Raw genomic sequence first — 56,278 nt, 5'->3', positions numbered from 1 at the left:
GCGGTCGCTGTGCGATGCGGCTACCTGGCCGATGGCGCCTGCGTCATCTAGGTTCCAACCTGCTGTCGGTCAGGCAGTCGACCAGGTCCGCGGCGAAGCGCGACAGCAGCTCGCGCTTGCGCACGCACACCTGCAGGTCGCGCTGTGCCCAGGGTTCCTCCAGTTCGACAACGGCCAGCGGCAAGCGCTGGCTGTGTTCGGCGATGGCGCTGCGCGGCACCAGGCCCAGACCGACGCCGGCGCTGACCATGCGGCACACGGCCTCGAAGCTGCGCACCTGGATGCGCACCTCCAGATGGCGGCCGAGCGCGGCGGCGGCGTTCATGGTGAAGGTGTGAATGGCCGAGCCGGCATGCAGCATCACGAAGGGGTGGTCCAGCACCTCGGCAAAGGCGGTACGGGCGCGTCTGGCCAGCGGGTGGTCGGGCGGGGCGATCAGTACCAGGCGGTCGGCGCGATAGGGGATCAGCTCCACTTCGGCGCCGGCCACCGTATCGGCCACGACTCCGACCTCCACCTCGCCGCGGGCGACGGCCAGGACCACTTCGGGGCTGGTGTGCTCTTCCAGCGAGATACCCACCTGGGGGTGACGCTGCAGGAAGGTCGCCAGGCTGTCCGGCAGGAAGGCATGGGTGGCGTGGGTGTTGGCCCACAGGCTGACGTGGCCGCGCACCCCCTTGGCATAGGGGCTGAGGTCAGCATGCATCTGTTCGAGCTGGGCGAACACCTGGCGCGCGTGGCGCAGCAGCACATCGCCGGCACGGGTCAGGCTGACGCCGCGGGCTTGGCGAACCAGCAACGGGGTGCCCGTCGACTCTTCCAGCAGGCGAATACGATGGCTGGCCGAAGAGGCCGCCAGATGGACGCGCTCGGCGCCGCGGGTGAGGTTGCGCGCCTCGGCAATGGCGACGAACAGGCGCAGGTCGGTCAGGTCGTAATGCATAGGATTGGTCAAATCCGAACGCTGTATTGCGGAAAAGCCAATTTAACCGGGTTTCGCTTGGCGTGATCATTCGTCTCAGAAAAAGTCTGAGAGGTGATCTGCCATGGCGTGGAACAACTGGTCGGCCGAGCGCTGGGGCATCGTGCTGGCGATTCTCGCGGCATTCGGATTTTCGTTTAAGGCGATCTTCGTCAAGCTGGCCTATGCCGCAGCGCCCGTGGATGCCGTCACGCTGCTGACCCTGCGGATGACCTTTGCCTTGCCGGTGGTGCTCTGGGTCAGCCTTTCGCTGTTGCGCAGCGGCCCCGCGCTGACTCGCCAGGACTGGGGGCTGCTGATCCTGCTGGGGCTGCTCGGTTACTACGGGGCCAGCATCCTCGACTTCGTCGGCTTGCAGTACATCTCGGCCGCCCTGGAGCGGCTGATTCTCTTCATCTATCCGACCCTGACCGTGCTGATCGGCGTGCTGTTCATGGGCAAGCGCCTGGAGCGACGGCAGATCGGCGCGTTGCTGCTGTCCTACGCCGGCATTGGCCTGGCGTTCGCCCACGACCTGCAGGTGGCCGACGACATGGGGGTGGTGCTGATCGGCGCGGCCTTCGTGTTCGGTTCGGCGCTGTCCTATGCGCTGTACAGTGCCGGCGCGGAGATCGCCATCAAGCGCGTCGGCTCCATGCGCTTTGCCGCGCTGGGGATCATCGTGTCGACCTTGGCGACGCAGATTCACTTCGCGCTCAGTCAGCCGCTTTCCGCGCTGAACCAGCCCGCACCGGTTTACCTGTATGGCGCGGGCATGGCCCTGTTTTCCACGGTGCTGCCGGTGTTCTGGCAATCGGCCGCCGTGCAGCGCATCGGCGCGGCGCGTACCGTGCTGATTGGCACCCTGGGCCCGATGCTGACGATCTTCTTCGCCTGGCTGTTACTCGCCGAGCCGGTTTCCCTGGCGCAGCTGGCCGGGGCTGGTCTGGTGCTGGCGGGAGTGCTGCTGGTGGCGCGGCGTGCGGCCCCGGCCCAGCCGCACCCGGTCGCCGAGGCTGCCGCTGTTGCCGGCGCCCAACCGGCATCGGCTGCCGTCGCTCCGCCCGGGCGCTAGCCGGCGCAGCGCCGCTGCGGCCCATCGACGGGAGGCCAGCCGTTCAGGACTGCGGGTTCAGCCGCAGCGGAATCCGGCGCTGGCCGAACGCGCCGGCCTGCTGGTCGAAGCGCCCGGCGATGGCGGTGTGGCACTGCGGGCAGCGGCCCTCGGCGGTCAGCCGGTAGTGCAGGATGCGGTGCCAGTCACGCTCGATCAGGGGCGCGCCGCAGCCCGGACAGAAGGTCGTGCCGCCCTCGGCATCGTGCACGTTGCCCGTGTAGACATAGTGCAGCCCCTGCGCCAGGGCGATCTGCCGGGCGCGCCTGAGCGTTGCCGGCGGGGTGCGCGGGGTTTCGAGCATCTTGAAGTCGGGGTGGAAGGCGGTGAAGTGCAGCGGCACCTCCGGCCCCAGCTCCCTGAATACCCAGGCGCACAGGGCCTCGATCTCCCAGTTCGAATCGTTGTGGTCCGGGATCAGCAGGGTGGTGATCTCCGTCCAGACGTCGGTTTCGTGGCGCAGATAGACCAGGGTATCCAGCACCGGCTGCAGATGGGCGCCGGTGAGCTTGAAATAGAAGCTGTCGGTGAAGGCCTTGAGGTCGACATTCGCCGCGTCCATCACCGCGAAGAATTCGCGGCGCGGTTCGGCGTGGATGTAGCCGGAGGTCACCGCCACCGTCCGGATGCCGCGCGCGCGGCAAGCGATGGCCGTATCGATGGCGTATTCGGCGAAGATCACCGGATCGTTGTAGGTGAAGGCCACGCTGGCGCAGCCCGAGTTCTCCGCCGCCAGGGCGATCTGCTGCGGGCTGGCCTGATCCATCAGATGGTCCATGTCCCGCGATTTGCTGATATCCCAGTTCTGGCAGAACTTGCAGGCGAGGTTGCAGCCTGCCGTGCCGAAGGACAGCACCGCCCATCCGGGGAGGAAGTGGTTGAGCGGCTTCTTCTCGATGGGGTCGATGCAGAAGCCGGAAGAGCGCCCGTAGGTGGTCAGCACCACCTGCTCGCCTTCGCGCATACGCACGAAGCAGGCGCCACGCTGCCCGTCGCGCAGCTTGCAGTCACGGGGGCAGAGGTCGCACTGGATGCGGCCATCGGGCAGGCTGTGCCACCAGCGCCCCGGGTAATGTGCGGACAGGTCATTCATGGCAAGCCTCCTACCGCGTGCCTGTCACTATGCCATTGGTGGCGGACCCCAACAATGTGCGGAACATGCTGGATCAGGCCAGGATATTGTCGCTTGTGAGTCGCCGCTTTTGGCCCCGCTACCATCGAGCACGTAGAATCCTACCTGTCGGCATTTTCTCAAGGTCATCGGCGTGGAAGGGCAACTGGGTTTCGTGCTGACGCGGCACTGGCGCGACACGTCGGCGGGCATCGAGGTCGAGTTCTGGCTGGCGACCGACGCCGGTCCGCGCCGCGTGCGGGTGCCCGTGCAGCCTGCGGTGGCCTTCGTCCCCGCCGAGCAGCGCCAGCGCGCCGAGCAGCTGCTCAAGGGCGAGGCGGATGCCGAGCTGCGCGAGCTGGAGCTGCGCGACTTCCATCACCGCCCGGTGCTCGGCCTCTACTGCCGGCAGTACGCGCAGCTGCTGCGCCTGGAAAAGGTCCTGCGCGCCGGCGGCGTAGATGTCTACGAGGCCGACATCCGTCCGCCCGAGCGTTTCCTGATGGAGCGCTTCATCACCGCGCCGGTGTCCTTCGGCGGCACGCCGGCTGACGACGGTGTGCTGCTGGATGCCCAGTTGCGTCCTGCCCCCGACTATCGTCCGCGCCTGCGCCTGGTCTCCCTCGACATCGAGACCAACAGCCGCGGCGATCTGTATTCCATCGCCCTGGAAGGCTGCGGCCAGCGCCAGGTGTACATGCTCGGCCCGGCCAATGGCGAGGCGAGCGGGCTGGACTTCGCCCTGGAGTACTGCGCCAGCCGTGCCGAGCTGCTGGAGCGGCTCAACGACTGGCTGGCGCGCCATGACCCCGACGCCATCATCGGCTGGAACCTGGTGCAGTTCGACCTGCGCGTGCTGCGCGAGCACGCCCAGCGCCTGAAGGTGCCGCTGCGCCTGGGGCGCGCTGGCGACGAGATGGGCTGGCGCGAGCATGGCAGCCGCAACGGCCACTTCTTCGCCGAGGCCGCCGGGCGGCTGATCATCGACGGCATCGAGGCGCTGCGTTCGGCGACCTGGAACTTCCCCTCGTTCAGCCTGGAGAACGTGGCGCAGACGCTGCTGGGGGAGGGCAAGTCGATCGACAATCCCTACCAGCGCATGGCCGAGATCGACCGCCGCTTCGCCGAGGACAAGCCGGCGCTGGCGCGCTACAACCTCAAGGACTGCGAACTGGTGACGCGCATCTTCGAGAAGACCGAGCTGCTCTCGTTCCTGCTGGAACGGGCCGCGGTCACCGGCCTGCCGGCCGACCGCAGCGGCGGCTCGGTGGCGGCCTTCACCCATCTGTACCTGCCGCCGATGCACCGTCTGGGCTTCGTCGCGCCCAGCCTCGGCGAGCGCCTGCCGGAGGCCAGTCCCGGCGGTTTCGTGATGGATTCGCGCCCGGGCCTCTACGAGTCGGTGCTGGTGCTGGACTACAAGAGCCTGTACCCGTCGATCATCCGCACCTTCCTGATCGACCCGGTCGGCCTGATCGAAGGGCTGCGCCAGAGCGACGACGCGCACTCGGTGCCGGGTTTCCGCGGCGCGCGCTTCTCGCGCACCCGGCACTGTCTGCCGGCCATAGTCGCGCGGGTCTGGGAGGGCCGCGACGCGGCCAAGCAGGGCGGCAACCAGCCGCTGGCACAGGCGCTGAAGATCATCATGAACGCCTTCTACGGCGTGCTCGGCTCCAGTGGCTGCCGCTTCTTCGACCCGCGCCTGGCGTCCTCGATCACCATGCGCGGGCACGAGATCATGCGCCGTACCCGCGAGCTGATCGAGGCGCGCGGCTACCAGGTGATCTATGGCGACACCGACTCCACCTTCGTCTGGCTCGGCCGCGCGCACGCGGAGGAAGACGCCAGCCGCATCGGCCGCGAGCTGGTGCAGCAGGTCAACCAGTGGTGGCGCGAGCACCTGACGGCCGAGTTCGGCCTCGACAGCGCCCTCGAACTACAGTTCGAGACCCACTACCGGCGCTTCCTGATGCCCACCATCCGCGGAGCCGAGGAGGGCAGCAAGAAGCGCTACGCCGGCCTGGTGCGGCGCGCCGACGGCAGCGAGGAGATGGTGTTCAAGGGCCTGGAAACCGTGCGCACCGACTGGTCGCCGCTGGCCCGGGAGTTCCAGCAGGAGCTCTACCAGCGCATCTTCCGGCGGCAACCCTTCGAGGACTATGTGCGCGACTATGTGCGCCGCACCCTGGCCGGTGAGCTGGACGAGCTGCTGATCTACCGCAAGCGCCTGCGCCGACGCCTGGACGACTACGAACGCAACGTGCCGCCCCATGTGAAGGCGGCGCGCCTGGCCGACGCGTACAACGCCCGCCACGGACGCCCGCTGCAGTACCAGCGCGGCGGCTGGATCAGCTACGTGATCACCACCGCCGGGCCCGAGCCTCTGGAGTCCCGCCAGGCGCCCATCGACTACGACCACTACGTGACGCGCCAGCTGCAGCCGGTGGCCGACGCCATCCTGCCCTTCGTGCACAGCGACTTCCGGCGCCTGGTGGACGGGCAGATGGAGCTGTTCTGAAGCGGCGATTTCCAGCAGACAGAAACGCCGGATCAGCCTTCCAGCTTGCGCGGCGCCATGAAGTACAGCCAGGCCGTACTGCTGGTCGAGGAGCGGTGGCAGCCGGGCGGCACCGGGGCGCAGGCGGGCATCGCTTTGTGCTCGCTGCGCTCGCAGTTTCCCCATTAGCAGCGACACTTCATGGAGCCGCCGCGCTCCAGCGGCCGAGGTGTCGTCCATGCTGTCCGAGCTGTCCCTCATCCACTGGCTCACGCTGGATGGCCTGATCACCGTGGTGGCCGTCCTCGTCTACGTCGTCAACTCCCATGTGCGGCGCCAGCGCCGGCATCCCGTGGCGGCGGTCGCCTGGATGCTGTTCATCCTGCTGCTGCCCTACCTGGCCCTGCCGGCCTTCCTGCTGTTCGGCACCCGCAAGCTGGCCCGTCCGCCGCTCGCGCCGGTGGCTGCACCCAGTGCCGAGGGCCGCGCCGGCGGCTGGGCTGTCGAAACCATCATGACGCTCGGCCAGCCCGCGCCGGCGCACTACCGCGAGCTGAACGTGCACACGGACGGCCGGCAGGCCGGCGAGGCGCTGTGGGCCACCATCGACGCGGCGCAGGTCTCGCTCGACCTGTGTACCTTCCTCATCGGCCGCGATGCCCTCGGCGAGGCCGTGCTCGACCGGCTCTGCCGGAAGGCCCGCGCCGGCGTGCGTGTCCGGCTGTTGCTGGACGGCATGGGCATCCTGATGGCCCGTCGGCCGAACCTGCAGCGCCTGACCGCCGCCGGCGGCGAGCTGGCGCTGTTCGCGCCGCCGCTGCACGCCCCGCTGCGCTCGCCGACCAACCTGCGCAACCATCGCAAGCTGCTGATCGCCGATGCGGGGCGGGCCGAATGCCGGCTGTGGTGCGGAGGACGCAACCTGGCGGCGGAATACTTCGAGGGCAAGTCCGGCGCCGCGCCGTGGGGCGACCTGAGCTTCGACCTGCGCGGGCCACTGAGCGCCCAGGCCAGCGCGCTGTTCGAGCGCGACTGGGCCTTCGCCAGGGGCCTGCCGGCCAGCCATCCCGGCTGTGCCCCGGCGGGGTTTGTGCCCGGCGGGGCGCAACTGGTCGCTTCCGGCCCGGACCAGGCCGACGACACCGTCTACGCGCTGCTGGTCAGCGGCGCCTACCAGGCCCGCCAGCGCATCGCCCTGGCCACGCCGTACTTCGTTCCCGAGACGGCCCTGCTGATGGCGCTGTGCCTGGCCGCGCGCCGCGGGGTGGCGGTCGACCTGCTGCTGCCGGCGCGTTCCAATCACCGCCTGTCCGACCTGGCCCGGGGGCGGCCGCTGCGCACGCTGGCCGCTGCCGGGGCGCGCATCTGGCTGGCGCCGGGGATGATGCACGGCAAGCTGGCGGTGTTCGACGAGACGCTGGCGCTGAGCGGCTCCGCCAACTTCGACAGCCGCAGCCTGTTCCTCAACTACGAGCTGATGGTCGCCTTCCACCGCGCCGAGGACGTGCGCCGCTTCGCCGCCTGGTTCGAACAGGAGAAGGGCGGCGCCAGCCCCTACGTCGCCAGCCAGCCGGGGCTGCTGCGCGACGCGGCCGAGGGCGTCTCGCAGTTGCTGGGGTTGCAGTTGTGAGCCGGTGCATTCGGGGCGAAGGCGGCGGCGAGGGCGGGGGTCAAGTCAGAACGCGCTGGCCAACGATCTTCGTTCCCAGCCGTGGCGGCATCGGTCACAATCCGCGCGAGCACGCCGCCGACGACCAGTCGCTCAGGGGCGTACAAGTACTGCCCAGGGTGGTCGCTCGTCGACTTCGCCAGTGAATCCGCTTTTGCTTGCCAGATTTTCCAGATGCCTTGCGGGGCGTCCGGCAGACCTGGCGCCATTCCAGAATTGATCTCCCCCCCATGAATACTCCCAGTCCAGGCAACACCTCCGCCGGCATTCTGCTCAATGTCCTGTCCTCGATCCTGTTCGCCGTCATGTATGCCTACACGGGGCTGCTGGCGCCGTTGAGCGGCGAGGAAATCTATGGCTGGAGAACGCTGCTCACGGTTCCGTGCCTGACGCTGCTGCTCCTGGCGACAGGCGCCTGGGATGAAGTGAGGTCAATCGGGCGAAGGCTGCGCCGCGAAAGCCTGTTCTGGGCCAAGCGCCTCCTGTCCGCCTTCCTGCTGGGCATCCAGGTCTGGCTGTTCATGTGGGCCCCGCTGAATGGCCACGCCCTGGACGTCTCGCTCGGCTACTTCCTGCTGCCCATCACCGCCGCCATGGTCGGGCGATTCGCCTTCCACGAGCGGATAACCCCGCTGCAGCTTCTGGCCTGCGGACTGGCCGGAATCGGCGTGATCAATGAGTTCACCGTGGTTGGCCGGGTTTCGTGGCCGACCCTGCTGGTCTGCCTGGGATACCCACTGTATTTCTATCTGCGCCGAGTCATTGGCACCAACAACCTGGGGGGACTGTGGTGCGACATGACCCTCAGCCTGCCGCTGAGCCTGTTCTTCATCTGGAAGGGCGGGATGGTGCTGAGTGGTGCGGATGGCGCCGCCCATCTTCCCCTGCTGATCGTCGGGCTGGGCGCCCTCAGCGCCTCGGCACTGGCACTTTCCGCGCTTTCGGCGCCGCGGCTCAACCTGGCGCTGTTCGGCCTGCTCTCCTATGTCGAGCCGGTCCTGCTGGTCCTGGCCTCCCTGCTGCTGGGGGAGTCCATCGCGCCGTCGCAGTGGCCGACCTACATCGCCATCTGGCTGGCGATCCTGGTGCTGATCATGGACGGCATCCGGTCGCTGCTGCGTCAGCGGTGGCGTGGCAGGCCGGCGGCAGGCGAGAGCGCCAGGGCTGCCGACAGGGACGCCGGCTAGCTAGCGGCCTCCCGACGTCCACCCGCGCTCGGCCTGGAAGCGGCGTGTGGATCAGTCCAGCAGCCTGATCCGGCGCAGCCAGGGCCGCCCCTCCTGATCGACGCCAAACACGCCGACGGAGTCGCTGCCGATGGGCCTGGAAATCCCCACCCGCCAGCTCTGCGAGCAGGGCGTCGGCCCCCTGGAGCGGGCGCAGATCGCCATCGACAAGGCGCGCACCCTGCTGGCGCGGATCTGAAGTCAGATTCCCACCGTGACCTCGCGGATGTGCTCTCCCTCGCGCACCAGGAACACCGCGCCCAGGCCCTGCTCGCGGGCCAGCCGGGCGCCTCGCTCGACGCCCAGCACCATCAGCGCCGTGGCCCAGGCGTCGGCGTACAGGCAGCTGCCGGTCAGCACGGTGACCGAGGCGATGCCGTTGTGCAGCGGCGTCCCGCTGCGCGGGTCGAGTGTGTGGGAATAGCGCTGGCCGTCGCGCTCGCGCCAGTGGCGGTAGTCGCCGGAGGTGGCGATGGCCGTGTCGGCCAGTTCCAGGCTGGCGAACACCTCGCGGCGGCCGTACTCGGGCTTCTCCAGGGCGACGCGCCAGGCACCGTCGGGCTTCGCGCCGCGGGCGCGCAGCTCGCCGTCGATGCCCACCAGATAGCGCTGGATGCCGTGGCGTTCCAGGCAGCGGGCCAGTTCGTCGACGCCGAAGCCCTTGGCGATGCCGTTGAGGTCGAGGCTGACCTCGGCCTCCTTGCGCACCGCGCGCCGCTCGGTGTCGAGGGTCAGCGCCGTGGCGGCCGTGCAGCGCGGCGTTGCGCTTGCGCCTGCCGGCGCCGGGCCGAAGCCCCAGGCGCTGACCTGCGCGCCGAGGGCGATGTCGAAGGCGCCGTGCGACAGGCTGCCGACGTGCAGGCCGGCGAGCAGCACCTGGTACAGCTCGTCCGGCAGCTCGAACCACTGGCCGAGCGGTGTGCGGTTCAGTTGCATCAGGGTGGAGTCCGGCTTCCAGGTCGACATCTGCGCATCGACCCGGTCCACCGCCGCCTGCAGCTCGGCCTGGATGGGCCGGGTGTCGAGCCCGGCGGCGGCGAAGAACACCGCGGTGAAGCGGCTGCCCATGGTCGGCCCGCTGAGGCTGTAGCGCAGCAGCGGTTCGCAATCAGTAAACGTCTTCACGGAAGCGCCCCTGTGCCTTGAGTTGATCGAGGTTGCTGCCCATCTCGGCCAGCAGGGCTTCCAGCACGGCGCGCACGCCGGCGGCCATCTCCCGCGAGCCGCAGACCAGCACCTGGGCGCCCTGTTGCAGCAGTGCGCGGATACTGACGCCATCCTCGCGCAGGCGGTCCTGCACGTAGGCCGGCGTCGGCCCCTCGGAGAAGGCCCGCTGCAGGCGCTGCAGGCGGCCGTCCGCCAGGCACTGCCGGAGTTCCTCGCCATACAGCTGGTCGCTGGCGTGGCGTCCGCCCCAGTAGAGCTGGATGGGGCGGCGGGATTCATTCCTGCGCACGAAGCCGATCAGCGGCGCCACACCCACGCCGGCGCCGATCAGCAGCACCGGATGCTCGCCGGCCTGCGGACGGAAGCCCGGATGCGGCTGGATGCTCGCCTCAAGCGTGGCGCCCGGCTGCAGGCCGTGCAGGTAGCTGGAGCACAGCCCCTGCGGATGGCGGCGCACGCAGATCTCGACGAAACCGTCGTCAGCGGCGCTGGCGATGGAGTACAGGCGCGGCGCAGTGTCTTTCTGCGAAGCGTCGGCCTGCGCGGTATCGACCGCCGTGGCATCGGCCGGCGCGGTGTCGACCGCCGCGGCATCGAGCGGACGGATGGCCAGCAGGTCGCCGGGGGCGAAGCTGGTGCTGCCGGGGGCCACGACGAAGCGCAGCACCGCGGCCGGCTGGCCGCCGCGCTCGCTGTAGCACTGGCGCTCCTGCAGGGTTAGGCGCACCGCGCTGGTCGGCAGCAGCGCCGATTGCAGGCGCAGCGGGGTGCCGAGACATTCGCCGAGCTGCCCGGCCCAGGCGTTCAGCTCGCCGCTGGCCTGGCGGTCGACGCGCTGCAGCGGCAGCAGCGGCTGGCAACCGCGTTGCAGCAGGGCCTGCTCGACCGCTTCGGCATAGGCGCAGAAGCGCGGGAACTGGCGATCGCCGAAGCCGAGCACCGCCACCGGCAGGCCGCGGGCCGGCCAGCGGACTTCGGCCAGGCGGCCGAGGAACTGTGTGGCGCTGTCCGGCGCCTGGCCGTCGCCGTAGGTGGCGGCGAGCAGCAGCAGGCAGCGTGCCTGCGGGTAATCGTCCTGCACGGCGTTCATGGCGGCGACGTGCACCGGCCAGCCGGCAGCCTCGAGTTGCGCCTGCAGCTGGCGGGCGTAGGTCCAGGTCGAGCCGCCCTGGCTGCCGACCAGGATCACCGCCTTGGCCTGTTCGGCCGGTACGCCCTGGTCCTGTACGCCGGCGCGGCCGCGCCGCTGCCACCAGCCGAGCAGGCCGCTGCCGCCGAGGAACAGGGTGGACAGCGCCAGGCCGGCGAGGGCCATGGACCACAACGGCATGCCCTCGCCGGTGTGCAGGGCGTAGGCGGTTTCATAGAGGTTCTGCGCCGCGCCGTTGCGCTGGAAGCTGATCCACTGGCCGCTGGCGGCGTTGACGAAACCGCTGCCGCTGGCGGTACGCACGCCGAGGTAGTGGATGTCGTCCGCGGCGCTGGGGAATTCCAGTTCGCGCAGCTGGGGCAGCTCCACCTGGCGCAGCGCCGCGAGGCTGCCCAGCGGCAGGTGCGGGGCGGCCTGGATGCCTTCCGGCCAGGCAGGCTCGTTGTCGGAGCCGTCGCCGAGCAGGCCCAGGCTGGTCGCCGACAAGTACAGGCCGCTGAGGGCGAGCACGGCCAGCCCCGGCAGAGTCCAGCGGGCGATCACCGTGTGCCAGTGCAGCATGCCCTGGCCGGCGCGGATCGGCGTCAGCAGGCGGCGCCAGCCACCGAGGCGGCGGGCCAGCAGGATCGCGCCGCTGATCGCCAGCAGCGCCAGGGCCAGCGCCGCCAGGCCGCTCAGCCAGCGGCCGGTCGAGCCGAGCAGCAGCTCGCGGTGCAGGTCGCGCAGCCACTCGAGGGTGGCCGACGGGACGTAGGGGCCGAGGTCTTCGCCGGTCGCCGGGTCGACCACGTGGACCGGCTCCTCGACATCGCCGCCGAGGGTGGCGAGCAGGGTGCCGTTGGCGCTGCGCTCCAGGCGCTCTACGTTGGGCAGGTGCTGGCTGACGCGCTCGGCGACGACGGCCACGCTGTCGCCGGGGGCGTCCAGCTGGCCGAACTGTTCGCTCAGGCTGGCGCCCGACAGCACCAGCCCGGTGGCGGCGGAAACCAGCAGCAGGGCGCTGAGCAGGAGGCTGGTCAGCAGGTGCAGGCGACGATTCATGGTGGCCTCGTGGGGATCAGAAACTGTAGCTGAGGCGGTCGACGTAGCCGCTGCCGCTGGCTTCGCCCGGCTCGCGGGTCAGCGGCAGGCGGACCTCGGCGCGGTTGTCGCGCTTGTCCTCGACCGCGCTGTCGACGCGGATCTCGTAGCCGGCATCGAGCAGGGCCTGCTCCAGTTCGACCTCGACCGTCAGGTTGTCGCCACTGCCGACGCTGGCGCCGGTCAGGCCGTCGTACTCGGCGCTCTGCGCGCCGCCACCACGGGTCCAGTCGCGCAGGTGGCGGTAGTACTTGGCCTTCTTGCCGGCGACCCACAGGGTCTTCTGGTACTGGCCGTCGGCATCGGTCAGGTAGATGGCCAGGTAGGCGCCCTTGCCGCGGTATTCCTTGAGGGTGACGTCCAGCGTCAGGGACTGGGTCTGTGCCTGGGCCAGCAGCGGTGCGGCGGTGGCGCCGGCCAGGGCCAGCGAGATGAGCTTCTTGTTCATGGGGGCAGGCTCCTGCGGATTCGATGTGGCTACAGTACGGAACCAGGCTGAATCCAGGCTGAAGGGCTGCGGGAATGGGCTTAATCGGGACTTAAGCCAGGTGTGCCTGCCGGGCGGTTGCCTGCCTGGAAAGAGAACGCCCGCTGTCTCCAGCGGGCGTTGCGCTATGCTCGGGCGCCAGCGGAGGTGGCCGGATGCGAGCGGGAGAGGGCGCTCCCCCCGCGTCGCCCCGTTCCGCTCGGCGGATCACAGCTTGGCGATGGACACCTCGGTGGATTTGACGAAGGCGATCACCTCGCTGCCGACGGCCAGTTCCAGCTCCTTGACCGAGCGGGTGGTGATCACCGAAGTGACGATGCCGGCGGCGGTCTGCACGTCGATTTCGGAGAGCACGTCGCCGAGGACGATCTCCTTGATGGTGCCCTTGAACTGGTTGCGCACGTTGATGGCTTTGATGGTCATGGTCTTGCTCCTTCAGGGGTATGGGTAAGGCTGGTGGTTTTGGACTGGGAATGGTTGGTCACAGGGCCCAGCGCAGCTGCGTGGGCAATGGCGATACGGGTTCGGCCGTTTCTTCCTGGGGTGGCAGGGCCAGCACGCGCTCGAGCACCTGGGCTTCCAGCGCGGCCAGCGCCGCCGAGGCGCGCGGGCGCGGACGGGCCAGGGGGATCGGCAGGTCGAGGCCGATGCGGCCGTCCTCGATCAGGATCACCCGGTCGGCCACCGCCACCGCCTCGTTGACGTCGTGGGTGACCAGCAGCACGGTGAAGCCGTGCTGCTGCCACAGGCGCTCGATCAACTGCTGCATCTCGATGCGGGTCAGTGCGTCCAGCGCGCCGAGCGGCTCGTCGAGCAGCAGCAGGCGCGGGCGGTGGATCAGCGCGCGGGCCAGCGCCACGCGCTGCTTCTGCCCGCCGGACAGCGCCGCCGGCCAGTCGTGGGCGCGCTCGCCAAGGCCGACCGCTGCCAGCGCTTCCAGTGCCTGGCTTTTCCAGTCGCCGGACAGGCCGAGGCCGACGTTGTCGATCACCCGCTTCCACGGCAGCAGGCGCGAGTCCTGGAACATCAGGCGGATGTCCTCGCGGGCCGCGGCCAGCGGCGCGTTGCCGGCCTGCAGTTCTCCGGAAGTGGCATGGTCCAGGCCGGCCAGCAGGCGCAGCAGGGTGCTCTTGCCGCAGCCGCTGCGGCCGACCACGGCGACGAACTGGCCGGCGGGGATGTGCAGGTCGATGCCGTGCAGCACCGTGCGCTCGCCGAAGGCCTTGGTCACGCCGTGCAGGTGCAGCGGGAGGCCGCGCTTCAGATCCTGGGTGCTCATCGGGCACCTCCTTGCTGGTAGGCCGGGTGCCAGCGCAGCCAGGCGCGTTCGAGGCCGCGGGCGGCGACATCGGCCAGCTTGCCGAGCACCGCGTAGAGCAGGATCGCCAGCACCACCACATCGGTCTGCAGGAACTCGCGGGCGTTCATCGCCAGGTAGCCGATGCCGGCGTTGGCCGAGATGGTTTCCGCCACGATCAGGGTCAGCCACATGAAGCCGAGGGCGAAGCGCACGCCGACCAGGATCGACGGCAGGGCGCCGGGCAGGATCACCTGGCGGAACAGGGCGAAGCCTGCCAGGCCGTAGCTGCGCGCCATCTCCACCAGCCCGGCGTCGACGCTGCGGATGCCGTGGTAGGTGTTGAGGTAGATGGGGAACAGGGTGCCGAGGGCGACCAGGAAGATCTTCGCGCTCTCGTCGATGCCGAACCACAGGATCACCAGCGGGATCAGCGCCAGGTGCGGCACGTTGCGGATCATCTGCACCGAGCTGTCGAGCAGGCGTTCGCCCCATTTCGACAGGCCGGTGACGAAGCCGAGCGCCAGGCCCAGGCTGCCGCCGATGACGAAGCCGATGCCGGCGCGCCAGCCGCTGATCGCCAGGTGCTGCCACAGCTCGCCGCTGCTCAGCAGCGCCCAGCCGGCGACGGCCACGGCGCTGGGCGCCGGCAGGATGCGGCTGGACAGCCAGCCGCTGCTGGCGGCCAGCTGCCAGACGCCGAGCAGCAGGACCGGCAGCGCCCAGGGCGCCAGACGCAGGAGGAGTTTCTCGGTATTGCGCGTACTCATGATGCCAACTCGTGTAGGGGCGAATTCATTCGCCTGGAGCAGGCCGTGGTGGGCGAATGAATTCGCCCCTACAACGTGCTCCGGCGAGCGGGGTTCGCGGCCTCAGCTCTGCGCTGCTGCCTTGGGCAGGATGTCGCTGGAGATCATCTCGCCGAACGGGCTGACGTAGCCGCGGCTCTCGGGACGCTGCGGCTGGGCGAGGTCGAGGTGCGGGAACAGCAGCTCGGCGACCCGGTAGGACTCCTCCAGATGCGGATAGCCGGAGAACACGAAGGTGTCGATGCCGAGGTCGGCGTATTCCTTGACTCGCGCCGCCACGGTCGAGCCGTCGCCGACCAGCGCGGTGCCGGCGCCGCCGCGCACCAGGCCGACCCCGGCCCACAGGTTGGGTGCCACTTCCAGGTTGTCCTTGCGGCCGCCGTGCAGGGCGGCCATGCGCTGCTGGCCGACCGAGTCGAAGCGCGCCAGCGAGGCCTGCGCCCTGGTAATGGTGTCGTCGTCCAGGTGGCTGATCAGGCGCTCGGCGGCGGCCCAGGCTTCCTCGTTGGTCTCGCGCACGATCACGTGCAGGCGGATACCGAACTTCACGGTGCGCCCGTGCCTGGCGGCGCGGGCGCGCACGTCGGCGATCTTCTCGGCCACAGCCTGCGGCGGCTCGCCCCAGGTCAGGTACAGGTCGACCTGCTCGGCGGCCAGTTCGTGGGCGGCCTCCGAGGAGCCGCCGAAGTACAGCGGCGGGTGCGGCTGCTGGATCGGCGGGTAGAGCAGTTTGGCGCCCTTGACCTGGATGTGCTTGCCGTCGAGGTCGACGGTCTCGCCGGACAGCACGCGTTTCCACACGCGGGTGAATTCGTCGGCCGCCTCGTAGCGCTCGGCATGCGACAGGTGCAGGCCGTCGCCGGCCAGCTCGTCCGGATCGCCGCCGGTGACCAGGTTGAACAGCGCACGGCCGTTGGACAGCCGGTCGAGAGTCGCCGCCTGGCGCGCGGCCACGGTCGGCGAGATGATCCCCGGACGCAGGGCGACCAGGAACTTCAGGCGCTGGGTGGCCGGGATCAGCGAGGCGGCGACCAGCCAGGAGTCCTCGCAGGAGCGTCCGGTGGGGATCAGCACGCCGCCGTAGCCGAGGCGGTCGGCGGCCTGCGCCACCAGGGTCAGGTAGCCGTGGTCGACGGCGCGGGCGCCCTCGGCGGTGCCTAGGTAGTGGCCGTCGCCGTGGGTGGGGAGAAACCAGAAGATGTTCAGACTCATCGCTATGTTCCGGGTAGTGGGCGCGCCGGCGGTGGGGCGTAGCTCATGCGCGCGATGATTCGGAAAGGGGAGCGGGCCGCCCCGAAGGGCGCCCGCGAGCGGATTTACTGTTGGGCGACCTTGGGCGGCGGCGTCCAGACCACGTCCTTGATGCTCAGGCGCCTGGGAATCAGCTTGAGGTCGGCGAAGGTGTCGGCGATCTTCTGCTGGGCTTCCACCACTGCCGGAGTCAGCGGCTGGGCGCCGTAGCCCTGGCGGGCGACGGCCTTGTGGGTGATGTCGGCCGGCAGGCCGATCAGCGGGGCGACCTGCGCGGTGACCCTGGCCGGATCGGCCTTGGCTTCCTCGCCGATGGCGCGGATCTCCTCGATCAGCGCGCCGACCACCTGCGGGTGCTGCTGGGCGTAGCTGCCGCTGGCCAGGTAGAACTGGTGGTTGTCGACCAGCCCGCTGCCGTCGCGCAGGGTGCGCGCCGCCAGTTGCTGCTCGGCGGCAGCCTGGAACGGGTCCCAGATCACCCAGGCATCGACGCTGCCGCGCTCGAAGGCGGCGCGGGCGTCGGCCGGCGGCAGGTACACCGGGGTGATGTCGGTGATCGACAGGCCGGTGTCCTCCAGCGCTCGCACCAGCAGGTAGTGCACGTTGGAACCCTTGTTGAGGGCGACCTTCTTGCCCTTCAGCTCGGCCACGTTCCTGATCGGCGAATCCTTGGGCACCAGGATCGCCTCGCCGGTCGGCGCCGGCGGCTCGTAGGCCACGTAGCGCAGGTCGGCGCCGGCGGCCTGGGCGAACACCGGCGGGGTCTCGCCGGTCACGCCGAAGTCGATCGAGCCGACGTTGAGGCCTTCCAGCAGCTGCGGGCCACCGGGGAACTCGGTCCACTGCACCTTCACGCCCTGGGCGGCGAGGCGCTGTTCCAGGCTGCCCTTGGCCTTGAGCAGCACCAGGGTGCCGTATTTCTGGTAGCCGATGCGCAGGGTGTTGTCGGCATCATCGGCGGCGAGGGCGGCGGAGGAGATCGCTGCAGCCAGCAGGGCGACCAGTCCGCGACGCAGGTAGGGGGTGCGCATGGCGCTCTCCTTGTATGCAAGTCGGTGGTGGTGGATGCCTGCTGGTCCGTTGGCGGACGAGTGAGGACTTTCAAGTGCCTCGCCCCGTGTGGGGGAGGGCAAAAAAGCATGGGCTGCGCGGGAGCGCTCGCCCGGAGGGGAGTCGTGGTTCAGACGCCCCAGCGGGCGCCGAGCAGCTGCTGTTCGAGCTGCCCCGGCTGCAGATGGCGCGGGCGGCGTACCAGTGCCTGATAGAACTGCTCCAGTGCCGCCTCCAGACGCTGTTCCAGTTCCCCGCTGAGGACCACGCGGCCCTCTTCGTAGCGAGTCTGGCGATCGTCGGCGAACACGCCCTGCAGCACTTCTTCGGCCTTCAGTGCGGCCAGCACGGGCTTGAGCGCGTAGTCCAGCGCCAGCAGGTGCGCCGGGCTGCCGGCGGTGGCCAACGGCAGCACCACCTGGTGGGCCAGGGCGCGCTCGGGCAGCAGGTCGAGCAGAGTCTTCAGCGCGCCGGAATAGGCGGCCTTGTACACCGGCGTGGCGACCAGCAGGCCGTCGGCGACGCGCACGCGCTCGGCCAGTTCGATGACCTGCGGGCTGTCGAAGCGCCCGTAGAGCAGGTCCTCGGCGGCGAAGTCGCGCACGCCGAAGCTGACCACTTCCACGCCGCGCGCGCTCAGCCAGCGGCGCGACCACTCCAGCAGGCCGGCGGAGCGCGACTGCTGCGAGGGACTGCCGGAAAGGGATACGACCAGCATCGCTGTTTCCTTCTCGTGTGAATAAAAAAGGGGCCTGTTCTGCCTGGCAGGCCCCGAACCCCATGCGTGGCTTGAGGGTTGAAACCTTGGTGTCGAAACTCAGCGGTTCGGCTGCGGGGTCAGGCGCAGGTAGGGCTTCACCGCGCGGTAGCCTTTCGGGAAGCGCTGCTGGATTTCCGCTTCGTCCTTGAGCGAGGGCACGATCACCACCTCGTCGCCGTCCTGCCAGTTGGCCGGGGTGGCGACCTTGTGGCTGTCGGTCAGCTGCAGCGAGTCGATCACCCGCAGGATCTCGTGGAAGTTGCGCCCGGTACTGGCCGGGTAGGTGATGATCAGGCGTACCTTCTTGGCCGGGTCGATGATGAACAGCGAGCGCACGGTCAGGGTGTCGTTGGCGTTCGGGTGGATCAGGTCGTAGAGGTCGGAGACCTTGCGGTCGGCGTCGGCGAGGATCGGGAAGTTGACCTGGGTGTCCTGGGTCTCCTCGATGTCTTCGATCCACTTCAGGTGCGAGTCCACCGGGTCGACCGACAGGGCGATGGCCTTGACGCCACGCTGGGCGAACTCGTCCTTGAGCTTGGCGGTGAAGCCCAGTTCGGTGGTGCACACCGGGGTGAAGTCGGCCGGGTGGGAGAACAGGATGCCCCAGCTGTCGCCCAGCCACTCGTGGAAACGGATGCGGCCGGTGCTGGAGTCCTGTTCGAAATCGGGGGCGATGTCGCCGAGACGGATGCTCATGGTTCTGCTCCTCAGAAGGGGATGTCCTTGGGTGGGAGCTACTATGCGCAGGATCTTTCAGGATTAAAAAGAATAAATTTCTATTTTGTAATTCTTTTTGGAGATATAAGACTGGCCGTCAGGCCTGACCTACTTCAACGATGCTGGCGTGTTCGACCAGGCCTACGGCGCCCGCTGAGGCCTGAGCGCACCTGGAAATCCCGGTGCCACCACGCATATCAGCATGGAGATTTCCCAGCCCCCGGTCCTGTATGGGTGACATGGTGGTCAGTCAGTCCGAGCATCTGCCGCTCGATAATCCGAGTATCATCGAGCAACGCGACCGCAGCCCACATCCTGAAAAGGCCGACCTTGAAAAATATTTCATTTTTCCTGCTTTCCAGCCTGTGCTCCCTGACCGCCTTGGCCGGCGATTCCGCACCGGCAGGCAACCGGCAGCCCTTGCACACGATTCCCGTACTCGATGTGCCTCGCTACATGGGCACTTGGTATGAAATTGCGAAGTATCCCAACTGGTTCCAGAAAAAATGCGCGGGCTGGACCAGGGCGGAATACAGCCTCCAACGAGATGGCACGGTGCAGGTCATCAACCGTTGCCGGCTGGAAAACGGGGAGATCCAGTCAGCGCTCGGCACGGCAAGGCAGGCAGGTCCGGCCACGTCACCCAAACTGGAGGTTCGCTTCGCACCAGCGTGGCTCTCGTTCCTGCCATTCGTCTGGGGCGACTACTGGATCATCGACCTCGATGAGCACTACCAGCTGGTTGCCGTGAGCGAGCCGGAAAAGGAATATCTGTGGATACTGGCCAGGACACCCGTTATCGCCGCCGATGACTACCGGAACCTGCTGACCCGGCTGTCGCATCAGGGCTTCGACATCCGCAGGCTTGAAGTCACCCGGCAGGACTGACGGGCATCGCCCGCCGGGCCGCCGAGGAGCGGCTGCGGTCGGTCCCCCGATTCTGGGCAGACTTGCCCCTGCTGGTGCCATCAGGGGCTTGACCCTCACGCAACGTGAGGCCTCAGCATGGACCGCGCCCTAGGAAACAGGAGTTGGAAGATGTTGCTGCGAGTAGGTGAACTGGCCAAGCGCACGGGGTTGACCGTCCGTACCCTCCATCACTATGACGACATCGGACTGCTCCGTCCTTCGGCCCGCACCGAAGCCGGCTACCGCCTCTACAACCGCGAGGACATCGCCCGCCTGCACCGGATCCAGGCGTTGCGCGGGCTCGGCATGACGCTGGCAGACATCGGCGCGGCTCTCGACCGTCCGGACCTCGCGCTCGCCCCCCTCATCGACCAGCAGATCATGGCCATCGACCGGCTGCTCGCGCAGCAGATCCAGCTGCGCTACCGGCTGAGCCAGCTCAAGGCCCGGCTCATGGAGGGGGAGGAGCCGGAGCTGGACGACTGGCTGAAAACACTGGAGCTGATGTCCATGTACGAGCAGTACTTCACCCAAGACGAACTCGCCAACCTGCCGTTCTACCGGGCAGACGACACCTTGCGGGCGGAATGGGCCGAACTGGCCCGCGAGGCCAACCTCCTCCACGCGGCGGGAGAGTCGCCGGCCAGCGAAGCCGCGCAGGAATTCGCCCGCCGCTGGATGCGGACCCTCGAGCGCGACACCGATGCCAACCCCGACTGGCTGGCCAGACTGGACGCCATGCACGCCAGCGAGCCGCTATTCCAGGAGCAGTTGGGCGTCGCCCCGAGCGTGGTGGCATTCCTGCTGGAGGCCTTTGCCGAGAGCAAGCTGGCGGTGTTCGCCCGCTATCTCTCGGCGAAGGAGTTCGCCTTCATGCGGCAGCACTATGTCCGGGAGATGAAGGGTTGGCCGCAATTGCTGATCGACCTGCGCAGCGCCATCGACGCCGGCGCCGAGCCGGATGGCGAGCGCGGGCAGCGCCTGGCCGGACGCTGGCTGGCCATGCTGCAGGGCTACGCCGGCAGCGATCCGGACACCCACGGGAAGATCCGCCAGGCCATGCAGCAGGAGCCCAGCCTCGCCGAGGGAAGCTGGCTCGACGCCCGCAGCCTGGCCTTCCTGGAAAAAGCCGTGGCTTCCGTGATGGGCTGCGCCCAGCCGCACGCCAGTTGACCGCGCACCTTGCCGATAGCGCTGCGATGACCTTCCAGCGCGGTGGTCCTGCACCTATCTGAACATGGCCGGCTGCGCTGCAGGTCGGCGCAGCCGGTCGCGGCGCCGATCACGCATAGCAACTCCGGAGCAACAGACAATCGTGAAAAGACCGCAAACAGGCCCGGCTCCACGGTACGAGCTCGCCATCTTCGACTTCGATGGCACGCTGGCCGACTCCTTCCCGTTCTTCGTGTCGGTCATCGACACGCTGGCCGACAGGTATTCGTTCAAGCGGGTTGATGCGGAGGAAGTCGAAATGCTCAGAGGGCGCAGCCCTCGCGAGCTGATGAGCCACCTCGGCATAGCCCCGTGGAAGCTGCCGGCAGTGGCGCAGGGTTTCATGGCGCTGATGCAGGAACGGATAGAAGGGATCCCGCTCTTCGACGAGGTGGACACGACACTTTCCTACCTGACCGAGCGCGGCATCGTTGTCGCGCTGGTGTCGTCCAATGCCCATGAAAACGTCACCCGCGTTCTCGGCACAAGCTGCCGGCATTTCAGCCATTTCGAATGCGGTGCGTCCATCTTCGGCAAGGCCTCGCGCCTGCGCCGGGTTCTGCGCCGAGTCGGAATAGCCCCCACGGCAGCCATCTACATCGGCGACCAGCCGACCGACCACGAAGCTGCCAGATCCGCAGGCATCGCATTTGGCGCAGTCGCCTGGGGTTATGGCACCCCGGAAGTCCTGGGCAGGCTGGCGCCTGAAGAAGAGTTCGCCAGCGTGCCTGATCTCAGAAGAATCGCCGTCAGTACGGTTTGATTCAGGCCAGGAGGGGGGCGTTATCGCTATGGGGCTGTTGCAATTGCACACGCAGATCGACATCCACGCCACGCCGGCGCAGATCTGGCGAGTGCTCACCGACTTCGCATCCTATCCGGAGTGGAACCCCTTCATCCGCCAGATCGAGGGGGAGGTGGTCGCGGGGGAAAGACTGCGCATCCGCATCCAGCCTCCCGGGCAAGGCGCCATGCGCTTCACGCCCAGACTGGTGGAGGTCGCCCCCGAGCAGTCGCTGCGCTGGCTGGGGCACTGGCTGGTGCCGGGCCTGCTGGATGGCGAGCATCATTTCGAGCTGCTCCCGCAGGGCCCCGGAACCACGCGCCTGGTGCATTCCGAAACCTTCAGCGGTCTGCTCGTGGGCCTGCTGCGCCGCAGGCTGGCACACACGCGGCAAGGCTTCGAGGCCATGAACCACAGCCTCAAGACACGCGCGGAGGTGTCAGTTGGCACGCAGCCTGAGGCAGGGCAGGCGGCAGAGGGCTCTGCCGCCGCATGGGTGAGTTAGAACAGCGGCAGGCTGTAGCTGACGATCAGGCGGTTCTCGTCGACGTCGCGCTGGCTGGCCAGGTCGCTGCGCAGAGAGGCGTTCAGCCAGGCAAAGCCGAGGCCCTTGAGTGCGCCACCCTGCACCACGTAGTCGACGCGCAGGTCGCGCTCCCACTCGCCGACATCGCTGGAGCTGTTGGCCACGTCGTAGTCGACGCCCTTGTTGTAGATCGCCCTGGCGGTCAGGCCCGGTACGCCGAGGGCGGCGAAGTCGTAGGCGTAGGAGGCGATCCACACGTCGGCGCCCGGGGCGCGGAAGCCGCCGATCTGCCGCTCGGCGATGGTGTAGCCGCTGACCCCGGCGCCCTGGTTGAGAAGGCCGAGGATGCTGTCGCCGCCGTTGTGCTGGTAGCCGAGGCCGAGGGCGTGGCCGCCGACCTTCCAGGTGAACTGGGCGCTCGACAGCTGGCTGTCGATCTCGCCCTTGTGCGGGTCGCCGGCCTGCCGGCCCAGGTCGCCGCCGACCGACCAGCCCTCGGCACGCCCGGCGGCGCTGGCATTCTTGCCGTCGGAGCTGCTGTCGAAATAGCGCAGGTCGCTGACCAGGCTGCCCAGCGGCAGGGCCAGGGTATGGGTCAGGCCGAGGAAGTGCTGCTGGTAGTAGTCCTCGAGGTTGCCGTAGTAGTACTGCAGCAGCAGGTTCTTGCCGATGCGGTAGTCGGCGCCGCCGTAGTAGAACTTGTTGGTGTCCGGCTTGTTGGGGCCGGCGGCGCTCAGGCTCTCGCGGTCGCTGGAGGCGCGCAGCTTGGTGTGTTCCAGCTGGCCGCCGATCAGGGTCAGGTTGTCGATCTCGTTGGAGGTGATCTGCCCGCCCTCGTAGGTCTGCGGCAGCAGGCGGCCGTCGTTGTAGACCACCACCGGCAGCTTGGGCAGCAGGGTGCCGAGGCGCGCTTCGGTCTTCGATACCCTGAGCTTGCCGGTCAGGCCGAGGTGGCTGAATTCGTCCACGGCCTTGCCGTTGCTTTCCAGCGGGAACAGCTGGCTGGGGCTGCGCTCGATGCCGGCCTTGCCGAAGCGGCCGCCGGAGTCGAGCTTGACGCCGAGCAGGCCGAGTGCGTCCACACCGACGCCCACGGTGCCCCGGGTATAGCCGGAGGTGTAGTTGAGAACGAAGCCCTGGCCCCACTCCTTGACCGACGGCGCATTGGCGTCGCGGATATCCTGGTTGAAGTAGAAGTTGCGCAGGCCGAGGCTGGCCTTGCTGTCTTCGATGAAACCTGCGGCGGACGCCTGCTGCACGGACGGCAGACCCACGATGCCCGCCACAATGGCGAGGGCCAGAGTGGACTTGTTCATTGCTCGATGCTCCAAATGATCGAATGCTGGGTGAGGCGGCCGTGCGGGCGTTTCGTGGTCGAATGGGCTGTCACTGGCCGACTGATGAAGCGACGTTGTTGTCGGCGAGAGCTAGGCTAAGTGAACCTTTGTAATTCCAAAAAGAATTATTAATTTGAATTTAATGTCTATTTTGAATATAAAAATCTGAGCGTGAAAAGGCGCCACCGGACCTGCCGGCGGCGCTTGGTTCAGGGTGAAAAAGGCCTGCGGGCGCGCTAACGAAACCGCCGCCGGCCGCGCGCTACCAGGCCATGGCGTAGCTGCGGAAGGCGCGCTGCTCGTGCTGCGGGTGCAGCAGCGGCGAGGCCTGGTGCTGGCTGAAGTCCTGCAGGATGTCGTTGCGCAGCTCGGCCAGGCGGTAGTCCTCGCGGCGGCGCGGGTGCGCCACGTCGACCTCGACGATGCGCTTGATCCGCCCCGGCCGCGGCTCCATCACCACCACCCGGTCGCCGAGCAGCACCGCCTCGTCGACGTCGTGGGTGACCAGCACGGTGGTGATGCCCTCGGCCAGCCAGATGCGCGCCAGCTCTTCCTGCAGCTGGGCGCGGGTGAGGGCGTCGAGGGCGCCGAAGGGCTCGTCGAGCAGGAGGATCTTCGGCCGGTTGACCAGGCCGCGGGCGATCGCCACGCGCTGGCTCATGCCGCCGGACAGCTGCGCGGGATAGGCGCGGGTGAAGTTCTGCAGGCCGACCAGTTCGAGGTGCCTATGCACGGTGTCCAGGCGCTCGGCTGGGGAGAACGGCGAGTTGGCCAGCGCCAGCAGCACATTGTCCTCCACGCTCAGCCAGGGGTACAGGCGGTGGTCCTGGAACACGATGCCGCGCTCGGGGTCGGTACCGCCGATCGGCACGCCGTCGAGCAGAAGGCGCCCGGCGCTGGCTTCCTCGAGGCCTACCAGCAGGCGCAGCAGGGTGGATTTGCCGCAGCCGCTGCCGCCGACGATGCTGATGAACTCGCCCTGGCGGATGGTCAGGCTGATGTTCTCCAGCACGCTGAGTTCGCCGTCCTTGACCGCGAAGCGCTTGTCGACCCCGTCGAGGGTCAGGAAATCGGTCTTGCTCATGGGTTGCTTCCTTCAATCAGTGGGGGCGCACGCGCCAGGCCAGGCTGCGGGTCTCGATCCAGGCGGCCAGGCGGTTGAGCAGCAGGCCGACGGCGCCGACCACCACCAGGCCGTAGAGCACCTGGTCCATCTCGAAATGCTCGCGGCCGTCGATCATGGTGTTGCCGATGCCGGGGCCGGCAGAGAAGAAGTATTCGGCGCCGATGGTCGCCAGCCAGGCGTAGATCAGCCCCAGGTGCAGGCCGGTGAAGATCGCCGGCGCGGCGGAGGGCAGCACCAGCTTGAACAGCCGCTGGGCGCGCGACAGGCCGAGCACGCGGGCCACCTCGTACAGCTCGACGCGGGTGGCGCGGATGCCCTCGAAGCTGTTCAGCGCCACCGGGTAGAACACCGCGAGGGCGATGAACGCCACCTTGGCCGGCTCGCCGAAGCCGAACCAGGCCGACAGCAGCGGGATCCAGGCGAACAGGGCGATCTGCTTGGCGGCGTGGAAGGTCGGGCCGACCAGTCGCTCGGCCAGCCGCGACAGGCCGAGCAGGCTGCCGAAGGCCAGGCCGATCAGGCCGCCGAGGACGAAGCCGGCGAGGTTGCGCTGCAGGCTGGCGGCTAGGTTGTGCCATAGCTCGCCGCCGACGGCGGCCTGCAAGGCGGCGTCGAGCACCGCCGGCGGGCTGGCGACCAGCTTGGTGTCCACCCACTGCAGCGCGGTGGCCAGCCACCACAGCAGCACCAGGCCGACCGGCACCACGAAGCCGCGCAGATCGGGCCGTCGGTGAAGCAGGGGAAAGCGTTTCGCAAGGTCGATCATCTTGTTGTTCTCCTCAGAACGCCTGGCGCTGCCAGCGCTGCAGGCGGGTTTCGATCAGCGCCAGGCCCTTGTCCAGCAGCAGGCCGACCAGGCCGATCACCAGCATCGCCACGATCACCAGGTCGAGCTGGAACATCTGCCGGCCGTCGACCATCAGGTAGCCGATGCCCTCGCTGGAGGCGAGCAGCTCGACGGTGACCAGGGCGATCCAGCCCTTGGTCAGGGCGAAGCGCACGCCGGTGAAGATGCTCGGCAGCGCCGCCGGCAGGATCACCCGGCGCAGGCGCTGCAGCAGGGTGAAGCGGTACACCTGCGCCACTTCCAGGTAACTGTGCGGAATGTTGCGGATGCCGGCGAAGGTGTTGATGGTCATCGGCACCAGCACCGCCTTGGCGATCACCAGGTACTTGAGCCCCTCGTCGATGCCGACCAGCATCATCAGCAGCGGAATCCAGCCGAGCACCGGCACCTGGGCGATGGCCTGGAACAGCGGCCACAGGTAGGCCTCGACCTGGCGCGACAGGCCCATCAGCAGGCCGAGCGCGAGGCCGGCCAGGCCGCCGAGCAGCGAGCCGACCAGCACCCGCTGCAGGCTGATCGACAGTTCGAACCACAGGTCGCCGCTGCGCGCGAGGTCGAGGAAGGTCTGCAGGACCAGCGCCGGCGGCGGCAGGATCTGTGCCGACACCCAGTCGCGGGCCACCGCGGTGTGCCACAGCAGCAGCAGGGCGACCGGCAGCAGCAGGGCACTGGCCTTGACGCCCAGCCAGTTGAGCGGGCGGGCCAGGTCCGGCCAGCGCCAGTGGGGCAACGAACGCGGCGCCGCCGCGACTCGGGTTGTGCTCATGGGGAAGTCCTCCGGGCGGAAAGATCGGGTAGCGGGCCGCGCAGCTGGCGCAGCAGGAAGCCGGCGAACGGCAGGATGAACAGCAGGAACAGCGGTTGCAGGCCGAAGCGGGCGCCGAGTAGGCCACCGAGCAGGCAGCCGCTCATGCTGCCGGCCGGCCCGACCAGCGCGGCCAGCCCGGCGACCCGGCCGTGGCCGAGGCGCAGGCCGCTGCGCGCGTAGCTGGACAGGGTGGCCACCTGCAGCATGCCCAGGCTCGCGCCCAGCAGCAGGGCGCCGGCCCACAGCAGCGGCGCGCTCTGGCCGAGGCCGAGGGTCGCCAGCGCGGCGCTGCACAGCAGCAGACTGGCGACGAAACCGCTGCGGCTGCGCGCGCCGAACACCCGGCCGAGCAGGAACAGCGCGAGGATGAACGCCAGGCCGTGGCCGCTGAGCAGGGTGGCGGCCTGCTGCGCCGACCAGCCGTAGTCCTGCACGGTGATGGCGACGATGAAGAAGGCGAAGTACATCGCCGCCGCCTGCACGCAGAAATCCAGCAGGCAGTTGCCGCGCAGCTGGGCATCGCCGCGCAGCAGGCCGAACTGGCGGCCGAGCGCAGCCAGGCTGAGGCGCTCGGCGCTGCGCCGCTGCGCTGGATAGATGCGCAGCACCAGCGGTGCCAGCAGCACCGGCAGCGCAAAGGCCAGACCGATCAGGCCCCAGCTGCCGGCCGTACCGCGCCAGTCGACCAGCAGCGCCGCCAGGGTCGGGCCGATCAGCAGCAGGCCGATCATCTGCGAGCCGCGGAACCAGCCGGCGCGCGCCTCGCCCATCTGCGCCAGCTGCTGCATGAACACGGTGTTCAGCGAGACGAAGCGGCACGGCATGCACAGCCCCACCAGCAGGGTCAGCGCCAGCAGGTACAGCGGGTGCGACACCAGCGGCACCAGCTGGTAGATGGCGGCGGCCAGCAGGCTGCCGAGGACGAACAGGCGCAGCGGGCCGAGGCGCTCGACCAGCACGCCGCACGGCAGGCTGGTGAGCAGCAGGCCGGCGGTCTGCGCCCCGGCGATCAGCCCCAACTGCAGCGGCGTGGCCTGCAGGTCGATGGCGTACAGCGCGGTGGTCACCTTGGCCAGGCCGACGCCGATGCCGGCCAGGGTGGCGAGCAGGATGAAGCTGGCCAGGGTGCGCCCGTGCGCCAGTCCGGCGGTGGTCGTGGTCATGCGCGGCTCACTGGTTCAGCGGCTGGTTGGCGGCGTCGTACACCGGCCACAGCTTCTGCAGGCCCAACTGCTCGATGGCGGTGTCGACGTACTTGGGCTCGACCCAGCCGGCCACGTTGACGTCACCGCGCAGCAGGCCCAGCTCCTTGGATTCGGCGACGGTGGCGCGGTAGCGGTCGACGAAGAACTCGTCCAGACGCGGCGAGTAGCGGCGCACCAGTTGCAGGTCGCCCTGCTCGGCGCGCAGCGAGTCGACCGGGGTGCCGGACTTGGCCCACAGCTCGAACGCCGCGTCCTCGTTTTCCGGCGCCGACACCCAGGCGGCGGTCTTCACCAGGCCGTTGACCACCTTCTGCACGATCTCCGGATGCTTTTGCTCGAAGTCACCGTCGACCAGCACGTGGGTCTGGCGGGTCAGGCGGGCGTCCACCGCGCGGGTGTCGTAGATGATCCGGCCGACGCCGTTCTTCTGCAGCTCGAAGGCGGTGGACGACAGCCAGGCGCCGTCGATGTCCCTGGAGGCCAGCGCCGCGGCGGCGGTGGGGAAGTCCATGTTGATGGTGCGGAAGTCGCGGTCCTGCAGGCCTTCGCGCTTGAGGGTGCGCGCGGTGGCCAGCTGCAGGTTGGTGCCCTTGAACTGCGCCACCTTCTTGCCCTTGAGGTCCTCCAGGCTCCTGGCCGGCGAATCGGCCGGCACCACCAGGTAGTTGGAGGCGAGCAGGCCGTCGGCGGCGATCAGTCTGGTGTTGAGGCCGCCGGCCTTGCCGATCACCGCCGGCAGGTCGCCCTGCCAGGCGAAATCGAGCTGCTTGTTGGCCAGCGCCTCGTTGACCGCCGGGCCGGCGCCCTTGAAGTAGGTCCACTCGACCTTGATGCCGTCGGCTTCCAGCTCCTTCTCGATGGCCTGGCGCTGGTGGGCCAGGCTGGTGACGCCGGAGGAGGCGAAGGGGATGCCGCCCTTGCCGACGGTGGCAAGGCCAAAGCGGATCACCTGGGGTTGCTCGGCGGCGAAGGCGGCGCCGAACCAGCTGGCGCCGAGGGCGGCGACGAGGGGGAGCAGCAGTTTGCGTTTCATGGGGGACTTCCTGTTTCCGTCGAAGGGGGCTTGCCGGAGCGCCGGATGGCGACGCGGCGAGTACAGGAAGGGTGGTTGCAGGTGTTATGCCAAAGTCTTTCGAATCTTTAAATTAAAATACCATAACGACATAACAGGCCGGCAAGCGGCCGTTTGGCGCGCTCTGCCGCTGGCGAGCGGAGGGCGCCGGTCGGGCGACGGTGCGCCGTGCGGCGCGGCGCTCGGCGAGGCTGTGGCGAATTGCGCAGCGCCGGCAGCGAACTGTTGGAAAGTCCGCAGCGCCGCGCTCCGGACGCCGCCAGGTTGGACAGGCTGGGCACCGGCCCCGAGGCCAGCAGCAGGCGCAGCAGCAGATAGCACGCAGAAGCCCGCCAGCCAGCGCGGGCGGGCGGAGAGCCGCCCTGCAACGGACCTCAGCCGGCGTTGCCGTAGCGCGCGCCGGCCGGTGGTGGCAGCAGGTCGTAGCGCTTCATCAGGGTCCGCAAGGCGTGGCGGCTGATGCCCAGGCGATCGGCGCTGTGCACCTGGTTGAAGTGGTGGCGGGCGAGGGTGGTCTCGACCAGCAGTTCCTCCCAGCGCGCCAGCAGCTCCGGGTGCTCGTGGTCGAGCAGCTCCTGCAGCTGCTGGCGGATGCCCTGCCAGAGCGGGTCGGTCGGCGCGCCCGCATTGTTAGCCGGCGCACCAGCGGTCGTGGTCGGGGCCGGGGCAGGCGCAGCCCGGCGGCTGAACTGCAGGTGGCGTCCCTCGATCAGCGGCCCGCCGGCCAGCAGGGCGGCGGACAGCAGGGTGTTCTCCAGTTCGCGGATGTTGCCGGGCCAGCTGTGCGCCAGCAGGCGCTGCACGGCGTCGGCGTTCAGCTCGGGCAGCGGGCGGGCGTGTTCGCGGGCGAACTGGCCGAGGAAGTGCCGGGCCAGCGGCAGGATGTCGCCGGGGCGGTCGCGCAGCGGCGGGATGCGCAGGGTGACAATATTCAGCCGGTAGTAGAGATCTTCGCGGAAGCGCCCGGCGGTGATCGCCGACTGCAGGTCGACGTGGGTGGCGGTGACGATGCGCACGTCGATGGGAATCGGCTTGCGTCCGCCGACGCGCACCACCTCGCGCTCCTGCAGCACGCGCAGCAGCTTGACCTGCAGCGCCAGCGGCAGGTCGCCGATCTCGTCGAGGAACAGGGTGCCGCCCTGGGCGGCCTCGAACCAGCCCTCGCGGCGGCCGTTGGCGCCGGTGAAGGCGCCGGCCTCGTGGCCGAAGAATTCGCTCTCGGCCAGGCTTTCGTTGATCGCCGCGCCGTTCACCGCCACGAACGGCCCCTTGCGGCCGCTGCGCTTGTGCAGGTGACGGGCCAGCAGTTCCTTGCCGGTGCCGGTTTCGCCGTGGATCAGCACGGGCACGGGGCTGGCGGCGACCAGCTCGGCCTGTTCCAGCAGTTGCTGGGAGCGGATGTCGGCGAACAGCAGCGCCTTGGCCCGGATTTCCTCGCGGCTGTTCTCATGGGGAGCCAGAGTCAGGACGGGTGCGTTCATGGCGGCCTCGCTTGCTACGGGTTCTCGATCCGGCAGGACTGTAGCGGCACATGCTTATATTTAAAAATAATCAAATTTACTTTCTATATTCCAGTTTTTGAATGTGAGCTGTTGCCCGTACTGCTGGCGAAAAATCGGCAGAACGCGGCCTGTGCTGCGCAAAATCCAACAGTTGCACGGCAAGAGACCGGTAAAAGCGCTGAATATGCGGGCTTCATGCAATTGGCACGCTTGCTGCAATCATCCTGTCAGCGCCGCAACGGGCGGCGATCCGAACCTTCTCGACCGACAGGGAGCCCCCATGAGCCAGCGTCAATTGAGTCTGAATGCCTTCCTGATGGCCACCGGCCATCACATCGCCGCCTGGCGTCACCCGGACGTGCCGGCCGGCGCCGAGGTGGACTTCCGGGAGTACCTGCGGGTCGCCCGGCTGGCCGAAGCCGCCAAGTTCGATGCCGTGTTCGTCGCCGACGGCGTGGCGGCCAATTTCGGCAGCGGCAGCCTGGAGGCGGCATCGCGCAATGCGCGGGCCTCCTTCCTCGAACCCTTCACCCTGCTGTCGGCGCTGGCCGCGGTGACCGAGCGCATCGGCCTGATCGGCACGGTCAGCACCAGCTTCAACGAGCCCTACCACCTGGCGCGCAAGTTCGCCTCGCTGGACTGGATCTCCAATGGCCGCGCCGGCTGGAACCAGGTGACTTCCAACACCCTGGCCGAGGCGCAGAACTTCAACCGCGACGAGCACCTCGAGCATGCCCTGCGCTACGAGCGCGCCGGCGAGTTCCTCGACGTGGTCAAGGGCCTGTGGGACAGCTGGGAGGACGACGCCTTCGTCCGCGACAAGGCCAGCGGCCAGTTCTTCGATCCGGCCAGGCTGCACGTGCTCGATCACCGGGGCAAGCACTTCCGGGTCAAGGGGCCGCTCAACGTGGCGCGCTCGCCGCAGGGCTACCCGGTGCTGGTGCAGGCCGGTTCCTCCGACGCCGGCAAGGAGATCGCCGCGCGCACCGCCGAGGCGATCTTCACCGCCCACCAGAGCCTGGAAAGCGCGCAGGCCTTCTATGCCGACGTCAAGGGCCGCCTGGCCAGGTACGGGCGGAGCCCGCAGGAGCTGAAGATCCTCCCCGGCATCTTCGCCATCGTCGGCCATACCGAGGAGGAGGCCCAGGCCAAGTACCGGCAGCTGCAGGAGCTGATCCACCCGCAGGTCGGCCTGTCGCTGCTGTCGGGAATGATCGGTGCCGACCTGTCCGGCTACGACCTCGATGGCCCGGTGCCGCAGGACCTGCCGGAAACCAACGGCGGCAAGAGCCGCCAGGCGCTGCTGCTCGATCTGGCCGCGCGCGAAAACCTGAGCATCCGCGAGCTGTACCTGCGCATCGCCGGCGCCCGCGGCCACTGGACGGTGGTCGGCACTGCCGAACAGGTCGCCGACCAGATCCAGCTGTGGTTCGAGAACGGCGCCGCCGACGGCTTCAACGTCATGCCGCCGTGGCTGCCGGGCGGCCTCGAGGACTTCATCGAGCTGGTGGTGCCGGAGCTGCGCCGCCGCGGGCTGTTCCGCACCGAGTACGCCGGCACCACCCTGCGCGAGCACTTCGGCCTGGCCCGGCCGGAAAACCAGTACGTCCGGCAGCGCCAGCAACGCGCCGCCGGCTGAAACCTGACAGACAACCTTCGCTTTGCCAACGAGATCGGCGGGCATCACCGCCAGGGAGAACCGACATGAGCCTCAGCATCCAACCCATCACCGGCCGCATCGGCGCCACCGTCAAGGGCGTGCGCGTCACCGACCTCAGCGACGCGCAGTTCGCCGAGCTCTACCAGGCGCTGCTCAAGCACAAGGCGCTGTTCTTCCCCGAGCAGCACCTCAGCGACGCGGAGCAGGAAGCCTTCGGCCGCCGCTTCGGCGACCTTTCGGTGCACCCCACCGCACATACCGCGGCCAACACCGCCGGCATCCTCGAGGTGGACTCCGAGCGCTCGCGCGCCAACTCCTGGCTCGCCGACATCACCTTCCTCGCCGACTATCCGAAGATCACCCTGCTGCGCGGCGAGGTGGTCCCCGAGTTCGGCGGTGACACCGTGTTCGCCAATGCGGTGGCCGCCTACGAGGAACTGCCGGCGCCGCTCAAGCAGCTGGCCGACAGCCTGTGGGCCAGCCACACCAACGTCTACGACTACGCCTCGCCCAAGGAGCTGGCCGGGGTCGAGCAGCACCTGCGCTTCCGCGAGGACTTCACCTCGGTCTACTACGAGACCGAACACCCGCTGGTGCGTGTGCATCCGGAAACCGGCGAGAAGGCGCTGCTGCTCGGCCACTTCGCGCAGAAGATCGTCGGCCTCAGCTCGCGCGACTCGCGCACGCTGCTCGACCTGTTCCAGGCGCACATCGTCAAGCTGGAGAACATCGTGCGCTGGCGCTGGAGCAAGGGCGACCTGGCGGTATGGGACAACCGCGTCACCCAGCATATCGCCGTCGACGACTACGGCAACGCCCGCCGCGTGGTGCGCCGCACCACCGTACACGGCGAGATCCCGGTGTCGGTCAGCGGCGAAACCAGCCGTGCCATCAAGCCCAGCCCCGAGGCGCGCAGCCCGCTGACCGACGCCGACAAGCTGGGCCTGAAGAAGGCCGGCTGAGTCCAGCCCGGAACCGAAACCGGCGCAGGGCGGCGCCGGCAGGCCACCGCACTGCGCAGGACCGCTCCGGCGCGCCCGGATGCGGCGGGGCTGGACCGGCCGCCGTATCCGGGCAATCCTTGCTGCCTTGTTTCCCCCGGATCAGCCGCGCAGGAACGCCATGAGCAAGAACGTCTTCGTCTTCAGCCGCCTCAGCCCCGAACACCAGCAGCGCCTGAGCCGCAACTTCAACGTCACCCTGCTCGACCCGGCCGGCGACATCGACGCCCAGTACGCCGCCGCGCTGCCGGCGGCGCACGGCCTGCTCGGTGTCGGCCGGCCGTTCGGCCGCGCCCAGCTGGCACAGGCCGAGCAGCTGGAGGTCGTCTCGACCATCTCGGTGGGTTACGACAACTACGACCTCGCCTATCTGAACGAGCGCGGCATCCTGCTCACCAACACCCCGGACGTGCTCACCGAAACCACCGCCGACCTCGGCTTCACCCTGCTGATGGCCGCCGCGCGGCGGGTTCCGGAGCTGGACGCCTGGGTCAAGGCCGGCCACTGGCAGGCGCCGGTCGGCCCGGCGCAGTTCGGTAGCGACGTGCACGGCAAGACCCTGGGCATCCTCGGCCTCGGCAACATAGGCGCGGCCATCGCCCGCCGCGGCCGCTTCGGTTTCAACATGGAGGTGCTCTACCACGGCAACAGCCGCAAGCCGCAACTGGAGCAGGAGCTGGGCGCGCGCTACTGCGGTTTCGACGAGCTGCTCGGCGAGGCCGACTTCGTGGTGCTGGTGGTGCCGCTCAGCGCCGCGACCCGCCACCTGATCGGCCGCCGCGAGCTGGCGCAGATGAAGCCGGGCGCCATCCTGGTCAACGTCGCCCGCGGCCCGGTGGTCGACGAGGCGGCGCTGGTCGAGGCGCTGCAGAACGGCCAGATCCGCGCCGCCGGCCTCGACGTCTACGAGCAGGAACCGCTGCGCGAGTCGCCGCTGTTCGCCCTGCCCAACGTGGTGACCCTGCCGCACGTAGGCTCGGCCACCCACGAGACACGCCAGGCGATGGCCGAGCTGGCGCTGGACAACCTGGAGCGTGCGCTGCTCGGCGGCACACCGCGGCACAGGGTCAATCCGCAGGTGCGGGTGGGGTAGGGCGCTTTCGCTCTCGTCCCCGTCCGTGGCCATGGGCGGGGACTTCCTCGGGTTGTGTTGCACTTGCGCCCCGCGCTACTCTCGGCACCTGTCATCAGCGCACACAAAGGGACTTGGCGTCATGGTGCATAACCTGCCTTCACCACCATCACTATTGTCAAAGCTGCGTCTCAGAGCGGTTTTTCGTTTCTCTGGCGGAGTTTTATCCACCAGTCCCGTTCGGTGTGTTATGCACCAATTGGTGTCTGTTTTTTGTTAGAGCTTCTCCGAATCGCGCGCGATTACTCTCTGAGGTTACGCATTCATGAGTTCGAGAACGTCAACCGTAATTTTCCTTTTCACGCTCGTTGCCATCCTCTTTTAGGGTCTAGTCTGGCACGCATGGAACACTGGAACCCTTAATGATTTCTCGGATGTATATCGCAACTTTGGGAATACAACCCCCAGAGCGTTGTCGTTTGGTGTTCGAACTTTGCCCTATTGGTGGGGCATCCCTTTCATCAACGCTTTGCTGCTGTCCGTGGTCTGTTTTGCTGCCAACCGCTCACGCTGGCTGCTCCTCCCACTTGCGCTTTCTCTTTCGTCAGCCAGCGTGATGCTCTACATCATGTACTCAGGGCCGCTCGTAAGAATGGGCGTCAATTGAACAAGAGTTTTCAATTACATGCACATCGGATCAGAAAGGCCGCATAGCGGTTAAGCTCAAGTTCGCCCAATACGAAGGAACAGAGCCTTGGGATGCTCAAGTAGCCTTGAATTTAGAAAGCGGAGTTATGGAAAAATATTCAAAAGATGTTAAGAAATTCTTCCATACGTGCATGGCTTCTAACTAGTGGTATATGGGCTCTCCCCACAAGTGGTGAGTAACCCTGTTCCAACCCTGTCGTCAGTGCGGTTGCACTCGTATATCCGGCCTTCGCTGGGCGTTGCCGCCCGGGCCACTCTGTAGTTCGCGCAACGGGGGCCAAGCGTTCAGTCGATCACGGGGATCATGATTGTTATCGGCCTTGTTCCGTTGCAGGACTCGCCTGTTCCGACAGTGTCGCTGTTCACCACAACCACAAGAAAACCTGCTCCTGCTGGCTCCGTCCCGCCGTCAGGCGGGCTTGCTGCTCTGCCAGTCGCCGCTGAAGCGCCGCTCGTGACACCACACCGCCCAGCAGGTCCGTACCAGCTTGTTCGCCAGCGCCACCGCGGCCTTGTTGTGGCCGATCCGCGCGGCGGTTTCCACCGCCCAGCGTTGCAGGCGGGTCAGGCGTTCCGGCGTATTGGCCTGGCAACGCTGCGCCGCCAACAATCGTCAGGCCGCGGGGTGCAGGCGCGTCGCCAGCGCCGTGCGGCGGATCACCAGCTTCTCCAGCTCGGCCACGCAGAACACCAGCAGGCCGGCGCCGAGTACCTTGAGCCACTCCAGCGGGGTCAGCCCGGCCGAGCCGAAGATCCCCTGCATGAACGGCGCGTAGGTGAAGGCCAGTTGCAAGGGGATGCAGGCGGCGATGGCCAGCAGCACGTAGCGGTTGCCGAGCAGGCCGCCGCGGCCGAGCACCGGGGCGAAGATGAAGCGGCTGTTGAGCAGGTAGAACATCTCCGCCACCACCACCGCGTTGACCGCCATGGTCCGCGCCGTCTCCAGGCTGGTGCCGGCGGCCAGCTCCCAGAGGAACAGGCCGAGCGCCCCGGTCATCATCAGCACCGAGACCATCAGCACCCGCCAGACGAAGAAGCCCGACAGCAGCGCCTCGCCCACCGGCCGCGGGCGGCGGCGCATGATGCCGCGCTCGGCTGGCTCGAAGGCCAGCGCCAGGCCCAGGGTGCTGGAGGTGACCATGTTGATCCACAGCACCTGCGCGGGGGTGAGCGGCAGGGCCAGCTCGAAGAGGATGGCGGCGATCACCACCAGCGCCTCGCCGCCGTTGGTGGGCAGCATGAACAGGATGAACTTCCTGATGTTGTCGTAGACCGCGCGGCCCTCGCGCACCGCGCTGGCGATGGTGGCGAAGTTGTCGTCGGCCAGCACCATGTCGGCGGCCTCCTTGGCCGCCTCGGTACCCTTGAGGCCCATAGCCACGCCGACGTCGGCGCGCTTGAGCGCCGGGGCGTCGTTGACGCCGTCGCCGGTCATCGCCACCACCTGGCCGTCGTCCTGCAGCGCCTGTACCAGGCGCAGCTTGTGCTCGGGGCTGGCGCGGGCGAACACGTCCACTTCCATCGCCACCCGGCGCAGGGCGGCATCGTCCATCAGCGCCACCTCGGCGCCGGTGAGCGCCGGCTTGCCCACGCCGATGGCCAGCTGCGCGCCGATGGCGCGGGCGGTCTCGGCATGGTCGCCGGTGATCATCTTCACGCGGATGCCGGCCAGGTGGCAGTCGGCGACGGCGCGCATGGCCTCCTCGCGCGGCGGGTCGATGATGCCGACCAGGGCCAGCAGCACGAAGCCGGATTCGGTGTCGGCGAACGCCAGCCGCTCGCGCTGCGGGGCGGCGCGCTTGCAGGCCAGGGCGAGCAGGCGCAGGCCCTGGGCCGCGGTGTCGGTGGCCATGCGCCGCCAGTAGTCGACCTCCAACGGCCGCTCGCCGTCGAGGTCGAGCTGCGCCACGCACATGTCGAGCACCCGCTCCGGCGCGCCCTTGACGAACAGCCATGGCTCGTCGTCTCCGTCGCGGTGGTAGGTGGCCATGAAGCGGTGCTGCGACTCGAAGGGAATCGAGTCGAGGCGCGGCCAGGCCTCCTCGCCCAGCTGCTGGGTGAAGCCGGTCTTGCCGCCGAGCACCAGCAGGGCGCCTTCGGTGGGATCGCCCTCCACGCGCCACAGCTGGTCTTCCTCGCGCAGGCGGGCGTCGTTGCACAGCACGCCGGCGCGGATCGCCATGGCCAGCGACGGATAGTGCGCGGCCTCGACGATGCGCCCGTCGAGGCTCATGTCGCCCACCGGCGCATAGCCCACGCCGCCGACGGCGAACACGTGGCCGGCGCAGACCACGCGCTGCACGGTCATCTCGTTGCGGGTCAGGGTGCCGGTCTTGTCCGAGCAGATGGTGGTGACCGAGCCCAGCGCCTCCACCGCCGGCAGGCGGCGGACGATGGCGTTGCGCCGGGCCATGCGCTGCACGCCGAGGGCGAGGGTGACGGTCATGATCGCCGGCAGGCCCTCGGGGATCGCCGAGGCGGCGAGGGCGACCACCATCATGAACATTTCCGCCGGCGCATGGCCGCGCCACAGGGTGCCGAGCACGAAGGTGGCGGCCGACAGCGCCAGGATGGCCAGCGCCAGCATGCGGCCGAAGCGGTCGACCTGGCGCAGCAGCGGCGTGCTCAGATTGCGGATGGCGGAGAGCATCTGGTTGATCTTGCCGAGTTCGGTGGCCGCGCCGGTGCCCACCACCAGGCCGCTGGCCTGTCCGTAGACCACCAGGGTGCCCGACCAGGCCATGCCGTGGCGGTCGCCCAGCGGGGCGTCGGCGGCCACGCTGGCGGCGCTCTTCTCGACCGGCAGCGACTCGCCGGTCAGTGCGGCCTCCTCGACGCGCAGTTCCTTGACCTCGACCAGGCGCAGGTCGGCCGGCACGCGGTCGCCCGAGGCGAGCAGCACCAGGTCGCCGGGGACCAGGTCGGCGGCGTCGATCTCGCGGCGCTGGCCGTCGCGGACCACGGTGGCGTGCGGCGAGAGCATGGCGCGGATGGCGTCCAGCGCCGATTCCGCCTTGCCTTCCTGGATGAAGCCGATGATGGCGTTGACCAGCACCGCCAGCAGCAGCACGCCGGTGTCGACCCAGTGGCCGAGGATGGCGGTGATCACGGCGGCGGCGAGCATCACGTACAGCAGGATGTTGTGGAACTGCAGCAGAAGGCGCAGCAGCGGGCCGCGCTTCTTCGGTGGCGCCAGCCGGTTGGGCCCGTGGTGCGCCAGGCGCCGCCGGGCCTCGTCCTCCGACAGGCCGGCGAGGCCGGTCTGCAGGGCCTGCTCGATCTGCGCTCGCGACAGGGTATGCCAGGCAGGTTGCGCGGCTTCCTGGGGGGATGGGGTCGGGTGATCGGTCATTGATCCGTCCTGTTCCGAGTTCCGTCGTGGGCAGGATAGGCCTGGCAATCCGGCAATTCCCTGCAGGATATGTGTGATCTTGTTTCGCGATCGTGTCGACGACCGCTACGGAAGGCGTGGCTGAGGGCGAGTCCCCGGGCACGGTTTGCCGAGCCCGGTTATAACTACAGGTCTCATCGTTCTAAACGCTTATGACAAAAAGCCGTTATTCTCCCGCGCAATTTGCGATGGGCTTGAGTTCGCTCTGCAGGGGTGATGATGGATTCGGCGATTTTCGGTTTCGTGTTTGCAGGCCTGGCGGTCGGCTTCATCGTCGGCATGACCGGCGTTGGCGGCGGTTCGCTGATGACGCCCATCCTGCTGTGGTTCGGCATCAATCCGGCTACCGCGGTGGGCACCGACCTGCTGTACGCGGCGATCACCAAATCCAGCGGCGTGCTGGTGCACGGCAAGAACAGGAACATCGACTGGGCCATCACCGGCTGGCTGGCGCTCGGCAGCGTGCCGGCCGCGGCGCTGACGCTGCTGTTCCTGCACAACCTGCATGCCGACCCGCAGGCCCTGAATGCGCTGATCAAGCAGGCGCTGGGCTTCGTCCTGCTGCTGACCGCGCTGGCAATCCTGTTCAAGAAGCAGCTGCTGGCCTTCGCCAGCCGGCATGCCGGCGACCACTACCAGCTCAGCCCGCCGACGCTGAATGCGCTGACGGTCGTCACCGGCGTGATCCTCGGCGTGATGGTGACGTTGACCTCGATCGGCGCCGGCGCGCTGGGCACGGTCGCCCTGTTCATGCTCTACCCGTTCCTGCCCACCCGCCGCCTGGTCGGCACGGAAATCGCTCACGCGGTGCCCCTGACCCTGGTCGCCGGCCTGGGTCATGCCGGCATGGGCAGCATCGACTGGCAGCTGCTGGGCTACCTGCTGGTCGGCTCGCTGCCGGGCATTTATATCGGCAGCCATCTGACCGGGCGGATTCCCGAGCATCTCCTGCGTCCGTGCCTGGCGATCATGCTGTCCCTGATCGGCTACAAGCTGGCGTTCTGAGCCAGTCCCCCCGGCCTGCGCGGCCGGCAGGGCAAGCCAACGATGGGCGAAGCACCTTGCGGTGTCTTCGCCCATCGCGTTTCTGGCGGGCTTACAGGCTGAATTCGCCTTCCGCGGCGATGGCTTCCAGCGCCAGGCGCGGGCTGGGGGTTTCGCGGGCCTGCAGCGGCTCGGGCAGGCTGGCGGCGTCGCCGCGCTTGCCGACGGCGACCATGGCATGGACCTCGTAGCCGTCCGGGATCTTCAGCTCGCGGCGCGCCAGTTCCTTGTCGAAGCCGGTCATTGCGTGGGTGTGCCAGCCGGCCAGGTGCGCCTGCAGGGCGAAGAAGCCCCAGGCAGCGCCGGTGTCGAAGGCGTGCGAGGGGGCGGGCTGTTCCTCGCTCTTGCCCGGCGCCACGAAGCTGGTCTTCGAGACGATCACCAGCAGCGCCGAGGCGTGCTGCGCCCAGCCGCGGTTGAACTCGACCAGCAGGCTCAGGTAGCGCGGCCAGTCGGCGCTGTCGCGGCGCGCGTAGAGGAAGCGCCAGGGCTGCGAATTGTAGGCCGAGGGCGCCCAGCGCGCAGCCTCGATGAAGCCGAGCAGGGTGGTTTCGGGGATGTTCTCGCCGGTGAAGGCGCGCGGCGACCAGCGCTTGATGAACTGCGGGTCGATGGCATGGGTGGCGACGCGGGAATTGTCGGTCATGGCTCCTGGATCCTTACTATCCGTTGATTGAAAACCTACCCTTATAATTCGATGGCCTGACTTTGGTAACCCGTTGCGGATTTTTCCGGGCCTTCGCCCGCGGCGGAGACTCCCCGGCCAGGTGCGCCTCGGCGGCAGCGACCTGTAGTCGACCGGCCGCGGCGTGGTTTACTGCGCCAGCCAGCCCGTCGCAACGTGCTTCGCGGGCCCATGGAGAATCCGCCCGATGCTTCGCCCCTTCGTGTCCGCTCTGCTGTCGTTGCTGATCACCGCTCCGCTGTTCGCCGGGCAGGTCGAGCGCCAGCCCCTGTTCGACTTCGTCAGCCCCGATGAGGCGGTGCAGCTCGCTACCCACAATGCCGCCCTGCCGGCACCCGCCGCCGAGGTCACGGCGCAGGGCGAGGCGCTGCGCCGGCTGACCTTCGCCGCGGGCGAGGTGGCGAGTGTGCGCCTGGCGCCGCAGGCGGGGAGCTGGGACTGGTCGCAGGCCGGCGCGATGAGTCTGCGCCTGCAGAATGCGATGGACTGGGCGCTGACCATCGACGTGAAGATCGAAAGCGCCGACGGCCAGGCGCTGGTCAGTCGCATCGCCCTGCCGGCCGGGCCGGCCCAGGAGCTGCTGGTGCCACTGCAGGCCAGCTCGCCGCGACAGCAGGGGATGCGCGCCGCGCCGCCGATGCCATGGGAGCACGGCGGCCAGCGCATCCTGCTGGCCACGCAGGTGGATGGCCAGCTCGAGCGCAACCGGGTGGTGGCGGTGACGCTTTCGCTGGATCATCCGCAAGCGCCGCAGAGCCTGCTGCTCGGCCAGTTCGGCGTGCGCGCCGGAACCGATCTCCAGCAGGCGGGCTATGCCGGCCTCGTCGACGGCTACGGCCAGTTCAGCCGCGGCCAGTGGCCCGGGAAGGTCGACAACGACGCCCAGCTGCGCGAAGCGGCCGCCGCCGAACGCATCCAGTTGCAGGGCTGGCTGGCCGGGCGCCCTCGCCAGGATCGCTACGGCGGCCTGCTGGACGGCCCCAGCTTCGTCGCCAGCGGCTTCTTCCGCACCGAGAAGCGCGACGGCCGCTGGTTCCTGGTCACTCCGGAGGGCCATCCGTTCTATTCGCTCGGCGTCAATGCGCTCAGCGCGGCGCAGAGCGCGACCTACGTCGAGGGCCGCGAGGCCATGTTCGCCGACCTGCCGGCGGCCGGCAGCGCCCTGGCCGGCTGGTACGGCAGCGACGACAGCCGGCGCGGCACCGGCGCCAGCCGCGACCTCGGCTTCGCCCACGGGCGCTGGTTCGACTTCTACCGCGCCAACCTGCAACGCAGCTATGCCGAGCCGCGCTGCAGCAGCCCGGCGCCCGCCGCCGCGGCGGACTGCAGCGCCTTCGACGCCCGGCGCTGGACGACGCACACCCTCGACCGCCTGCAGGCCTGGGGCTTCAACACCATCGGCAACTGGAGCGATGCCGCCCTGGTGGAGGCCCGTCGGGTGCCCTACACCCTGCCACTGCTTATCAGCGGCGACTACGCGGTGGTCAGCACCGGCCTCGACCTGTGGGGCGGCATGCCCGATCCGTTCGATCCCCGCTTCGCCGCGGCTGCCGAGCGTGCCGTGCAGGTCGCCAGCCGTGGCCATCGCGACGATCCCTGGCTGATCGGCTACTTCGCCGACAACGAACTGGCCTGGATCGGCAGCGGCGATCCGCTGCGGGCGCGCTACGCGCTGGCGCTGGGCACCCTGCGCCTCGGTCCGGAGTCGCCGGCCAAGCGCGCCTTCGTCGAGCAGTTGCGCGGCCAGTACGCCAGCGTCCGGCAGCTGGCGGCGGCCTGGGGCATCGCGCTGGCGGACTGGGGCGCTCTGGAGGGGGCCGGCTTCCAGGCGCCGCTGCCGCAGGAGGGCCGTCCGGCCATCGCGGAGGATCTGCAGCGCTTCCAGCGCCTGTACGCCGACCGCTACTTCCGCACCGTCGCCGCGGCGCTCGAGGCGCAGGCGCCCAACCACCTGCTGCTGGGCGGGCGTTTCGCCGGCACCACGCCGGAGGCGGTGGCCTCCTGCGCGCAGTACTGCGACGTGCTGAGCTTCAACTTCTACACCCGCGAGCCACAGCATGGCTACGACTTCACCGTGCTGCGCGCGCTCGACAAGCCACTGCTGGTCACCGAGTTCCACTTCGGCTCGCGCGACCGCGGGCCGTTCTGGGGCGGCATGCAGGAGGTCTGGGTCGAGGAGCAGCGCGGTCCGGCCTATGCGCACTACCTGGAGCGGGCGCTGGCCGAGCCGAGCATCGTCGGCCTGCACTGGTTCCAGTACCTGGACCAGCCGGTGACCGGGCGTCTGCTCGACGGCGAGAACGGCCACCTGGGCCTGGTGGCGATCACCGACCGGCCCTGGCAGGGCTTCGTCGAGGCGGTGCGCCAGGCCAACCTGGCGGTCGCCGCGCGCCTGCTGGCCGCGAAGCCCGCGGGAGACGGGCCGAAGTAGCCGGCGCTGCTGCTCCCGCCGGTAACGGGGCTGCGGCGCTGCGTCGCTCAGTCCGATTTGGGCGGCAGCAGCGCCGAGCGCGAAACCAGGATGCCGGGCAGCATCGGCGCCCAGAAGCTCAGCCCGCGGAACAGCAGCGTCGCCGACAGTGCCACCGGCAACGAGACGCCCGCCCAGTGCAGGGTGGTGACCGCGGCCCCTTCGAACACCCCCAGCCCCCCGGGCGTCACCCCGATGCTGCGCAGCAGGCTGGCCAGCATGAAGCCGGCGAACACGCCGCTCCACGGCGCGCCTTCGCCCATGGCGCGCACCAGCAGCCACAGCGTCGAGCCATCCAGCAGGATGATGCTCAGGTCCAGCACGACGGCCCGCGCCAGGAGCCGCGGGTTGCGCGTCAGGGCGGGATCGGCCTGCTGCAGCGTTGCCAGTGCACGGACGACCCGGGTGCGTTCGACCAGCCCGCCAGCCAGCCCGGGAAGGCGGCGCCCCGCCAGCAGGGCGACCCCCAGCGCCACGGCGAGGCTGCCCAGGGCGAACAGGGTGCCGGACACGATGAGCAGGGCGGTGGCATGGCCCTCGACGATCACGATGCCAAGCGCCGCCCCCAGCGCGAGCACATAGGCCAGCAGGTAGGAGGACACGCCGATGACCAGGCAGGCGATCACCACCGGGCGAGGAATGGCGAGGCGCGCGAAGGCGGCGGTGACCGCGAGGGCTCCGCTCAGCCCATAGGTCGGCAGCGCCTGGTCGATGAACAGCTTCACCAGCCCCAGTCTGCAGGCGCTGCGCAGGGTCAGGACGGCCCCTCCCGCATGGACCACCAGCCGGTAGATCTGCCCCTGCGCCAGATAGGTCAGCGCTTGCAACAGCAAGGCGAGGGCGAACCATCCGGGCTGCACCTGGTGCAGCAGCTGTGCCAGCTCATCGGCTTCGGACAGGTGCAGGGCGATCGCCACCACGGCAGCCAGCGCCGCGGCCCCAAGCAGCCACGACAGCCACAGCAATCGTTGCGAGCGCACCAGCGGCGGCGGGAGGGAATCGTCGGGAGGATCGGTGTATCCAGCCATGCCAGACCCGGGCAAGTAGGAGAGGGGCGGGCCGCAGCCCCTCGCGAGGTCGATCGGCACCTGCCTCAGATTAGCCTCCACGGAGGCGGCAGGCGCCAGCCGGCGTGCGCGGCGCCCCGGATGCAGCGCCGCACCGGACACAAGGCTAGAGCACTATGCCCACCAGCTTCTTCAGCAGTTCTTCGAGCGGCATGACGGTGAGCAGCAGCGGCACCACCGGCAACAGCGTCGCAAACGCGAGGCGCATGAAGACATCTCTGGTGACCGGAGCGATGCGCATCTCCTGTACCACTGCAAAGCTGTTGCCGAGATCGGCAAGCGACTGGATATCGCCGCTGCCCACCAGCGGCTCGTTGGCCGGAGCGCCACCGCGCAGCCATTTGCTGTCGAAGTCGCGCACGTAGTTCATCGCCAGACCGCCGTATTCGCGCAGGCCGATGCGCTTGGCGTTGGCCAGTTGCGCCGAGAAGACGAACAACGGGGCAATGACCAGGCACTCGACGAAGATCACCACCATGGCGATCTCGGCCTTGAAGGCCGGCAGCCTGGCGCCGATATAGAAGATCCGGTTGGCCAGCATCCCGGCCAGCAGCGCGCCGTGTGCCAGCGCCAGCGGCATGAAGGCGTAGGCCGAGTTGGCGAGGAAGCCCAGGCCGCCGACCCGGTCCGGATGGGTGGGTACCAGGTTCAGCTCGATGCGCGATACCTGCCAGAGAAAGCGCATCCAGATGAACAGGCGGAAGAACCAGCGGATCAGCAGGAACTGGAAGATCGGCACGCTCACGTAGCCGTACCAGATCCCGGCCAGCGACAGATCGAATCCCGAAGCGGTCGGCACCGTATACCAGGTGGCGGTATCGAGGACGGCGGAGCTGCGCCATACCACCAGCACGCCAACCCCGTAGACGAAGGCGATGAGCAGCACCTCGGCGATCACCGAGTTGCGCAGGCGCATGGCGGAGGCAATGGCGGTCTCGAATCTCGTCGTCGCAGCCTCGGGGACCAGCCGGCGCTCGAGGAACTGCCTGACTACCGGACGGATACGCTGATGGACGATCAGCTCGGCGCCGATCAGCAACGGCATCGCCACCAGGAAGCGGATATGCACGTCGAAGTCCATCAGAAAGGGGATGGCCACCCCGCCGCCCAGCAGTCGTCCCTCGAGCGCCGAGAGCAGCAGCAGCGGCAGCCAGGCCAGCAGCGCGATGAAGAGGATGCGTTTCTGCGCCAGTTCGAGCGCGTCGCCGGACAGCCGCGCGCGGCGGAACAATTGGAACAGCGGGCCGCCGAGAACCAGCGAGAAGTCGGCCGGATCACTGGTGAATCGTTCAGGCGCTGTCGGCTGGTCGGGTGCAGTCTTCATTCCGGCTACCATGGCGGAGTCAATGTCCCTGACTGGCCCGTCAGGGCGGGGAGCCTTGCCCAGACAGTCCTGCTTGCCGGCCCGGAACGCCCGGCGCGGTGTCCCCCGTTTCACGATAGACGATGAAGTACGGGCCGGCGGCCGGCGACTTCCTGATCGTCGCTGACCAGCAGGGCGAAGTGGATGACGCTTTCCAGTTCGCGGGTGTTGCCGGGCCAGGCGTGGCGCTCCAGCACCTGCTGCGCCGCCAGGCCCAGCGTCGGCGCCGGCAGGCCGAGCCACTGGGCGTGCACGCCGAGGAAGTAGCCGGCCAGTGGCAGGATGTCGCCCGGCCGCTGGCGCGGTGGATGTGGCGGGCCAGCAGTTCCTTGCCGGTGCCGGTTTCGCCGCGGATCAGCAGCGGCTGGCCGCCGGGAGCGAGGCGCTCGACCTCCTGGTACAGCGCCTGGGAGCGCGGGTCGACGAACACCAGCGCCTTGGCGCGGATGCTCAGCGGGCTGCGCTCGGCGTCGCTGAAGGTCAGCACGGGTTGGGCGAGCGGGTTGTCGGATGGCATGGCGGACTCCGGGCCGGAGTGCGCGCCGGCCGTTCAGGACGAGGGGAGGCCCGCCGCGCGGGCTTCAGGCCAGGCGGCGGGCATGCTGTTCGATCAGGTTCTGCAGGCGGAAGAGGTGGGCGAAGCCCTGCTCCCACTGGCGGTGGCCGGACTTGACGTTGATGTGCCCGGCGCCGGCCAGCAGAACCGGCTCGGCACCCCACTGGCGGGCCAGCTCCAGGGCGCGTGCCGGGGTGGCGGCGGGGTCGTTGTCCGAGCCGACCAGCAGGCTGGGGAACGGCAGCAGCTGGCGCGGGATGGGCGCGAAGTCCTGCAGCGCCTCGGGGCAGCCGGGGCGTTCGACGTCCGCCGGCGCCACCAGCAGCGCCCCCAGCACCTTGTCGCGCAGCGCCGGTGCCGCCTGGGCCGCCCAGTGGGCGAGGGTGACGCAGCCCAGGCTGTGGGCGATCAGGATCAGCCGCCGGGGCGCTGCCGCCACGTGGCGGTCGAGGCTGGCGACCCAGTCCTCGCGACGCGGCTGCAGCCAGTCGTCCTGCTCGACCCGGCTGGCATCCGGCAGGCTGCGCTGCCAGTGACTCTGCCAGTGTTCGGCGGGGGAGCCCTGCCAGCCGGGCAGGATCAGGTAGTGGACGGCGTGACGGCGCATGGGCTGGCCCTCGTGGAGGCTGTGGACCCGTGCAGTCTAGGTAGCGGATGAAATATTGTTAAGTAATAAAAAATTATTTATCTATTCTATATGGTTATTTTTGTAGCTCAACCATGCCCCGGCCGATGGCGGTGGGGCGCCAGCAGCCAGTGCGGATCCTTGCCCTGCAACCGCTGCATGCCGTTCTGCAGCCAGTGGCTGGTGGCCTTCTCCGCCCGCTGGATGAGTTCGGCGGTGTGCGAGAAGTCGAAGGTGTTGATGGCCAGCGGGCACAGGGGCGGCAGCACGATCAGTTCGCAGCGCTGCGCGAAGCGGTCGACGTCGGCCAGCAACTGGCGCATGGCCAGCAGGTTGATGGCGTGCAGGGCGATGGCCAGCGCGCCGTGGGGCGGCTCCTGCAGTGCACAGGGCGTGCCGGTGGGCAGGATCAGCACGCGGGTCGCCCCCAGTTCGATCGCTGCGGAAATCGGCGTGTTGCTGGCGATGCCGCCGTCCATCAGCGGCCGACCGCCGATGACCACGCTGGGAAACACTGCCGGGATGGCCGCACTGGCGAGCAGGGCATCGGCGGCATCGCCGGTGGAGAGGATGACTTCCCGGCCGTCCAGCGCATCGGTGGCGACCACGTGGCAGGGCAGCGCGGCGTCTTCCAGGTTGCGGTAGGGCAGGCGCGTGGCGATCAGGGCGCGCAGCGGGTCGGGCTGCGCCAGAAAGTCGCGGCGGCCGAGCAGGCAGAGCAGGGTGTCGCTGGTCGACAGCGGGAAGACATCGCTGCGGCGCAGGTCCAGCCAGATGCGCTCGAGCTGCGCGACGCCGCTTTCGTCGGGTGCGGCGGCATAGTAGGCGGCGTTGATCGCTCCCACCGAGGCGCCGACCACCAGATCGGGAGTAATGCGCGCGCGACACAGCGCCTTGAGCATGCCGACCTGCACGGCGCCGAGGCTGCCGCCGCCGGCCAGCACGAAGGCGGTCTTCGCCGCGCCCATGAGGTTTCAGGGCAACAGGCTGGGCCAGATGCCGATGTTCGGTGGCAGCGGGCAGTGGTGGACATGGTCACCGGTACACTCCTGTGCGAGCGGACCACTGGCCGCGCTCCGGGCCTGGCCGCCGGCGACAAGGGCGGCCCCCACGATCATGGCACCCAGCAGCCAGGGATAGGCATCAACCTTGACCTTCATGGCACGCCCCTTCGGTAGCGGTCAGGGAGTGCGGTCCGTGCATGCGGGGCAGGAAGCCGGCCTGCGGTTTCTGTCCCGGGCGTGGCGTGGGCGGAGCGGCCGTGGCCACGGGTCCTCACAGGCTGAGCTTAGCCCAGCCCATCCGGGGCGGCATGGCGAGGGGAGGGGCGCTGCCCAGGCGGCAGGCTGGCCGGCAGTCCCGGAGCGCGTGGCGCTCCGGGAGCCTATCGGGCTGACGGGTCAGCGGGAGGCGGAGGACAGGCTGCGCACGCCATCGACCAGCACCTTGCCGTCGACGCCGCTGGCGTCCTTGATCCAGGCATCGGCGACGCCTGCAGTGGCGTCCTGCATGGCCTTGTAGGCGGCGGCGTCGATGGCCACCAGGCCTTCGGCCGGGGTGGCGCTGCGGGCGGCGTCCATCGCCTTGTCCCAGGCGGTGGCGAAACGGTCGTTCAGCGCCGGGCCGCTGTTGCGGTCGATGATTTCCTGCAGGTCCTTGGGCAGGCTGGCGAACTTGTCCTGGTTCATCAGCATGGTCAGCACGGTGTAGCCGAAGGCGTTTTCGCCAGCCGGGGTGGCGCTGTGGTACTGGGTCACCTCGTTGAGCTTGGTGGCCGGGACCACTTCCCAGGAGGCCAGGGCGCCGTCGACCACGCCCTTGGAGATGGCTTCGGTCATCTGCGCCGGCGGCATGCTCACCGGGGTGACGCCGAGGGCTTCCAGGGTCTTGGCGGCGGTGCGGCTGGAGGCGCGCAGCTTCAGGCCCTTGAGGTCCTCGAGGGTCTTCACCGCCTTGCCGCGGGTGTGCAGGTCCATGCCGCCGTCGCCGAACACGGAGAGCACCTTGTAGCCCTTGAAGTCGTCCTTGGCGTACTGCTCGTAGAACTTCCAGATGATGTCGTTACCGGCCTTGCCGCCGTAGGGCAGCATGAACGGCAGCTCGAGGGCCTCGACGCGCGGGAACTTGCCGGCGGAGTAGGCGGGGGCGGTCCAGACGATGTCGGCTACGCCGTTGCGCGCCATGTCGGCCAGCTTGGCGGGGGTGCCGCCCAGCTGCATCGACGGGTACAGCTGGCACTTCAGGCGGTCGTTGGACTCCTGGCGCAGCTGTTCGCACCAAGGCTCGATGATGTTGACCTGGGCGTTGGAGGTGGACGGCAGGAAGTGCGCAACCTTCAGGGTATAGCTGTCGGCGGCCTGGGCGGCGCCGGCGGCGCCGATGGCGAGGGTGAGGGCTGCGAGCTTGAGGGTTTTCATGGAAGGAGGCTCCCGTTCTTGTTGTGGCTGGATTGTTAACATTTCAATCAAGGGGTTGCACGTGTTTTTTGAAGCGTTTTCACGCTTGCGCGGCGCGCCTGCATTCGCGGCAAGGCGCTGCCCGTGCGTGCCCGGCGACGCTGGCCGGCCATGCGGCATGGTCCGCGGGGATGGCGTCGGCCGCGACTTTCCGTGATCCCGCGACGCTACCTGAGCGATTGGCGTTGCGCACCGCGCAAAAGCTGACCCAGGTCAACGCCAGCTCCGATCCCGCGGAAAAGCCGCGCAATCAGGCGAGAAACGAGACGGCGCCGGCGGCGAGGCACGGCTGCGGCGCGGTCACTTCTTCTGCTCGTCGGCCAGTTCGGCCGCGGGATCGCTCCGCTGGCGAGGGCGGGCAAATAGGTCGAGAATGGCCGCCTGATGCGCGCCCGGCAATCGGCGCGCGCGACCACGGTCAGCCCCGGCAGGGGCCAAGCGGAAGGACAGCATGGACAAGATATGGCAACAGATGTGCACGGCGGCCGGTATCGACCCGCAGCGGCGGCTGGCGGCGCGCCGGGCGATCCTCGAGGACGCCCAGGCGCTGGAGTGCACCCTCTACCGCCCCGACGAGAATGACCCGGATGCCGAGGAGGAGGATCTGGGCGAGGCCCGCGTCCTGCTGGTCGGGCCGTTCCAGGCACCGGAGCACTGGGAGGCCGCGGAGCGCGAGGCGTTCTTCGGCGACGACGATCCGGCACTGTTCGTCACCGCGCTGATCGAGTGCGAGGCCGAGCCCGGCTCCGCGGCCTTCTTCCTCGCCGAGGAGGGCGACTACCTGGCGGCGATGACCGGCCAGGGCGAGGTGGCGATGTATTACGTCCACGACTGTGCCGAGGACGACCACGGCCGGCGTTGCGTGCTGATCCGCGACGACCAGCCGCTGGATTGAACGGCGCGCCTCAGTGGCGCAGCAGATAGGTCTCGTCGTCGGCCTGGACCTGTTCGAACACCCACTGCCAGTAGCCCAGCAGGGTGGCGCCGCCATTGATCGCGTGCAGCCACTGGGCGCGGGAGAAGTGCGGGTGTTCGGCGTGCCGGTGGCCGGCCGCGTACTTGTCCTGCAGCTCGTTGGGCGAGCAGCGGAAGTCGTTGAGATCGTAGGGAGAGGCCTTCCTCAGGGCTATCGTGCGGCCAGTGAGCGAGATGAACATGGCTGGGCTCCTTGCGGTTTGCTTCGATGACTGTCGCCCGGTGGGCGCCGGGACGGAGGGCGGACAGGCCCTCCGGCTTCCGGATTACTGTATATGCGTACAGTTAAAAATCAAGCATTCCTGCATGCGGAAACGACAAACCCCGGCGCAGGCCGGGGTCTGTGTGGCGTCATCCGGGGAGGGTGGCGGGGGGTGATGTGTTGCTTCAGTGCACGAGCTGCTCGAACAGGTAGTCGGGCAGCGGGTCGATCACGATGCTCTGGCCCCGGTAGTTGGCCTTCACCTCGTCCCTGGCGATCACGCCGTGCGGCAGGCGCGTGTCGTCGCCCAGTTGCTCGCGCGCGCGGTAGTCGATCAGGCAGCCGTCGGCTTCTACCCAGATATGGGGAGAGATCACCTTGCCGTCCAGTTCCACAGTTCCCAGCATTGCCCGATACGGAATCCGCTTCTCGGCGAGGCGCGTCACCACGAGGCGGCTCAGGCCGTCGCAGGCAGCCTTGGCGGAGTCCAGGTCATCGAGCAGGTTCTTTAGCTGGGGTTCGTTCATGAGGGGATTCCTCTGCTTGTCAAGGTGATCCCATTTTAGACCAAGGTCTAATGCTCGTGAATAGGTTAATGAAGGATTCGGGCAATTTTTTTGCGTCGCACAACGGGCGCTCGCTGCCCGGAGGCAGCCGGCGCCGACCTGGCCTGGCGTGGGCCGGTCGGCGCCGGGCAAGCGGGCCTCAGTGGGGCTTGCTGCGCGTCGACTTGCGCCGGGCAGTGGCCCCCTCGGGGCTCAGCAGGTGCAGGTAGTCCTGCAGGTAGTCCTGCAGGGTGGTGCTGATCGGCATGGCGCCGGTGGTTTCCTTGAGGGCGGCGGCGGCCTCCTTCTGCCAGGCGGATACCGCTTCCTGGGTCGCGGCGGAGAGCGAGCCGTGATTGCTCAGGGTGGTTTCCGCCAGGTGCTGCACGGCACGGGTCTGCAGCTGCAGGGCCTTCCAGTAGAGGTCGCTGGAGACCAAGGCCAGGCGGCTCCAGTCGCTGGCGTCGAGCATGCGCGTGGTGGCGCTCTCCAGTTCGGCGGCGCAGGTGTCGACCGCCCGGCTGCCGGCCTCGTTCCAGCGCAGGGCGTTTTCCCGCAGCAGGTCGCAGAGGCGGAAGGAGAACTGCAGATTGACCTTGTACAGCGTCAGGGCGGGCTGGGCATCGAAATACATGGCGACTTCCCTCGGGGCTGAGGTGGGAGGAGGGGCGGCAGGCTACTTTTCACGCACGTACTGGCCGGGCGCGTCGTCGAGCGGCGGATAGCCGCGCTCGGGGGCGCCCAGCGCGGGTGGCGCGACGGGTGACCCCGAGCGCTCCTGCAGCCAGGCCTGCCACTGCGGCCACCAGGAGCCCTCGTGGCGCGGTGCATTGGTCAGCCAGGCATCGGGGGCCACGTAGGTGCCGCCGGCAGGGCGGTCCATGACCTGGTAGTGGCGCCGGGCACGGCCCGGTTCGCTGACGATGCCGGCGTTGTGGCCGCCGCTGGTGAGCAGGAAGGTGATCGGCGCCGGGGTCAGGTAGTGCAGCTTGAACACCGAGCGCCAGGGCGCGACGTGGTCCTGGGTGGTGGCCACGCAGAAGATCGGCGTGTCGATGTCGCTCAGCGACACCGGGCGCCCGCCCACCGGGTAGCGTCCCTCGCTGAGGTCGTCGTTGAGGAACAGGCGGCGCAGGTACTGGGCGTGCATGCGGGCCGGCATGCGCGTGGCGTCGGCGTTCCAGGCCATCAGGTCGTTCATCGTGCCGCGTTCCCCCATCAGGTACTCGCCGACCATGCGCGACCACAGCAGGTCGTTGGAGCGCAGCAGCTGGAAGGCGCCGACCATCTGTCCGGCGGTCAGGTAGCCGGTTTCGCGCATCTGCGCCTCGAGCAGGCTGACCTGGCTCTCGTCGATGAACAGCGCCAGCTCGCCGGGCTCGGTGAAGTCGGTCTGCGCGGTGAACAGGCTGACCGAAGCCAGGCGCTCGTCGTTGTCGCGGGCCATGGCGGCGGCGGCGATCGACAGCAGGGTGCCGCCCAGGCAGTAGCCGGTGGCGTGCACCTTCTGGCCGGGGGCTATGGCGTTGATCGCCTCGAGGGCGGCGAAGAAACCGAGCTGCAGGTACTCGTCCATGCCCAGGTCGCCGTCCTCGGCGCCGGGGTTCTTCCACGACAGGCAGAACACCGTGTGACCCTGGTCGACCAGGTACCTGACCAGCGAGTTGTGCGGCGACAGGTCGAGGATGTAGTACTTCATGATCCACGCCGGCACGATGAGGATCGGCTCGGGATGGACGGTACCGGTGGTCGGCGCGTACTGGATCAGTTCGATCAGGCGGTTCTTCAGTACCACCTTGCCGGGCGTCGTCGCCACGTCGCGGCCGACCACGAAGTTCTCGGCGCCGGCCGGCGGCCGGCCGGCGGCCATCCGCTCGAAGTCCTCCAGCCAGTGGATCATGCCGCGCGCCAGGTTGCCGCCGCCGGTTTCCAGGGTGCGCTGCAGCACCACCGGATTGGTCGGCAGGTAGTTGCCGGGCGAGAACAGGTCGAGCAGCTGGCGGGCGGCGAAGGCCACCACCTCCTCGTGGTGGCGCGACACCCCGCGCACGCCGTGGGTCGCCGCGCGCCACCAGTCCTGGGTGAGCAGGAAGGACTGGTGCATCAGGTTGAACGGCCAGTCGTGCCACTCCCGGGCGGCGAAGCGGCGGTCGCGCCTGGGCGGTTCGACGCAGTCGTGGGCCGGGCAGTCGGGGGTTGCGAGGGCGATCTCGCGCAGGTACTGGCTGACCCGCCGGGTATGTTCCAGCGCCAGGCTGGTCAGCTCCAGCTGCTTGCCGGGCGAGCCGGCCAGGTGGCAGGACCAGTCGATCAGGGCGAGCAAGAGGGCGGTGGGGGAGAGCGACGAACTGGCCCGGGCGATCGCGGCGTGGACCTTGAGATCGAGCGGATTGGGGGCGCCTTCGTCCGGCACGGGCGTCGAAGGCGGCAGGGCGGACGCAGGGGTTGGCATGTTCATCGTTTACTCCTTCAACTGGCGGAACAGGCTCTCGCGGTGCCGCAGCGCTCCGTTGATGCGGCGCAGACGCCCGCTGGCGGACGTCTGGAAGGCTCGGGCCAGACGGTATCGAGATCGGGGCTCGAGGAACAGGATAGCTGTCTTTTGTGCGCTGCAACAGGAAAAGCTCGGGTGGCTCACTCCCGGGCATCGTCAGCGGTGCGGGTCAGCGGCGGCAGGAAGTCGCGGTCCGGGTCGTAGTCGGGCTTGAGCCAGGGCGACAGCTCCTGCAGGTCCTCCGGGCTGAGGATGCCGGCCGCCTGCTTGAGGCGCAGCTGCTCGAGGAGATAGCTGTAGCGCGCCTCGTTGTACAGGCGCACGGCGCTGTACAGCTGGCGCTGGGCATCGAGCACGTCGACGACGTTGCGGGTGCCCACCTCGTAGCCGAGCTGGGTGGCTTCCAGGGCGCTGCTGCTGGAGACGATCGCCTGCTTGCGGGCCTCCACCTGGGATACCGCGCTGTTCACCGCGCGGTAGGAGTCGCGGGTGTTCTGCACCACCTGGCGGCGCAGGCTCTCGCGCTGTTGCTCGCTCTGACTCAGGCGCTGCCAGGCCTCGCGCACCTGCGAGCTGGTCAGGCCGCCGCTGAACAGCGGGATGTTCAGTTCCAGGCCGATGCTCTGCTGCTCCACGTCGCTGATGAGCGGGCCGACGCGCCCGGACAGCGCGGTATTGCTGTAGCCCAGGCGGTCGTTGTCGCCCTTCTGGTACTGCGCCACCAGGTCGATGGTCGGTGCGTGGCCGGCCTTGCGCTGGCGCAGGGTCTGTTCGGCGCCGCTCACCGCGTACTGGCTGGCCTGCAGCAGGATGTTGCGCTGCATGGCGGTGTCGACCCAGGAGTCGGGTTCGTTGGGGGCCGGCGGGGCGATCGGCAGCTCATGGCGGACGCCCTCGACGAAGCGGTAGTGACGGTCGGTGAGGGTGGTCAGCGTCTGGAAGGCGTCCTCCACCCGGCGCTCGGCGATCAGCCGGTTGGCGCGCGCGGTGTCGCGGCCGGCCTGGGTCTCGAGCACCTCGGTGCGATCCGACAGGCCGACCTCGAAGCGCGCGCTGGCCTGCTCGAACTGGCGCTGGAAGGCCGCCTCCTCGGCCTTGGTCGCCGCCAGGGTGTCCTGGGCGCGCAGCACGCCGAAGTAGGCGTCGGCGCTCTGCAGGATCAGGTTCTGCTCCACCGCCGACAGCTCCAGCGCGGCCTGGCTGCTCACTGCCTTGGCGGCCTGCAGCTGGAACCAGCGGTCGGCGCGCAGCAGCGCCTGGCTGAGGCTGGCCTGGAAGAGCGGGCCGCTGCGCGAGAAGCTGGTCGAGGGCTGGTCCAGCTCGGTGCGGGTGTCGCGCAGGCTGGCGCCGCCGTTGAGCTGCGGCAGCAGGGCGGAACGCGCCTGCGGTACCGCTTCCTTGCGCGCCTGGTAGTCGGCGCGCGCGGCGGCCAGGTCGGCGTTGTTGCGCATCGCCTCCATGTAGACGCCGAACAGGTCGACGCGGGTCGACAGCGCCGGCTGTTCGGCTCGCAGGCCGTGGCTGGTGCCCAGGGCGATGGCCAGCGCCAGCAGGCGAGCGAGGCTGGGGGTCCGTTTCAAGGTGAGTTTCCTCATGTTCCTGATCTGCGAAGTATCCGTCACTGCAGCGACCTGCGCAGGCGGCCGAGTGCGCCGGCGAAGAAGGCCGCGCCGATGGCCGCCAGGGCCAGCAGCTGCGGCCAGACGATGTCGACCCCGGCGCTGCGGAACAGCACGGCCTGGGCCAGCTGGACGAAGTGGGTGGTGGGTGCGGCCAGCATCACCTGCTGGACCGCTTCGGGCATGCTCTCGCGCGGGGTGACGCCGCCGGAGAGGATGTGCAGCGGAATCATCACCAGGATGGTCAGCAGGCCCAACTGCGGCATCGAACGCGCCACGGTGCCGAAGAAGATGCCCATCGAGGTGGTGGCGAACAGGTGCAGGGCGCAGGCGCCGATGAACAGCGCCAGCGAGCCCTGCAGGGGAATGTCGAGCCAGCCGCGCACCACGAAGGCCAGCGAGAAGGCGGCGGCGGCCAGCACCACCAGGCCCATCGCCCAGATCTTGCCGAGCATGATCTCGACGGGGGTGACCGGCATCACCAGCAGGTGCTCGATGGTGCCGTGCTCGCGCTCGCGGATCAGCGCCGCGCCGGTGAGGATGATCGCCAGCATGGTGATCTGGTTGACCACCTCGTTGACCGCGCCGAACCAGGCGCGGGTCAGGTTGGGATTGAAGGCGGTGCGCACCACCGCCTCCACCGGCAGGGCCTCGGCGCTGCGGTAGCGCTGGACGAACTCGGCCACCTCGGCGGCGATGATCTGCTGGATGTGCCCGGCGCCGGTGAACGCCTGGCTGACCTGGGTGGCGTCGACGTTGAGCTGGATGGCCGGCCGGCGTCCGGCCAGCAGGTCCTCCTGGAAGCCCGGCGGGATGTTCAGGGTGAAGGTGTAGCGGCCATCGTCCATGCCGCCGTCCATCTGCGCGTGGTCGATGTACACCGGCGGCACGAAGTAGGGCAGCTGGAAGGCGTTGAGGATGCGCTGCGAGACCGGCGAGCGGTCCTCGTCGACCACCGCGATGGTGGCGCGGTGCGGAGCCTCGGGGATGGCGGTGGCACTGGAGTAGATCGCCAGGGTGAAGGAGTAGACGATCAGCACCACCAGCGCCGGGTCGCGGTACAGGCTGCGCAGTTCCTTGAGGCCGAGCTGGAGGATGTTGGACAGGGCGCGCATGTCACTTCTCCTGCTTGCGCAGGCCGGCGACGCTGGCCAGGGTCAGCAGCGGGATGGCCAGCAGCAGCGGGACGAACGAGGGCAGCAGCTCGCCCATGTCGAGCGCCTTGGAGAACACCCCGCGGCTGATGATCAGGAAGTGGCTGGTCGGGTACAGCTGGCCGATGAAGGCGCTGGCGCCCTCCAGCGCCGACACCGGGTGGGTCAGCCCGGAGAACTGGATGGCCGGCAGCAGGGTGGCGATGGCGGTGCCGAAGATCGCCGCGATCTGGCTGTGCAGGATCGACGACATCAGCAGGCCCAGCCCGGTGGAGCAGAGGATGTACAGCAGCGCGCCGAGGCTCAGGGTCAGCAGGCTGCCCTTGAGTGGGATGCCCATGACGAACACGGCGAGCAGCACCATGGTGAAGAAGTTGATCATGGCCAGGCCGACGTAGGGCAGCTGCTTGCCGAGCAGGAACTCCAGGCGGGTGGTCGGCGTGACGTAGAAGTTGGTGATCGAGCCTAGCTCTTTCTCGCGCACCACGCCGAGGGCGGTGAGCATCGCCGGGATCATCATCAGCAGGATCGGGATCATCGCCGGCACCATCGCCGGCAGGCTCTGCACGTCGGGGTTGTAGCGGTAGCGGATGGCCACCTCGGCCGGCTGGGTCGCGTCGACCCCGGCCTCGCGGGCCAGCTCCTGCAGGTAGCTGGCGTGCAGGCCCTGCACGTAGCCCTTGACGGTGTCGGCGCGCACCGGCATGGCGCCGTCGATCCAGAACGCCACCTGCGGGCGGTCGCCGCGCTTGAGGTCGCGGCCGAATCCGGGCGGGATCTCGATGGCCAGGCTGATCTCGCCGCTGCGCAGGCGCCGGTCCAGCTCGGCGTGGCTGGCCAGCGGCGCCTGCTCGATGAAGTAGCGCGAGCCGGCGATATTCTGCAGGTAGCTCTGGCTGGTGGTGGTCTGGTCGCGGTCGAGCACCGCGTAGCTGAGGTTCTCCACGTCGAAGCTGACGCCGTAGCCCATGATGAACATCAGCAGCACGGTGCCGAGCGTCGCCAGCAGGGCGCGCACCGGGTCGCGGCGCAGTTCCATGGACTCGCGGCGACTGTAGCTGAGCAGGCGCCGCAGGCTGAAGCGCGCGTGCTGTTCGGCGCTGCCGGCGACCTTGCGCGGCGCCGCGCGGGGCGCGCTGTCCGCGCTCGGCTGCTCCTCCGCGGCGTCGGCCTGCGCATCCTCCAGATAGGCGATGAAGGTCGCCTCCAGGGTCGGCAGGCCGCGCTTTTCCATCAGCGCCTGCGGCGTGTCGCTGTCCAGCACCTTGCCGGCGTGCATCAGCGAGATGCGGTCGCAGCGCAGCGCCTCGTTCATGAAGTGGGTGGAGATGAAGATGGTCACCCCTTCCTCGCGCGACAGCTGGATCAGCAGTGCCCAGAAGCCGTCGCGGGCGATCGGGTCGACGCCCGAGGTGGGTTCGTCGAGGATCAGGATCTCCGGCTGGTGGATCACCGCCACTGCCAGCGACAGGCGCTGGCGCACGCCCAGCGGCAGGTTGTCGGGCAGGCTGTCGAGT

Annotated in this window: 49 protein-coding genes and 3 pseudogenes (1 of these 52 running past the window's edge); 16 read left to right on the top strand and 36 right to left on the bottom strand. The window is 68.8% G+C overall.

Annotated elements, in window-relative coordinates; all coding sequences use genetic code 11:
- Positions 1 to 43 precede the first annotated feature (43 nt).
- On the bottom strand, positions 44 to 943 hold the full coding sequence (locus SK095_RS05055; RefSeq protein ID WP_136489489.1) for a LysR substrate-binding domain-containing protein: 900 nt from the start codon (positions 941 to 943) through the stop codon (positions 44 to 46).
- Between the two features lie 103 nt (positions 944 to 1,046).
- On the opposite strand from SK095_RS05055, the gene SK095_RS05050 reads away from it, so the two are divergent.
- On the top strand, positions 1,047 to 2,036 hold the full coding sequence (locus SK095_RS05050; RefSeq protein ID WP_320548101.1) for a DMT family transporter: 990 nt from the start codon (positions 1,047 to 1,049) through the stop codon (positions 2,034 to 2,036).
- Between the two features lie 43 nt (positions 2,037 to 2,079).
- Here the strand turns inward: SK095_RS05050 and amrS are convergent, their stop codons facing one another.
- The gene (amrS, locus tag SK095_RS05045) at positions 2,080 to 3,168 is read right to left on the bottom strand and encodes an AmmeMemoRadiSam system radical SAM enzyme (RefSeq protein WP_320548100.1); all 1,089 of its coding nucleotides are present in this window, start codon (positions 3,166 to 3,168) and stop codon (positions 2,080 to 2,082) included.
- A 172-nt stretch (positions 3,169 to 3,340) separates the two neighbouring features.
- On the opposite strand from amrS, the gene SK095_RS05040 reads away from it, so the two are divergent.
- The 4 genes and pseudogenes from SK095_RS05040 to SK095_RS05025 form a co-directional block, all read left to right on the top strand.
- Positions 3,341 to 5,704, top strand: a complete 2,364-nt coding sequence (locus tag SK095_RS05040; protein WP_320548099.1) for a DNA polymerase II — start codon at positions 3,341 to 3,343, stop codon at positions 5,702 to 5,704.
- 217 nt (positions 5,705 to 5,921) lie between these two features.
- Positions 5,922 to 7,313 (top strand): phospholipase D-like domain-containing protein, encoded by a 1,392-nt coding sequence (locus tag SK095_RS05035; protein WP_320548098.1) that lies wholly within the window; start codon positions 5,922 to 5,924, stop codon positions 7,311 to 7,313.
- 269 nt (positions 7,314 to 7,582) lie between these two features.
- The gene (gene rarD, locus SK095_RS05030; protein WP_136489483.1) at positions 7,583 to 8,539 is read left to right on the top strand and encodes an EamA family transporter RarD; all 957 of its coding nucleotides are present in this window, start codon (positions 7,583 to 7,585) and stop codon (positions 8,537 to 8,539) included.
- Positions 8,540 to 8,660: 121 nt separating this feature from the next.
- Positions 8,661 to 8,777 (top strand): annotated as a pseudogene (locus SK095_RS05025) (sugar phosphate isomerase/epimerase); the annotation flags it as partial.
- 2 nt (positions 8,778 to 8,779) lie between these two features.
- On the opposite strand, the gene SK095_RS05020 reads toward SK095_RS05025, so the two are convergent.
- The 10 genes from SK095_RS05020 to SK095_RS04975 all read right to left on the bottom strand — a co-directional run bounded on the left by SK095_RS05020 (position 8,780) and on the right by SK095_RS04975 (position 18,325).
- Positions 8,780 to 9,703 (bottom strand): FAD:protein FMN transferase, encoded by a 924-nt coding sequence (locus SK095_RS05020; protein WP_320548097.1) that lies wholly within the window; start codon positions 9,701 to 9,703, stop codon positions 8,780 to 8,782.
- Complete coding sequence (locus SK095_RS05015; RefSeq protein WP_320548096.1) at positions 9,687 to 11,936, bottom strand: PepSY domain-containing protein; 2,250 nt, start codon at positions 11,934 to 11,936, stop codon at positions 9,687 to 9,689. The genes SK095_RS05020 and SK095_RS05015 overlap by 17 nt, the downstream gene beginning before the upstream one ends.
- A 16-nt stretch (positions 11,937 to 11,952) precedes the next feature.
- Positions 11,953 to 12,423 carry a DUF2271 domain-containing protein gene (locus SK095_RS05010; protein ID WP_136489480.1) on the bottom strand — a complete coding sequence of 157 codons (471 nt, stop codon included), beginning with the start codon at positions 12,421 to 12,423 and terminating at the stop codon, positions 11,953 to 11,955.
- A 246-nt stretch (positions 12,424 to 12,669) separates the two neighbouring features.
- Positions 12,670 to 12,885: a TOBE domain-containing protein gene (locus SK095_RS05005; RefSeq protein WP_090215127.1), complete on the bottom strand. Its 216-nt coding sequence runs from the start codon at positions 12,883 to 12,885 to the stop codon at positions 12,670 to 12,672.
- 58 nt (positions 12,886 to 12,943) lie between these two features.
- The gene (gene ssuB, locus SK095_RS05000; RefSeq protein ID WP_320548095.1) at positions 12,944 to 13,741 is read right to left on the bottom strand and encodes an aliphatic sulfonates ABC transporter ATP-binding protein; all 798 of its coding nucleotides are present in this window, start codon (positions 13,739 to 13,741) and stop codon (positions 12,944 to 12,946) included.
- Entirely contained in the window at positions 13,738 to 14,529 is a 792-nt protein-coding gene (gene ssuC, locus SK095_RS04995; RefSeq protein ID WP_320548094.1) for an aliphatic sulfonate ABC transporter permease SsuC, read from the bottom strand. Before ssuC ends, ssuB begins: the two co-directional genes overlap by 4 nt.
- Positions 14,530 to 14,631: 102 nt before the next feature.
- Entirely contained in the window at positions 14,632 to 15,780 is a 1,149-nt protein-coding gene (ssuD, locus tag SK095_RS04990; RefSeq protein ID WP_320548093.1) for an FMNH2-dependent alkanesulfonate monooxygenase, read from the bottom strand.
- Positions 15,781 to 15,884: 104 nt separating this feature from the next.
- Positions 15,885 to 16,850, bottom strand: coding sequence for a sulfonate ABC transporter substrate-binding protein (locus SK095_RS04985; protein ID WP_320548092.1), 966 nt, complete (start codon positions 16,848 to 16,850; stop codon positions 15,885 to 15,887).
- Between the two features lie 149 nt (positions 16,851 to 16,999).
- Positions 17,000 to 17,587 carry an NADPH-dependent FMN reductase gene (ssuE, locus tag SK095_RS04980; protein WP_320548091.1) on the bottom strand — a complete coding sequence of 196 codons (588 nt, stop codon included), beginning with the start codon at positions 17,585 to 17,587 and terminating at the stop codon, positions 17,000 to 17,002.
- A gap of 99 nt (positions 17,588 to 17,686) precedes the next feature.
- A complete protein-coding gene (locus SK095_RS04975; protein WP_320548090.1) occupies positions 17,687 to 18,325 on the bottom strand; it encodes a peroxiredoxin in 639 nt (212 codons plus the stop codon).
- A gap of 351 nt (positions 18,326 to 18,676) precedes the next feature.
- Between SK095_RS04975 and SK095_RS04970 the strand changes: the two genes are divergently transcribed.
- From SK095_RS04970 to SK095_RS04955, 4 genes are all read left to right on the top strand, one after another.
- Entirely contained in the window at positions 18,677 to 19,234 is a 558-nt protein-coding gene (locus tag SK095_RS04970; RefSeq protein WP_320548089.1) for a lipocalin family protein, read from the top strand.
- A 150-nt stretch (positions 19,235 to 19,384) separates the two neighbouring features.
- Positions 19,385 to 20,428 (top strand): MerR family transcriptional regulator, encoded by a 1,044-nt coding sequence (locus tag SK095_RS04965; RefSeq protein WP_320548088.1) that lies wholly within the window; start codon positions 19,385 to 19,387, stop codon positions 20,426 to 20,428.
- Positions 20,429 to 20,570: 142 nt separating this feature from the next.
- Positions 20,571 to 21,230, top strand: coding sequence for an HAD hydrolase-like protein (locus tag SK095_RS04960; protein ID WP_320548087.1), 660 nt, complete (start codon positions 20,571 to 20,573; stop codon positions 21,228 to 21,230).
- 28 nt (positions 21,231 to 21,258) lie between these two features.
- Positions 21,259 to 21,756: an SRPBCC domain-containing protein gene (locus SK095_RS04955; RefSeq protein WP_320548086.1), complete on the top strand. Its 498-nt coding sequence runs from the start codon at positions 21,259 to 21,261 to the stop codon at positions 21,754 to 21,756.
- Here the strand turns inward: SK095_RS04955 and SK095_RS04950 are convergent.
- The 7 genes from SK095_RS04950 to SK095_RS04920 all read right to left on the bottom strand — a co-directional run bounded on the left by SK095_RS04950 (position 21,753) and on the right by SK095_RS04920 (position 29,653).
- Positions 21,753 to 23,093, bottom strand: a complete 1,341-nt coding sequence (locus SK095_RS04950; RefSeq protein WP_320548085.1) for an OprD family porin — start codon at positions 23,091 to 23,093, stop codon at positions 21,753 to 21,755. The two genes, SK095_RS04955 and SK095_RS04950, sit on opposite strands and share 4 nt — an antisense overlap.
- Before the next feature lie 283 nt (positions 23,094 to 23,376).
- Positions 23,377 to 24,198 (bottom strand): ABC transporter ATP-binding protein, encoded by an 822-nt coding sequence (locus tag SK095_RS04945; RefSeq protein WP_320548084.1) that lies wholly within the window; start codon positions 24,196 to 24,198, stop codon positions 23,377 to 23,379.
- A 16-nt stretch (positions 24,199 to 24,214) separates the two neighbouring features.
- Complete coding sequence (locus tag SK095_RS04940; protein ID WP_320548083.1) at positions 24,215 to 25,006, bottom strand: ABC transporter permease; 792 nt, start codon at positions 25,004 to 25,006, stop codon at positions 24,215 to 24,217.
- Positions 25,007 to 25,019: 13 nt separating this feature from the next.
- Positions 25,020 to 25,853, bottom strand: a complete 834-nt coding sequence (locus tag SK095_RS04935; protein WP_320548082.1) for an ABC transporter permease — start codon at positions 25,851 to 25,853, stop codon at positions 25,020 to 25,022.
- Entirely contained in the window at positions 25,850 to 27,058 is a 1,209-nt protein-coding gene (locus tag SK095_RS04930; protein WP_320548081.1) for an MFS transporter, read from the bottom strand. Before SK095_RS04930 ends, SK095_RS04935 begins: the two co-directional genes overlap by 4 nt.
- Before the next feature lie 7 nt (positions 27,059 to 27,065).
- The gene (locus SK095_RS04925; RefSeq protein ID WP_320548080.1) at positions 27,066 to 28,133 is read right to left on the bottom strand and encodes an ABC transporter substrate-binding protein; all 1,068 of its coding nucleotides are present in this window, start codon (positions 28,131 to 28,133) and stop codon (positions 27,066 to 27,068) included.
- A gap of 413 nt (positions 28,134 to 28,546) precedes the next feature.
- Positions 28,547 to 29,653, bottom strand: a complete 1,107-nt coding sequence (locus SK095_RS04920; RefSeq protein ID WP_136489467.1) for a sigma-54 interaction domain-containing protein — start codon at positions 29,651 to 29,653, stop codon at positions 28,547 to 28,549.
- 301 nt (positions 29,654 to 29,954) lie between these two features.
- Here SK095_RS04920 and SK095_RS04915 point away from each other — a divergent pair, with 301 nt between their 5' ends.
- The 4 genes from SK095_RS04915 to SK095_RS21695 all read left to right on the top strand — a co-directional run bounded on the left by SK095_RS04915 (position 29,955) and on the right by SK095_RS21695 (position 34,261).
- Positions 29,955 to 31,313 (top strand): LLM class flavin-dependent oxidoreductase, encoded by a 1,359-nt coding sequence (locus SK095_RS04915; RefSeq protein WP_320548079.1) that lies wholly within the window; start codon positions 29,955 to 29,957, stop codon positions 31,311 to 31,313.
- A gap of 65 nt (positions 31,314 to 31,378) precedes the next feature.
- Positions 31,379 to 32,296: a TauD/TfdA family dioxygenase gene (locus SK095_RS04910; protein ID WP_320548078.1), complete on the top strand. Its 918-nt coding sequence runs from the start codon at positions 31,379 to 31,381 to the stop codon at positions 32,294 to 32,296.
- A gap of 160 nt (positions 32,297 to 32,456) precedes the next feature.
- Positions 32,457 to 33,428, top strand: coding sequence for a D-glycerate dehydrogenase (locus tag SK095_RS04905; RefSeq protein WP_320548077.1), 972 nt, complete (start codon positions 32,457 to 32,459; stop codon positions 33,426 to 33,428).
- 641 nt (positions 33,429 to 34,069) lie between these two features.
- Positions 34,070 to 34,261 (top strand): hypothetical protein, encoded by a 192-nt coding sequence (locus SK095_RS21695; protein WP_414153881.1) that lies wholly within the window; start codon positions 34,070 to 34,072, stop codon positions 34,259 to 34,261.
- Positions 34,262 to 34,524: 263 nt separating this feature from the next.
- Here the strand turns inward: SK095_RS21695 and SK095_RS04900 are convergent.
- Both SK095_RS04900 and SK095_RS04895 read right to left on the bottom strand, forming a co-directional pair.
- Positions 34,525 to 34,725: pseudogene (locus SK095_RS04900) on the bottom strand (IS110 family transposase); the annotation flags it as partial.
- 3 nt (positions 34,726 to 34,728) lie between these two features.
- A complete protein-coding gene (locus tag SK095_RS04895) occupies positions 34,729 to 37,467 on the bottom strand; it encodes a cation-transporting P-type ATPase (protein ID WP_136488058.1) in 2,739 nt (912 codons plus the stop codon).
- Positions 37,468 to 37,725: 258 nt separating this feature from the next.
- On the opposite strand from SK095_RS04895, the gene SK095_RS04890 reads away from it, so the two are divergent.
- Positions 37,726 to 38,511 (top strand): sulfite exporter TauE/SafE family protein, encoded by a 786-nt coding sequence (locus SK095_RS04890; protein ID WP_136488059.1) that lies wholly within the window; start codon positions 37,726 to 37,728, stop codon positions 38,509 to 38,511.
- Positions 38,512 to 38,602: 91 nt separating this feature from the next.
- Here SK095_RS04890 and SK095_RS04885 read toward each other — a convergent pair whose 3' ends face one another.
- Positions 38,603 to 39,196: a nitroreductase family protein gene (locus SK095_RS04885; RefSeq protein WP_136488060.1), complete on the bottom strand. Its 594-nt coding sequence runs from the start codon at positions 39,194 to 39,196 to the stop codon at positions 38,603 to 38,605.
- A gap of 226 nt (positions 39,197 to 39,422) precedes the next feature.
- Between SK095_RS04885 and SK095_RS04880 the strand changes: the two genes are divergently transcribed.
- Positions 39,423 to 41,666, top strand: a complete 2,244-nt coding sequence (locus SK095_RS04880) for a beta-agarase (protein ID WP_320548076.1) — start codon at positions 39,423 to 39,425, stop codon at positions 41,664 to 41,666.
- Between the two features lie 47 nt (positions 41,667 to 41,713).
- On the opposite strand, the gene SK095_RS04875 is transcribed toward SK095_RS04880, so the two are convergent.
- The 7 genes and pseudogenes from SK095_RS04875 to SK095_RS04845 all read right to left on the bottom strand — a co-directional run bounded on the left by SK095_RS04875 (position 41,714) and on the right by SK095_RS04845 (position 47,733).
- Positions 41,714 to 42,733, bottom strand: a complete 1,020-nt coding sequence (locus tag SK095_RS04875) for a lysylphosphatidylglycerol synthase transmembrane domain-containing protein (protein WP_320548075.1) — start codon at positions 42,731 to 42,733, stop codon at positions 41,714 to 41,716.
- Positions 42,734 to 42,878: 145 nt separating this feature from the next.
- Entirely contained in the window at positions 42,879 to 44,096 is a 1,218-nt protein-coding gene (locus SK095_RS04870) for a hypothetical protein (RefSeq protein WP_320548074.1), read from the bottom strand.
- A 146-nt stretch (positions 44,097 to 44,242) separates the two neighbouring features.
- Positions 44,243 to 44,652: pseudogene (locus SK095_RS04865) on the bottom strand (sigma 54-interacting transcriptional regulator); the annotation flags it as partial.
- 64 nt (positions 44,653 to 44,716) lie between these two features.
- A complete protein-coding gene (locus SK095_RS04860) occupies positions 44,717 to 45,298 on the bottom strand; it encodes an alpha/beta hydrolase (RefSeq protein ID WP_201486719.1) in 582 nt (193 codons plus the stop codon).
- Between the two features lie 107 nt (positions 45,299 to 45,405).
- Positions 45,406 to 46,284, bottom strand: coding sequence for a patatin-like phospholipase family protein (locus SK095_RS04855; protein ID WP_320548073.1), 879 nt, complete (start codon positions 46,282 to 46,284; stop codon positions 45,406 to 45,408).
- A gap of 6 nt (positions 46,285 to 46,290) precedes the next feature.
- Complete coding sequence (locus SK095_RS04850) at positions 46,291 to 46,476, bottom strand: hypothetical protein (protein ID WP_320548072.1); 186 nt, start codon at positions 46,474 to 46,476, stop codon at positions 46,291 to 46,293.
- A gap of 240 nt (positions 46,477 to 46,716) precedes the next feature.
- Positions 46,717 to 47,733 carry a TRAP transporter substrate-binding protein gene (locus SK095_RS04845; protein ID WP_136488067.1) on the bottom strand — a complete coding sequence of 339 codons (1,017 nt, stop codon included), beginning with the start codon at positions 47,731 to 47,733 and terminating at the stop codon, positions 46,717 to 46,719.
- 511 nt (positions 47,734 to 48,244) lie between these two features.
- On the opposite strand from SK095_RS04845, the gene SK095_RS04840 reads away from it, so the two are divergent.
- Positions 48,245 to 48,667: a hypothetical protein gene (locus tag SK095_RS04840; protein ID WP_136488159.1), complete on the top strand. Its 423-nt coding sequence runs from the start codon at positions 48,245 to 48,247 to the stop codon at positions 48,665 to 48,667.
- A gap of 10 nt (positions 48,668 to 48,677) precedes the next feature.
- Here SK095_RS04840 and SK095_RS04835 read toward each other — a convergent pair whose 3' ends face one another.
- From SK095_RS04835 to rbbA, 7 genes are all read right to left on the bottom strand, one after another.
- On the bottom strand, positions 48,678 to 48,929 hold the full coding sequence (locus SK095_RS04835) for a hypothetical protein (protein WP_136488068.1): 252 nt from the start codon (positions 48,927 to 48,929) through the stop codon (positions 48,678 to 48,680).
- A 205-nt stretch (positions 48,930 to 49,134) separates the two neighbouring features.
- Positions 49,135 to 49,476, bottom strand: a complete 342-nt coding sequence (locus SK095_RS04830) for a hypothetical protein (protein WP_136488069.1) — start codon at positions 49,474 to 49,476, stop codon at positions 49,135 to 49,137.
- Between the two features lie 178 nt (positions 49,477 to 49,654).
- Positions 49,655 to 50,128: a hypothetical protein gene (locus SK095_RS04825; RefSeq protein ID WP_320548071.1), complete on the bottom strand. Its 474-nt coding sequence runs from the start codon at positions 50,126 to 50,128 to the stop codon at positions 49,655 to 49,657.
- A gap of 42 nt (positions 50,129 to 50,170) precedes the next feature.
- Entirely contained in the window at positions 50,171 to 51,952 is a 1,782-nt protein-coding gene (locus SK095_RS04820; RefSeq protein WP_320548070.1) for a PHA/PHB synthase family protein, read from the bottom strand.
- 176 nt (positions 51,953 to 52,128) lie between these two features.
- A complete protein-coding gene (locus tag SK095_RS04815; protein WP_320548069.1) occupies positions 52,129 to 53,568 on the bottom strand; it encodes a TolC family outer membrane protein in 1,440 nt (479 codons plus the stop codon).
- A 38-nt stretch (positions 53,569 to 53,606) separates the two neighbouring features.
- Complete coding sequence (locus SK095_RS04810) at positions 53,607 to 54,722, bottom strand: ABC transporter permease (protein WP_320548068.1); 1,116 nt, start codon at positions 54,720 to 54,722, stop codon at positions 53,607 to 53,609.
- A gap of 1 nt (position 54,723) precedes the next feature.
- Positions 54,724 to 56,278: the 3' portion of a ribosome-associated ATPase/putative transporter RbbA gene (gene rbbA / locus SK095_RS04805; RefSeq protein ID WP_320548067.1), read on the bottom strand. Its footprint extends 1,178 nt past the window's final position; 1,555 of the gene's 2,733 nt are visible here — the last part of the coding sequence; its start codon lies off the right edge, out of view — the gene reads right to left on this strand; its stop codon occupies positions 54,724 to 54,726.

This window comes from Pseudomonas sp. AN-1, assembly GCF_034057115.1.
Lineage (GTDB): Bacteria > Pseudomonadota > Gammaproteobacteria > Pseudomonadales > Pseudomonadaceae > Geopseudomonas.
The sequence above is the reverse complement of the archived record's forward strand: the minus strand, read 5'-3'. Positions and strand labels throughout refer to the sequence as shown.

Coding starts and splice junctions, on each gene's coding strand:
- SK095_RS04895 (WP_136488058.1), bottom strand. CDS start 37,467: ATGACCGATCACCCGACCCCATCCCCCCAGGAAGCCGCGCAACCTGCC.
- SK095_RS04840 (WP_136488159.1), top strand. CDS start 48,245: ATGTGCACGGCGGCCGGTATCGACCCGCAGCGGCGGCTGGCGGCGCGC.
- ssuC (WP_320548094.1), bottom strand. CDS start 14,529: ATGAGTACGCGCAATACCGAGAAACTCCTCCTGCGTCTGGCGCCCTGG.
- SK095_RS04845 (WP_136488067.1), bottom strand. CDS start 47,733: ATGAAAACCCTCAAGCTCGCAGCCCTCACCCTCGCCATCGGCGCCGCC.
- SK095_RS04955 (WP_320548086.1), top strand. CDS start 21,259: ATGGGGCTGTTGCAATTGCACACGCAGATCGACATCCACGCCACGCCG.
- SK095_RS04920 (WP_136489467.1), bottom strand. CDS start 29,653: ATGAACGCACCCGTCCTGACTCTGGCTCCCCATGAGAACAGCCGCGAG.
- SK095_RS04965 (WP_320548088.1), top strand. CDS start 19,385: ATGTTGCTGCGAGTAGGTGAACTGGCCAAGCGCACGGGGTTGACCGTC.
- SK095_RS04950 (WP_320548085.1), bottom strand. CDS start 23,093: ATGAACAAGTCCACTCTGGCCCTCGCCATTGTGGCGGGCATCGTGGGT.
- SK095_RS04870 (WP_320548074.1), bottom strand. CDS start 44,096: ATGAAGACTGCACCCGACCAGCCGACAGCGCCTGAACGATTCACCAGT.
- SK095_RS04835 (WP_136488068.1), bottom strand. CDS start 48,929: ATGTTCATCTCGCTCACTGGCCGCACGATAGCCCTGAGGAAGGCCTCT.
- SK095_RS05050 (WP_320548101.1), top strand. CDS start 1,047: ATGGCGTGGAACAACTGGTCGGCCGAGCGCTGGGGCATCGTGCTGGCG.
- SK095_RS05010 (WP_136489480.1), bottom strand. CDS start 12,423: ATGAACAAGAAGCTCATCTCGCTGGCCCTGGCCGGCGCCACCGCCGCA.
- SK095_RS04975 (WP_320548090.1), bottom strand. CDS start 18,325: ATGAGCATCCGTCTCGGCGACATCGCCCCCGATTTCGAACAGGACTCC.
- SK095_RS05005 (WP_090215127.1), bottom strand. CDS start 12,885: ATGACCATCAAAGCCATCAACGTGCGCAACCAGTTCAAGGGCACCATC.
- SK095_RS04830 (WP_136488069.1), bottom strand. CDS start 49,476: ATGAACGAACCCCAGCTAAAGAACCTGCTCGATGACCTGGACTCCGCC.
- SK095_RS04810 (WP_320548068.1), bottom strand. CDS start 54,722: ATGCGCGCCCTGTCCAACATCCTCCAGCTCGGCCTCAAGGAACTGCGC.
- SK095_RS04820 (WP_320548070.1), bottom strand. CDS start 51,952: ATGAACATGCCAACCCCTGCGTCCGCCCTGCCGCCTTCGACGCCCGTG.
- SK095_RS04875 (WP_320548075.1), bottom strand. CDS start 42,733: ATGGCTGGATACACCGATCCTCCCGACGATTCCCTCCCGCCGCCGCTG.
- SK095_RS04860 (WP_201486719.1), bottom strand. CDS start 45,298: ATGCGCCGTCACGCCGTCCACTACCTGATCCTGCCCGGCTGGCAGGGC.
- SK095_RS04985 (WP_320548092.1), bottom strand. CDS start 16,850: ATGCGCACCCCCTACCTGCGTCGCGGACTGGTCGCCCTGCTGGCTGCA.
- ssuB (WP_320548095.1), bottom strand. CDS start 13,741: ATGAGCACCCAGGATCTGAAGCGCGGCCTCCCGCTGCACCTGCACGGC.
- SK095_RS04905 (WP_320548077.1), top strand. CDS start 32,457: ATGAGCAAGAACGTCTTCGTCTTCAGCCGCCTCAGCCCCGAACACCAG.
- SK095_RS04945 (WP_320548084.1), bottom strand. CDS start 24,198: ATGAGCAAGACCGATTTCCTGACCCTCGACGGGGTCGACAAGCGCTTC.
- SK095_RS04885 (WP_136488060.1), bottom strand. CDS start 39,196: ATGACCGACAATTCCCGCGTCGCCACCCATGCCATCGACCCGCAGTTC.
- ssuD (WP_320548093.1), bottom strand. CDS start 15,780: ATGAGTCTGAACATCTTCTGGTTTCTCCCCACCCACGGCGACGGCCAC.
- SK095_RS04910 (WP_320548078.1), top strand. CDS start 31,379: ATGAGCCTCAGCATCCAACCCATCACCGGCCGCATCGGCGCCACCGTC.
- SK095_RS04880 (WP_320548076.1), top strand. CDS start 39,423: ATGCTTCGCCCCTTCGTGTCCGCTCTGCTGTCGTTGCTGATCACCGCT.
- SK095_RS04825 (WP_320548071.1), bottom strand. CDS start 50,128: ATGTATTTCGATGCCCAGCCCGCCCTGACGCTGTACAAGGTCAATCTG.
- SK095_RS04855 (WP_320548073.1), bottom strand. CDS start 46,284: ATGGGCGCGGCGAAGACCGCCTTCGTGCTGGCCGGCGGCGGCAGCCTC.
- SK095_RS04930 (WP_320548081.1), bottom strand. CDS start 27,058: ATGACCACGACCACCGCCGGACTGGCGCACGGGCGCACCCTGGCCAGC.
- SK095_RS05055 (WP_136489489.1), bottom strand. CDS start 943: ATGCATTACGACCTGACCGACCTGCGCCTGTTCGTCGCCATTGCCGAG.
- SK095_RS04940 (WP_320548083.1), bottom strand. CDS start 25,006: ATGATCGACCTTGCGAAACGCTTTCCCCTGCTTCACCGACGGCCCGAT.
- SK095_RS05015 (WP_320548096.1), bottom strand. CDS start 11,936: ATGAATCGTCGCCTGCACCTGCTGACCAGCCTCCTGCTCAGCGCCCTG.
- SK095_RS04925 (WP_320548080.1), bottom strand. CDS start 28,133: ATGAAACGCAAACTGCTGCTCCCCCTCGTCGCCGCCCTCGGCGCCAGC.
- SK095_RS04935 (WP_320548082.1), bottom strand. CDS start 25,853: ATGAGCACAACCCGAGTCGCGGCGGCGCCGCGTTCGTTGCCCCACTGG.
- SK095_RS05035 (WP_320548098.1), top strand. CDS start 5,922: ATGCTGTCCGAGCTGTCCCTCATCCACTGGCTCACGCTGGATGGCCTG.
- amrS (WP_320548100.1), bottom strand. CDS start 3,168: ATGAATGACCTGTCCGCACATTACCCGGGGCGCTGGTGGCACAGCCTG.
- rarD (WP_136489483.1), top strand. CDS start 7,583: ATGAATACTCCCAGTCCAGGCAACACCTCCGCCGGCATTCTGCTCAAT.
- SK095_RS04850 (WP_320548072.1), bottom strand. CDS start 46,476: ATGAAGGTCAAGGTTGATGCCTATCCCTGGCTGCTGGGTGCCATGATC.
- SK095_RS04890 (WP_136488059.1), top strand. CDS start 37,726: ATGGATTCGGCGATTTTCGGTTTCGTGTTTGCAGGCCTGGCGGTCGGC.
- ssuE (WP_320548091.1), bottom strand. CDS start 17,587: ATGCTGGTCGTATCCCTTTCCGGCAGTCCCTCGCAGCAGTCGCGCTCC.
- SK095_RS04915 (WP_320548079.1), top strand. CDS start 29,955: ATGAGCCAGCGTCAATTGAGTCTGAATGCCTTCCTGATGGCCACCGGC.